General features: G+C 60.2%; 55 protein-coding genes and 2 tRNA genes (2 of these 57 cut by a window edge). 23 read left to right on the top strand and 34 right to left on the bottom strand.

The genetic code is table 11. The annotated features are described in order from the left end of the window. Positions 1-643, top strand: the 3' portion of a protein-coding gene (locus RA24_RS16680) for a LuxR family transcriptional regulator (RefSeq protein ID WP_039193018.1). 113 nt of this gene lie to the left of the window's left edge; 643 of the gene's 756 nt are visible here — the last part of the coding sequence; its start codon lies off the left edge, out of view; it ends in the stop codon at positions 641-643. A 493-nt stretch (positions 644-1,136) separates the two neighbouring features. Here RA24_RS16680 and tsf read toward each other — a convergent pair whose 3' ends face one another. From tsf to RA24_RS16655, 5 genes are all read right to left on the bottom strand, one after another. Continuing rightward, positions 1,137-2,012, bottom strand: coding sequence for a translation elongation factor Ts (tsf, locus tag RA24_RS16675; RefSeq protein WP_039193015.1), 876 nt, complete (start codon positions 2,010-2,012; stop codon positions 1,137-1,139). An 80-nt stretch (positions 2,013-2,092) separates the two neighbouring features. Then, a complete protein-coding gene (rpsB, locus tag RA24_RS16670) occupies positions 2,093-2,866 on the bottom strand; it encodes a 30S ribosomal protein S2 (protein WP_019297798.1) in 774 nt (257 codons plus the stop codon). A 188-nt stretch (positions 2,867-3,054) separates the two neighbouring features. After that, entirely contained in the window at positions 3,055-3,885 is an 831-nt protein-coding gene (locus RA24_RS16665) for a lysophospholipid acyltransferase family protein (protein ID WP_039145997.1), read from the bottom strand. Continuing rightward, entirely contained in the window at positions 3,882-4,637 is a 756-nt protein-coding gene (locus tag RA24_RS16660) for a GNAT family N-acetyltransferase (protein ID WP_039193012.1), read from the bottom strand. The genes RA24_RS16665 and RA24_RS16660 overlap by 4 nt, the downstream gene beginning before the upstream one ends. 107 nt (positions 4,638-4,744) lie before the next feature. Continuing rightward, positions 4,745-4,927, bottom strand: a complete 183-nt coding sequence (locus tag RA24_RS16655) for a DUF3553 domain-containing protein (protein WP_039145992.1) — start codon at positions 4,925-4,927, stop codon at positions 4,745-4,747. 34 nt (positions 4,928-4,961) lie between these two features. Between RA24_RS16655 and RA24_RS16650 the strand changes: the two genes are divergently transcribed. Further along, positions 4,962-5,558 (top strand): histidine phosphotransferase family protein, encoded by a 597-nt coding sequence (locus RA24_RS16650; RefSeq protein ID WP_019297802.1) that lies wholly within the window; start codon positions 4,962-4,964, stop codon positions 5,556-5,558. Between the two features lie 61 nt (positions 5,559-5,619). Here RA24_RS16650 and RA24_RS16645 read toward each other — a convergent pair whose 3' ends face one another. The 7 genes from RA24_RS16645 to RA24_RS16615 all read right to left on the bottom strand — a co-directional run bounded on the left by RA24_RS16645 (position 5,620) and on the right by RA24_RS16615 (position 11,891). Beyond that, entirely contained in the window at positions 5,620-6,885 is a 1,266-nt protein-coding gene (locus tag RA24_RS16645) for a glutamate-5-semialdehyde dehydrogenase (protein WP_039193011.1), read from the bottom strand. Between the two features lie 75 nt (positions 6,886-6,960). Continuing rightward, a complete protein-coding gene (proB, locus tag RA24_RS16640; protein ID WP_019297804.1) occupies positions 6,961-8,067 on the bottom strand; it encodes a glutamate 5-kinase in 1,107 nt (368 codons plus the stop codon). Continuing rightward, positions 8,055-9,089, bottom strand: coding sequence for a GTPase ObgE (gene obgE, locus RA24_RS16635; RefSeq protein WP_039193009.1), 1,035 nt, complete (start codon positions 9,087-9,089; stop codon positions 8,055-8,057). The genes proB and obgE overlap by 13 nt, the downstream gene beginning before the upstream one ends. A gap of 118 nt (positions 9,090-9,207) precedes the next feature. Beyond that, on the bottom strand, positions 9,208-9,744 hold the full coding sequence (locus tag RA24_RS16630) for a GNAT family N-acetyltransferase (protein ID WP_019297806.1): 537 nt from the start codon (positions 9,742-9,744) through the stop codon (positions 9,208-9,210). A gap of 249 nt (positions 9,745-9,993) precedes the next feature. Beyond that, on the bottom strand, positions 9,994-10,263 hold the full coding sequence (gene rpmA / locus RA24_RS16625; RefSeq protein WP_019297807.1) for a 50S ribosomal protein L27: 270 nt from the start codon (positions 10,261-10,263) through the stop codon (positions 9,994-9,996). Positions 10,264-10,274: 11 nt separating this feature from the next. Continuing rightward, complete coding sequence (gene rplU, locus RA24_RS16620; RefSeq protein WP_039145986.1) at positions 10,275-10,838, bottom strand: 50S ribosomal protein L21; 564 nt, start codon at positions 10,836-10,838, stop codon at positions 10,275-10,277. Positions 10,839-11,039: 201 nt separating this feature from the next. Next, the gene (locus RA24_RS16615; RefSeq protein ID WP_039193006.1) at positions 11,040-11,891 is read right to left on the bottom strand and encodes a DUF2059 domain-containing protein; all 852 of its coding nucleotides are present in this window, start codon (positions 11,889-11,891) and stop codon (positions 11,040-11,042) included. 123 nt (positions 11,892-12,014) lie between these two features. Between RA24_RS16615 and RA24_RS16610 the strand changes: the two genes are divergently transcribed. After that, positions 12,015-12,104: transfer RNA gene (locus tag RA24_RS16610), tRNA-Ser, on the top strand. Between the two features lie 182 nt (positions 12,105-12,286). Here RA24_RS16610 and RA24_RS16605 read toward each other — a convergent pair. The 3 genes from RA24_RS16605 to RA24_RS16595 are packed head-to-tail and all read right to left on the bottom strand — an operon-like array spanning position 12,287 to position 14,607. After that, positions 12,287-13,348, bottom strand: coding sequence for a methyltetrahydrofolate cobalamin methyltransferase (locus RA24_RS16605; protein WP_019297811.1), 1,062 nt, complete (start codon positions 13,346-13,348; stop codon positions 12,287-12,289). 9 nt (positions 13,349-13,357) lie between these two features. After that, the gene (locus RA24_RS16600; RefSeq protein ID WP_019297812.1) at positions 13,358-14,284 is read right to left on the bottom strand and encodes a methylenetetrahydrofolate reductase; all 927 of its coding nucleotides are present in this window, start codon (positions 14,282-14,284) and stop codon (positions 13,358-13,360) included. Positions 14,285-14,310: 26 nt separating this feature from the next. Beyond that, a complete protein-coding gene (locus RA24_RS16595; protein WP_019297813.1) occupies positions 14,311-14,607 on the bottom strand; it encodes a virulence factor in 297 nt (98 codons plus the stop codon). Between the two features lie 285 nt (positions 14,608-14,892). On the opposite strand from RA24_RS16595, the gene RA24_RS16590 reads away from it, so the two are divergent. Genes RA24_RS16590 through RA24_RS16585 form a run of 3 tightly spaced genes read left to right on the top strand, consistent with a single transcriptional unit; the run spans position 14,893 to position 17,185 of the window. Then, on the top strand, positions 14,893-16,005 hold the full coding sequence (locus tag RA24_RS16590; RefSeq protein ID WP_019297814.1) for a Ppx/GppA phosphatase family protein: 1,113 nt from the start codon (positions 14,893-14,895) through the stop codon (positions 16,003-16,005). A gap of 30 nt (positions 16,006-16,035) precedes the next feature. Beyond that, positions 16,036-16,416: a hypothetical protein gene (locus RA24_RS22345; RefSeq protein WP_152612861.1), complete on the top strand. Its 381-nt coding sequence runs from the start codon at positions 16,036-16,038 to the stop codon at positions 16,414-16,416. Positions 16,417-16,468: 52 nt separating this feature from the next. Beyond that, positions 16,469-17,185, top strand: coding sequence for an RlmE family RNA methyltransferase (locus RA24_RS16585; RefSeq protein WP_019297815.1), 717 nt, complete (start codon positions 16,469-16,471; stop codon positions 17,183-17,185). Positions 17,186-17,191: 6 nt separating this feature from the next. Here RA24_RS16585 and RA24_RS16580 read toward each other — a convergent pair whose 3' ends face one another. Next, positions 17,192-17,380: a hypothetical protein gene (locus RA24_RS16580; RefSeq protein ID WP_039145985.1), complete on the bottom strand. Its 189-nt coding sequence runs from the start codon at positions 17,378-17,380 to the stop codon at positions 17,192-17,194. 129 nt (positions 17,381-17,509) lie between these two features. Continuing rightward, entirely contained in the window at positions 17,510-18,376 is an 867-nt protein-coding gene (locus tag RA24_RS16575) for a YihY/virulence factor BrkB family protein (protein ID WP_039171271.1), read from the bottom strand. Between the two features lie 145 nt (positions 18,377-18,521). On the opposite strand from RA24_RS16575, the gene cls reads away from it, so the two are divergent. After that, positions 18,522-19,937 (top strand): cardiolipin synthase, encoded by a 1,416-nt coding sequence (cls, locus tag RA24_RS16570; RefSeq protein WP_039193003.1) that lies wholly within the window; start codon positions 18,522-18,524, stop codon positions 19,935-19,937. Here cls and RA24_RS16565 read toward each other — a convergent pair. Next, complete coding sequence (locus RA24_RS16565; protein WP_019297819.1) at positions 19,934-20,383, bottom strand: potassium channel family protein; 450 nt, start codon at positions 20,381-20,383, stop codon at positions 19,934-19,936. The genes cls and RA24_RS16565 overlap by 4 nt on opposite strands. Before the next feature lie 195 nt (positions 20,384-20,578). Here RA24_RS16565 and RA24_RS16560 point away from each other — a divergent pair, with 195 nt between their 5' ends. From RA24_RS16560 to RA24_RS16550, 3 genes are read left to right on the top strand one after another with little or no spacing between them, the layout of a single operon-like run. Beyond that, positions 20,579-21,235 (top strand): ABC transporter ATP-binding protein, encoded by a 657-nt coding sequence (locus RA24_RS16560; RefSeq protein ID WP_039193000.1) that lies wholly within the window; start codon positions 20,579-20,581, stop codon positions 21,233-21,235. Beyond that, positions 21,232-23,649 carry an ABC transporter permease gene (locus RA24_RS16555; RefSeq protein WP_039192997.1) on the top strand — a complete coding sequence of 806 codons (2,418 nt, stop codon included), beginning with the start codon at positions 21,232-21,234 and terminating at the stop codon, positions 23,647-23,649. Before RA24_RS16560 ends, RA24_RS16555 begins: the two co-directional genes overlap by 4 nt. Further along, a complete protein-coding gene (locus tag RA24_RS16550) occupies positions 23,639-24,688 on the top strand; it encodes a lipocalin-like domain-containing protein (RefSeq protein ID WP_039192995.1) in 1,050 nt (349 codons plus the stop codon). Before RA24_RS16555 ends, RA24_RS16550 begins: the two co-directional genes overlap by 11 nt. Positions 24,689-24,715: 27 nt before the next feature. On the opposite strand, the gene RA24_RS16545 is transcribed toward RA24_RS16550, so the two are convergent. The 5 genes from RA24_RS16545 to RA24_RS16525 all read right to left on the bottom strand — a co-directional run bounded on the left by RA24_RS16545 (position 24,716) and on the right by RA24_RS16525 (position 33,834). Then, positions 24,716-25,147: a universal stress protein gene (locus RA24_RS16545; RefSeq protein ID WP_039145973.1), complete on the bottom strand. Its 432-nt coding sequence runs from the start codon at positions 25,145-25,147 to the stop codon at positions 24,716-24,718. Continuing rightward, entirely contained in the window at positions 25,144-27,753 is a 2,610-nt protein-coding gene (locus RA24_RS16540; RefSeq protein ID WP_039192993.1) for a TRAP transporter permease, read from the bottom strand. The genes RA24_RS16545 and RA24_RS16540 overlap by 4 nt, the downstream gene beginning before the upstream one ends. Before the next feature lie 113 nt (positions 27,754-27,866). Further along, the gene (locus RA24_RS16535; protein WP_039192990.1) at positions 27,867-28,832 is read right to left on the bottom strand and encodes a TAXI family TRAP transporter solute-binding subunit; all 966 of its coding nucleotides are present in this window, start codon (positions 28,830-28,832) and stop codon (positions 27,867-27,869) included. 787 nt (positions 28,833-29,619) lie between these two features. Further along, on the bottom strand, positions 29,620-32,745 hold the full coding sequence (locus RA24_RS16530; protein WP_019297826.1) for an efflux RND transporter permease subunit: 3,126 nt from the start codon (positions 32,743-32,745) through the stop codon (positions 29,620-29,622). Between the two features lie 3 nt (positions 32,746-32,748). After that, entirely contained in the window at positions 32,749-33,834 is a 1,086-nt protein-coding gene (locus RA24_RS16525) for an efflux RND transporter periplasmic adaptor subunit (protein WP_241480959.1), read from the bottom strand. A 379-nt stretch (positions 33,835-34,213) separates the two neighbouring features. Here RA24_RS16525 and ypfJ point away from each other — a divergent pair, with 379 nt between their 5' ends. From ypfJ to RA24_RS16505, 4 genes are all read left to right on the top strand, one after another. Then, positions 34,214-35,059, top strand: a complete 846-nt coding sequence (ypfJ, locus tag RA24_RS16520) for a KPN_02809 family neutral zinc metallopeptidase (protein ID WP_039192984.1) — start codon at positions 34,214-34,216, stop codon at positions 35,057-35,059. Between the two features lie 139 nt (positions 35,060-35,198). Then, positions 35,199-36,305: an S-methyl-5-thioribose-1-phosphate isomerase gene (mtnA, locus tag RA24_RS16515; protein ID WP_039192982.1), complete on the top strand. Its 1,107-nt coding sequence runs from the start codon at positions 35,199-35,201 to the stop codon at positions 36,303-36,305. A 16-nt stretch (positions 36,306-36,321) separates the two neighbouring features. Continuing rightward, positions 36,322-36,987, top strand: coding sequence for a class II aldolase/adducin family protein (locus RA24_RS16510; RefSeq protein ID WP_039192980.1), 666 nt, complete (start codon positions 36,322-36,324; stop codon positions 36,985-36,987). Positions 36,988-37,015: 28 nt separating this feature from the next. Next, positions 37,016-38,062 carry a dipeptidase gene (locus RA24_RS16505; RefSeq protein WP_039192978.1) on the top strand — a complete coding sequence of 349 codons (1,047 nt, stop codon included), beginning with the start codon at positions 37,016-37,018 and terminating at the stop codon, positions 38,060-38,062. Positions 38,063-38,201: 139 nt separating this feature from the next. On the opposite strand, the gene RA24_RS16500 is transcribed toward RA24_RS16505, so the two are convergent. After that, a tRNA-Leu gene (locus tag RA24_RS16500) sits at positions 38,202-38,287 on the bottom strand. A 163-nt stretch (positions 38,288-38,450) separates the two neighbouring features. Here RA24_RS16500 and RA24_RS16495 point away from each other — a divergent pair. Both RA24_RS16495 and RA24_RS16490 read left to right on the top strand, forming a co-directional pair. Then, positions 38,451-39,029, top strand: a complete 579-nt coding sequence (locus RA24_RS16495) for a YqaA family protein (RefSeq protein WP_019297832.1) — start codon at positions 38,451-38,453, stop codon at positions 39,027-39,029. Positions 39,030-39,031: 2 nt separating this feature from the next. Next, positions 39,032-39,499 carry a disulfide bond formation protein B gene (locus tag RA24_RS16490; protein WP_039192975.1) on the top strand — a complete coding sequence of 156 codons (468 nt, stop codon included), beginning with the start codon at positions 39,032-39,034 and terminating at the stop codon, positions 39,497-39,499. Positions 39,500-39,559: 60 nt separating this feature from the next. On the opposite strand, the gene RA24_RS16485 is transcribed toward RA24_RS16490, so the two are convergent. Next, the gene (locus tag RA24_RS16485; protein ID WP_019297834.1) at positions 39,560-39,985 is read right to left on the bottom strand and encodes an Lrp/AsnC family transcriptional regulator; all 426 of its coding nucleotides are present in this window, start codon (positions 39,983-39,985) and stop codon (positions 39,560-39,562) included. Between the two features lie 112 nt (positions 39,986-40,097). Between RA24_RS16485 and rocF the strand changes: the two genes are divergently transcribed. Genes rocF through RA24_RS16470 form a run of 3 tightly spaced genes read left to right on the top strand, consistent with a single transcriptional unit; the run spans position 40,098 to position 42,993 of the window. Next, the gene (rocF, locus tag RA24_RS16480) at positions 40,098-41,024 is read left to right on the top strand and encodes an arginase (RefSeq protein WP_019297835.1); all 927 of its coding nucleotides are present in this window, start codon (positions 40,098-40,100) and stop codon (positions 41,022-41,024) included. Then, the gene (gene ctlX / locus RA24_RS16475; protein ID WP_039192973.1) at positions 41,021-41,950 is read left to right on the top strand and encodes a citrulline utilization hydrolase CtlX; all 930 of its coding nucleotides are present in this window, start codon (positions 41,021-41,023) and stop codon (positions 41,948-41,950) included. Before rocF ends, ctlX begins: the two co-directional genes overlap by 4 nt. Then, a complete protein-coding gene (locus RA24_RS16470; protein ID WP_019297837.1) occupies positions 41,947-42,993 on the top strand; it encodes an ornithine cyclodeaminase in 1,047 nt (348 codons plus the stop codon). Before ctlX ends, RA24_RS16470 begins: the two co-directional genes overlap by 4 nt. Positions 42,994-43,184: 191 nt before the next feature. On the opposite strand, the gene RA24_RS16465 is transcribed toward RA24_RS16470, so the two are convergent. Continuing rightward, complete coding sequence (locus RA24_RS16465; RefSeq protein WP_019297838.1) at positions 43,185-43,769, bottom strand: HNH endonuclease; 585 nt, start codon at positions 43,767-43,769, stop codon at positions 43,185-43,187. Between the two features lie 230 nt (positions 43,770-43,999). Between RA24_RS16465 and RA24_RS16460 the strand changes: the two genes are divergently transcribed. Both RA24_RS16460 and RA24_RS16455 read left to right on the top strand, forming a co-directional pair. Then, positions 44,000-44,653: a pseudouridine synthase gene (locus RA24_RS16460; protein ID WP_039192970.1), complete on the top strand. Its 654-nt coding sequence runs from the start codon at positions 44,000-44,002 to the stop codon at positions 44,651-44,653. Between the two features lie 12 nt (positions 44,654-44,665). Continuing rightward, complete coding sequence (locus RA24_RS16455; RefSeq protein WP_019297840.1) at positions 44,666-45,088, top strand: VOC family protein; 423 nt, start codon at positions 44,666-44,668, stop codon at positions 45,086-45,088. Positions 45,089-45,126: 38 nt separating this feature from the next. Here the strand turns inward: RA24_RS16455 and RA24_RS16450 are convergent, their stop codons facing one another. Together RA24_RS16450 and RA24_RS16445 are read right to left on the bottom strand one after the other, a co-directional pair. Beyond that, positions 45,127-45,792: an alpha/beta hydrolase gene (locus RA24_RS16450; RefSeq protein ID WP_039171155.1), complete on the bottom strand. Its 666-nt coding sequence runs from the start codon at positions 45,790-45,792 to the stop codon at positions 45,127-45,129. Continuing rightward, complete coding sequence (locus tag RA24_RS16445) at positions 45,789-46,535, bottom strand: DNA-3-methyladenine glycosylase family protein (protein WP_241480958.1); 747 nt, start codon at positions 46,533-46,535, stop codon at positions 45,789-45,791. The genes RA24_RS16450 and RA24_RS16445 overlap by 4 nt, the downstream gene beginning before the upstream one ends. Between RA24_RS16445 and RA24_RS16440 the strand changes: the two genes are divergently transcribed. Continuing rightward, positions 46,536-47,753, top strand: coding sequence for an MFS transporter (locus RA24_RS16440; RefSeq protein WP_039145953.1), 1,218 nt, complete (start codon positions 46,536-46,538; stop codon positions 47,751-47,753). Positions 47,754-47,823: 70 nt separating this feature from the next. On the opposite strand, the gene RA24_RS16435 is transcribed toward RA24_RS16440, so the two are convergent. The 5 genes from RA24_RS16435 to RA24_RS16415 form a co-directional block, all read right to left on the bottom strand. After that, positions 47,824-48,600, bottom strand: coding sequence for a squalene/phytoene synthase family protein (locus tag RA24_RS16435; RefSeq protein ID WP_039192967.1), 777 nt, complete (start codon positions 48,598-48,600; stop codon positions 47,824-47,826). Next, positions 48,590-50,224 (bottom strand): citramalate synthase, encoded by a 1,635-nt coding sequence (cimA, locus tag RA24_RS16430; RefSeq protein ID WP_039192964.1) that lies wholly within the window; start codon positions 50,222-50,224, stop codon positions 48,590-48,592. Before cimA ends, RA24_RS16435 begins: the two co-directional genes overlap by 11 nt. Next, positions 50,224-51,606: a cysteine--tRNA ligase gene (gene cysS / locus RA24_RS16425; protein ID WP_039192962.1), complete on the bottom strand. Its 1,383-nt coding sequence runs from the start codon at positions 51,604-51,606 to the stop codon at positions 50,224-50,226. Before cysS ends, cimA begins: the two co-directional genes overlap by 1 nt. Before the next feature lie 302 nt (positions 51,607-51,908). After that, positions 51,909-52,487: an outer membrane protein gene (locus tag RA24_RS16420; protein ID WP_019297847.1), complete on the bottom strand. Its 579-nt coding sequence runs from the start codon at positions 52,485-52,487 to the stop codon at positions 51,909-51,911. A gap of 238 nt (positions 52,488-52,725) precedes the next feature. Beyond that, entirely contained in the window at positions 52,726-53,235 is a 510-nt protein-coding gene (locus RA24_RS16415; RefSeq protein WP_241480957.1) for a hypothetical protein, read from the bottom strand. Between the two features lie 436 nt (positions 53,236-53,671). Between RA24_RS16415 and RA24_RS16410 the strand changes: the two genes are divergently transcribed. Next, positions 53,672-55,222 carry a trimethylamine methyltransferase family protein gene (locus tag RA24_RS16410; RefSeq protein WP_039192955.1) on the top strand — a complete coding sequence of 517 codons (1,551 nt, stop codon included), beginning with the start codon at positions 53,672-53,674 and terminating at the stop codon, positions 55,220-55,222. Positions 55,223-55,350: 128 nt separating this feature from the next. Here RA24_RS16410 and RA24_RS22340 read toward each other — a convergent pair whose 3' ends face one another. Further along, positions 55,351-55,505 carry the 3' portion of a hypothetical protein gene (locus RA24_RS22340; RefSeq protein WP_152612860.1) on the bottom strand. It continues 121 nt past the right edge of the window, so the window shows 155 of its 276 coding nt (coding positions 122-276); the start codon falls outside the window, past its right edge; it ends in the stop codon at positions 55,351-55,353.

Here is a 55,505-nt window from a genome sequence, read left to right as displayed (position 1 = left end):
ATACACCCGCTATAAAACTGAAACTTCGCTTGGCGATCCGGACGACTTTGTCATCCTGTCGAACCACAACAGCGCGTATCTTGAGGGTTTTTTGCACAAGGGGCTTTATTTTCACGCGCCGATGCTTCGCTGGGCGCTGGAGAATGAAGGCGCCGGCAGCTGGCGGATTGTGCAAGAAATGGCCGCCAATGGAACGCTGGGGCCTGAAGCCCGAAAGGTGCATGCGTTCAATCAGGAACTGGACATGACGGCTGGCTATACTGTCAGCTTCTATTCCACTTCCCCGCGCTATAAGGGGGCAATTTCGCTGGCGGCGCGGCCGGGCCTTTCTCAGGATCAGGTGGATGCCCTGTGGCAGGAGCTGGGCGAAGATATCGTGCTGATGAACAACGTTGCGCACCTGAAGATCCTCACTCTGCCCTATACGGCCCCGAACCGGAGCCTGACCAAGCGGCAACGGGAGGTGCTGCAATGGGTTGGCGACGGCAAAACTACTCAGGATATTGCCCTGCTGATGGGGCTGACCCCTGCAACAATTGAAAAACACCTGCGGCTCGCCAGGGAATCCCTTTCTGTGGAGACCACTGCGCAAGCAGTTCTGAAGGCAGCCTTGCATAACCAGATGTATGTGATGGACACCTGAACCTGGCAGGCGAGCACACTGGGCACGGCCCAAACTTCACGGGCTATTTATCTGGATCTTCTTCCAAAATTTGGTTTCAGTAAAACGCTTTAGCGTGGCTGCCTCCGGCTGAAATGTCCACACGACGCCAATTAGCGTCAAGAAGTATGGTATTCAGTACTACCGTTAAAGGATAATTCATTGCAATTTGCACATGTTCCGTGAGTGGTGGCTTTGGCCAAGGAACTTTGGGTATTGAACCTTGCGATTACAGGGCTCTCCTACCTGATCGGGGGCAGGCACGTATAGATCCGTGTCCTGCCCCGATATCTGAGGGGTCCTGCCCATCCCCATCAGCGGGGCCCCTCGCACCTTCTCCCGGACCAACAGACCAGACCAGACCAGACCATTACTGGCGCGTCCCGACGCGCGCTGCCAGGCTCAGCCATTGCACCAGGCACAAAAAAACCGGCAGGAGTTCCTGCCGGTTTCTATTTTCAGACTGGAAGGCTGATCAGCCCTGAGCTGCCTTTGCAACTTCGGCTGCGAAGTCTTCCTTCTCAACTTCGATGCCTTCGCCGACTTCAACCCGGACAAAGCCGGTGATGGTGGCGCCAGCTTCCTTGGCGGCGGCTTCGACGGTCAGGTCCGGGTTCACCACGAACTGCTGGTTCAGCAGAGTGGATTCCGCCACGAATTTCTTCATGCGGCCTTCGATCATCTTTTCGATCACCTGCTCCGGCTTGCCGGATTCACGTGCGATGTCGATCTGAACCTGCTTTTCCTTCTCAACGATGGAAGCATCCAGGTCAGCTTCGGACAGCGCAGCCGGGTTCACAGCTGCGATATGCATCGCAACCTGCTTGCCGATGGCTTCGTCGCCGCCGTTCATCGCAACCAGAACACCGATCTTGCCCATGCCTGCGGTGGCCGCGTTGTGGACGTAGGACACAACGGTCTCGCCTTCCAGCGCTTCCATGCGGCGCAGAGACATGTTTTCGCCGATGGTGGCGATCTTGTCGGTCAGAGTGTCGGCAACGGTCTTGCCGCCCAGATCTGCTGCGGCCAGACCTTCGATGTCTGCAGCGCCCAGAGCTGCGGTGGCGATTTTGCCAACCATTTCCTGGAACTCGCCGTTTTTCGCAACGAAGTCGGTTTCGGAGTTCACTTCAACAGCAACACCTTTGCCGCCTTCGACGACAACGGCCACCAGGCCTTCTGCGGCGGTGCGGCCGGATTTCTTGGCGGCTTTCGCCAGGCCTTTGGTGCGCAGCCAGTCAACAGCGGCTTCCATGTTGCCGTCGTTTTCGACCAGCGCTTTCTTCGCGTCCATCATGCCTGCGCCGGTGGATTCGCGCAGTTCTTTCACCATTGCTGCAGTGATTGCCATCTCTTGGCTCTCCTCAATTCAAAAACAGATTTGGGGCAGGTGATACCCTGCCCCGCATGTCAGTTCCGTGACAGGACGGATCAGGCTTCGGCTGCTGCTTCTTCAGCAACGGCTTCTTCTGCCGGTGCTTCTTCCAGCGCGCCCAGGTCAACGCCTGCAGCGCCCAGCTGAGCCGACATGCCGTCCAGAGCGGCGCGGGCAACCAGGTCGCAGTACAGCGAGATGGCGCGCGAAGCGTCGTCGTTGCCCGGGATGATGTAGTCCACGCCATCGGGGGAGCAGTTGGTGTCGACAACAGCCACAACCGGGATGCCCAGTTTCTTGGCTTCGGCGATGGCCAGTGCTTCTTTTTTCACGTCGATGACGAACAGCAGGTCCGGCACACCGCCCATTTCGCGGATGCCGCCCAGGGAGGCCTGCAGCTTCTCCTGGTCGCGTTCCATGCCCAGACGCTCTTTCTTGGTCAGGCCTTCGGCGCCGCCAGCCATCTTCTCGTCGATTTCCTTCAGGCGGTTGATCGACTGGGAAACGGTTTTCCAGTTGGTCAGGGTGCCGCCGAGCCAGCGGTGGTTCATGAAGTACTGAGCAGACTTCTCAGCAGCTTCGGCAATCGGTGCAGCTGCCTGGCGCTTGGTGCCGACGAACAGGATGCGGCCGCCTTTGGCAACGGTGTCACGGACGACTTGCAGCGCCTGGTCCAGCATCGGAACAGTCTGGGTCAGGTCCATGATGTGGATGCCGTTGCGCGCGCCGTAGATGAAGGGCGACATGCGCGGGTTCCAGCGCTGAGTCTGGTGGCCGAAGTGAACGCCAGCTTCCAGCAGCTGACGCATGGTGAACTCAGGAAGAGCCATGCTATTATATCCTTTCCGGTTTCTATCCTCGGCGGGGGTTCAGAGCGGATGCTCCAACCGGGGGTCCGTCAGGGATGTCTCCCCTGATCAGGCCAAACCCCGCCTGCGGGTTCGTAGGCGCGCCTATAGATCAGAAACCGCCAGCTGGCAAGAGGCGTCCCGCAGAAATCGGCGCCCTGCCCCGGATTTCAGGCTTTCAAGGCGTCCTGATGGCCTTTGCGCACCATTTCCTCAGCCCGGGCCGCCAGCGCCTTGCGGTCCGGAAAGTCCGCTACTTTCAGAGGTGGGTGATAGATCAGCTCAACCGTGCCCTGGCGCGCGGCGGCCAGAACTTTAAGAAGGTGCGGCCCGAAGTCCATGTCGCCCCACCAGCCATAAAAGCGGGCGGGGGCGCCTTTGGGGGCGTGATACACCACCGAAACCGGCTGAACGTACAGGCCGTTGCGGAGCTGATCGGTGAAAAACGCGGCAAAAAGTGTTGTTTTGAAACGCAGAACGCGCAACCCGTCAGTCGACGTGCCTTCCGGGAAGAACAGCAGCTTATGCCCGGCCTGCAGCCGATGCTCGAACAGTTCCGCCTGCTCTCTGGCTTTCTTGGGGTTCCGTTCGATAAATACGGTGCCGGTGGCCCGCGCCAGCCAGCCGATGCCGGGCCATCCGGCAACCTCGGCCTTGGACACGAAATAAATCCGCTTGCGCGCGTTCAGGGCAAAAATGTCCAGCCAGGAGGAGTGGTTGGCAACAACCGGCCCGCGCTGCCGCATCAGCGTGCCGCGGGTCTGATAGCGGATCCCCATAATCCGGAACGCATTGCGGCAAACAAACTGGGTTATAAACGGCGTGACCGGCCGCTGGAGCCCGAACAGCGGCCGCTCTGCCAGCCGAAGAAGCAGCAGTACCAGCAGCCCTCCGAAGACCAGCAGTGCCAGCGGCAGGCCGCGCAGCGCCACCAGCATCCAGCCGGAAGGGCCGATACGGATGGGGTCGGGGGTGTCCTCACTGTGCCAACTGATGCTCATCCGCGGCCTCCGGCATAGATCCGGCACTGCCGCTCGTTCATCCTTGCCGTGTCAAGCACCAGGCAAACGTCAGTTGTGTTGAATGCCCTATCAATGTAGGCGCCTTCTCCGACAAAACCTCCGAGCCGCAGATAGGCTTTTATCAGCGCTGGAGTTTCGACCATGGCGCGCTTGCGATCGAGATCACCAACACCAACTAAGTCCATGCTTTGAAATGCTTTTGACCGCACGCGCAGATCCGGAGGTGCCAGATGGTTGTGATGCAGCATGGCCAACGGATTGGCCAGGGCCTGCGGATCCGTTCCATGAAAACTGGCAACACCGAACAACACCTCTATACCGTGCTGTTCGACGTAATCCGCCAAGCCGGACCAAAGGTGAAACATCGCCATACCGCCACGGTAGTCCGGGTGCAGGCAGGAACGACCCAGTTCCAGCAGCCGGCGGCCCGAGGCCTTCAATAAGGTCAGGTCATATTCATCCTCAGAATAAAACTGCCCCGCCCTTGCCGCCTGGTCATCTCGCAGCAGCCGGTAAACCCCAACTACCGCGCCCTTGGCCACATCCGTCACCAGCATGTGGTCGAAGTAAGGATCAAAACGATCCCGTTCCAGCCCGGCCTCATGATCGACCATCTCACCGCCACCGCCCAGTTCGCGCACGAACACGTCATAGCGTAGCGCCTGCGCAGCCCGCAGTTCTTCCTCTGTTTCCGCGATTTTCACGGAAAATTCCGGGATGGTGTCTGCCATTCGGTCACCTTCGTGTCGTTCAGGCTTGAGCGCTTTCCATCATTAAGGCAAAGAGCCCGAAGAAAATGGGATGAATTTGAGGGATTACGTTAACCCTTCATAAACCGTTATGGATCAAAGACGGGAATAAGGGAGACACGCGCTCCGTCAATCACAAGCTTGCCCTGATCGGGAAAGTTCACCGTGATCTTGCCGCCTGCGTTCGACTGCACTTGGCCGACACCCCATTCAGGGTGGTCCGGGTGCCGGACAAACATGCCGGGGGCTAAAATAGCGTTGAGGTCATTCATAGGGGGATGGCCCAGTTCGGAGGAAGTAATAGTTATGGGTGTAGATAACGCCAATCTGGCCGCATTGGTAGGGTCGCGGATCTGTCATGATTTGATCAGCCCGGTCGGCGCCATCAACAACGGTCTGGAACTGCTGGGCATGGCCGGCAGCATGTCGGGGCCGGAGCTGGAATTGATTTCCGATAGCGTCGCCAATGCCAATGCGCGCATCCGCTTCTTCCGCATCGCTTTTGGAGCCGCCGGCGACCAGCAAACACCACGGGCCGAAGTCGTTTCCGTGCTCGAGGACGTCAGCAAAGGCGGGCGCATCAAATACCAATGGGCACCGCTGGAGGGCTGCACCCGCAGCGAGGCACGGCTGGCGTTCTTGTCGGCGCTGTGCCTGGAAAGCGCTCTGCCCTATGGCGGCACGGTCAAGATATTCTGTGCCGACGGCAAATGGACGGTGGTGGGCGAAGGCCGCAAAGTCACGGTTGATGATGAGCTGTGGGCCCGCGTGAGCGGCGGCAGCTCAAACGCCGAGATTACCCCGGCATTGGTTCAGTTCGCCTTGCTGCCGGAGGCCGCCAAGGAAGCAGGCCGCACGGTGCGGCTGGAATTGAACCTGGAAAATATCACAATGCAGTTCTGAACACTGCATTGTGACCAAAGAAACGCCGGGCAATCCGCCCGGCGTTTTGCATTTCTGAGGGTCAGGCGCGTGTCGTTCCGTTGCCCCGTACCAGGTATTTGAAGCTGGTGAGCTGAGTTGCGCCGACGGGTCCGCGGGCATGCATCTTTCCGGTGGCAATGCCAATCTCTGCCCCCATCCCGAACTCGCCACCGTCGGCAAATTGGGTTGAGGCGTTGTGCATCAGAATTGCGCTGTCGAGTTCAGCAAAGAACGTCTGAACCGCCTCTTCATCCTCTGTAATGATGCAATCGGTGTGCTGCGAGTGATGCGTGCGGATGTGCTGGATCGCTTCATCTATGCCCGCCACCTGCTTTGCAGCAATGATAGAATCCAGGTATTCCTTACCCCAGTCATCGGCCGTAGCGGAGATCATGCCGTCCGGTCCGGGCAGCCCTGCCTCGGCGCGGATTTCAACGCCGGCAGAGGCCAGCGCGTCCAGAACCATCTTGCCCAGCGTCGGCGCAATGTCCTGATGAATCAGCAGGCACTCGGCAGCACCGCAGATACCGGTGCGGCGGGTCTTGGCGTTCAAGACCACATCCAGTGCTTTCTGCGGATCGGCAGCCTTGTCGAGGTAGATGTGCACGATGCCCTCAAGATGGGCAAAAACCGGCACCCGCGCCTCGCGCTGGACAAGCCCGACCAGCCCCTTGCCGCCGCGCGGCACGATGACGTCCACATAGTCCGTCATAGTCAGCAGTTCCTGCACCGCAGCGCGGTCGCGGGTCGGGACCAGTTGCACGGCGTCTTCAGGCAGACCTGCCAACTTCAGCCCCTCTGCCAGGCAGGCATGGATGGCTTGCGACGAATGGAAGCTTTCAGAGCCGCCGCGCAGGATCACCGCGTTGCCCGATTTCAGGCAGAGCGCGCCGGCATCAGCTGTCACATTAGGGCGGCTTTCATAGATCACACCAATCACACCCAGCGGGGTGCGAACGCGTTGGATTTTCAAGCCGGTGGGCTGTTCCCACTCTTCCATCACCTCGCCAACCGGATCGCGCTGCTCCGCCACAGCGCGCAGGCCATCGACGATGCCCTGAATGCGTGTCTCGTCCAGCATCAGCCGGTCCATCATCGCGTCCGACAGGCCCTTGTTTCGGCCAAACTCAAGATCCTTGGCGTTGGCCGCGATGATCTCTGCCCGGCGGCTCCAGACCGCTTCTGCTGCACCAATCAGCGCTGCATGTTTGCGTTCAGCGTTGGCCGTCGCCAGGACTTGCGCCGCTTGCTTTGCACGTTTGCCAAGCTCCGCCATTACGGCGGGAATATTTTCATTGTCTTTCATATGTCTCGTGCCCTTGCCGGTCCCTGTCTGGCACTGGGTGCCGTCCCGGCTGGAATAAACTATCAGGTGGTACCGTCAAAGCGCCATATCATCGCGGTGGATCAGCGCGGCGCGGCCGGGATAGCCCAGCGTCGACTCGATCTCCTGTGACTGGCGTCCCTGGATGGCACGGGCCTCTTCGGCGGTATAGCGCGACAGCCCTTGCCCCAGTTTGCGCCCGTCTGGGCCAAGGATGGCCAGCGGATCGCCGCGGCCAAAGTCACCCTCCACATGACGGACGCCTGCGGGCAGCAGGCTTTTGCCGGACATCAGCGCGCGGGCGGCGCCTTCGTCGATGGTCAGAACACCGCGGGTCTTCATCGCCGCGATCCAGCGCTTGCGCGCGGCCTGCGGATCACCCTGCCCGGTGAACCAGGTGCAAGGCGTGCCTTCCTCCAGCGTTTTCAGAGGGTTCAACGGCGAACCTTCAGTGATCGCCATAGCACAGCCAGCGGCGGTTGCCATCTTGGCAGCCAGCAGCTTGGTGATCATCCCGCCCTTCGACAGGCCGGAGACGCCATCGCCCGCCATCGCCTCGATCTCAGGTGTGATCTCATCAATGCGGTCGTAGCGCTTGGCATCCGGGTCCAGCGCCGGGTTGGCACTGTAAAAACCATCCACATCGGACAGCAGGATCAGAGCGTCAGCCCCGACCGTCACTGCAACCTGCGCCGCCAAACGGTCGTTGTCGCCATAGCGGATCTCATCCGTGGCGATGGTGTCGTTTTCGTTGACGATGGGCACCGCACCCATTCCGAGCAGCGTTTCCAATGTCGCGCGGGAGTTGAGGTAACGGCGGCGGTTTTCGCTGTCTTCCAGCGTCACCAGCACTTGCGCGGTGGTGATCCGGTGCGGCGCCAATGCCTCTTCATAGGCGCGGGCCAGCCGGATCTGGCCAACCGCAGCGGCAGCCTGGGACTGCTCCAGAGGCAGGTCGGCGCGCGGCAGACCCAGCACACCACGCCCCAGGGCGATAGACCCGGAAGACACCAGCACCACGTCTGTGCCGCGGGACTTCAGCCAGGCGACGTCATTGGCCAGCGAATGCAGCCAGCCGGCGCGCAGCTCGCCGGTTTCCCGGTCCACCAGCAGCGCCGAGCCGATCTTGACGACAATGCGTTTTGCCGACGTCAGGGCTGCCAAGTTTCTTCCTCCTCGGCGGGTTTCATCCGCAAGCGGTCATCGTCAATCTCGTTGCGCAGCGCGCGCAAGACCTCGTTCACGCCCTGACGGCTAACGCCGGACATCAGATAAACCGGACCGCCAACGGCTGCTTCCAGGGCCTTGCGTTTCTCGTCCAGCTCCTCCGGATCGATGGCGTCGACCTTGTTGAGTGCCGTGATCCGGGTCTTGGTGGCCAGCACGCCGCCATAGGCCTCCAGCTCGCCGATGATGGTCTCGTAATCCTCAACCACAGTTTCGGAGGTGCCGTCGATCAGGTGCAGCAGCACCGCACAGCGCTCCACATGGCCAAGGAACCGATCGCCGATCCCCTTGCCCTCATGCGCGCCTTCAATGAGGCCCGGAATGTCTGCAACCACAAACTCGGTGTTGTCGATGCCGACCACGCCCAGGTTCGGGTGCAGCGTGGTGAACGGGTAATCCGCGATCTTGGGGCGGGCGTTGGAGGTGGCCGACAGGAAAGTCGACTTGCCCGCGTTCGGAAGGCCCAGAAGGCCCGCATCAGCGATCAGCTTGAGCCTCAGCCAGATGGTGCGCTCGACGCCCTCCTGCCCTGGATTGGCGCGCCGCGGCGCCTGGTTGGTGGCAGATTTGAAATGCAGGTTGCCGAAACCGCCATTGCCGCCCTTGGCCAGCAGCACACGCTCACCCGGAACTGTCAGGTCCGCCAGAACAGTTTCCTGATCCTCGTCCAGGATCTCCGTCCCCACGGGAACACGCAGAATAATATCGTCGCCGTCCTTGCCGGTACGCTGGCGGCCCATGCCGGACTGACCGTTTTTGGCGAAGAAGTGCTGCTGATAGCGGAAGTCGATCAGAGTGTTCAGCCCCTCGGTGACCTCTGCCCAGACAGAGCCACCCTTGCCGCCGTCGCCCCCGTCCGGACCGCCGTATTCGATGTATTTCTCGCGGCGGAAGCTGACGCAGCCGTTCCCGCCGGCGCCCGAGCGGATGTAGACCTTTGCCAGATCGAGGAATTTCATGTCAGCTCCTTAATACGGCAGGCCCCTGCCCGTCCGCGCAGTATAAGTGTCCCGCCAAGGCCCGGAGCCATGGCGGGACTGTTTCGATTGCCTTACCGCAAAGCGCGTGCCGCGCCAATCACAGTTTTCGGCTGTAGGTCCAGGTCGGGACAGAGGCGTCGCGCGCCACCGAATAGCTTTCGGCGTCGCCCAAATAGTCAAAGCCGCAATGGATCAGCACCCGGGCCGAGGCCGGGTTATCCTGAAACACAGAGGCAAACATCGCGTCGTTCTTCTGCGGATTGGCATCGACCAGCGCCTTGAGCGCAGCAGAGGCCAGCCCGGTATTCCAGAACGGCGGCGCAGTCCAATAGGAGACCTCGGACTGATTGCGGTCCATCCGCTTGAGCCCGATCACGCCCTTCAGCTCGGAGTCACCCTCGATGGTGCCGTCGATCACCCAGACGTCCTCATCCCGCTCTTCAGCCATGGCTCGGGTAACAAAGGCCTCAGCCGCGCCGGGCGGCAGCGGATGCGGCACCGAGCGGGTCATGCGGGCGACGCGTTCGTCGCTGACATAATGCTCAATCAGCCCGGCGTCTGACTTGCGCAGCGGGCGCAGAATAAATCGGTCTGTCTCAATCGCCTGCTGGTTCACGATTTGCTCCAGGTTCATGGAACTGCTCCTCCTCAGCCCTTGTTCTTGCAGCTGCAAGTTTGAAATGTGCCTGCACAGCTGCCACGGCAATAGATACCGCGTTCAAATTGTGCAAAATTTCCCGTTGGCCGGTTGTGAGCAATCCTTGCTCGTGTCCGAACGTCGGTATTTCCGGGCAAACTCATCACATTCTCACAGACAAAAACAGCAAAGGGGACCGGCTGTGTAGCCGATCCCCCTAAAGATTTCTTTACCCTTCGGGTCGGCTTACTCAGCGGCCTCCGCCACTGGGAGAACCGATACAAAGGTGCGGCCTTTCAGGCCCTTGCGGAAGCTCACAGCACCGTCAGCAGTTGCAAAGAGAGTGTGGTCTTTGCCCATGCCCACGCCTTCGCCGGCCCAGAATTTGGTGCCGCGCTGACGCACGATGATGTTGCCTGCGATGGCAGCCTGGCCACCGTAGAGTTTCACGCCAAGGCGGCGACCAGCAGAGTCGCGGCCGTTACGGGAGGAACCGCCAGCTTTTTTATGTGCCATTCTCTCTCTCCTTAGCCTTTAGCCAGTTCTTTGGCCTGCTCAACCCACTCGGGCTTCACTTTGATCGCCTCGATACCAGCAATGTCGTCTTCGGACAAGGCTGCGATCTGAGCGAAAGTGGTCAGGCCTGCTTCTGCCAGTTTCTTGGCAGCTGCGGGACCAACACCGGTCAGGGCGGTCAGGTCGTCCGAACCTGCGGCAGCTTCAGCGGCCGGAGCAGCTTTGGCTTTGGCAGCAGCTTTCGGTGCGGCTTTGGTTGCGCCCGATGCCAGGATCTCGGTGATCCGGACGAGGGTCAGCTTCTGACGGTGGCCTTTGGTGCGCTTGGAGGAGTGCTTCCGGCGGCGCTTGACGAAGTGGATCAGCTTCTCGCCTTTGATCTGCTCGATCACTTCCGCTTTGACGGCAGCGCCGTCAACCAGCGGAGCACCGACAACCGGAGCGTCGCCGCCCAGCATCAGAACTTCGTCGAATTGGATGGTGTCGCCGGCATCTGCAGCAAGTTTCTCAACGCGGAGCACGTCGCCCGCCTGAACCTTGTACTGCTTGCCGCCAGTCTTGAGGACCGCAAACATGTGCGTCTTTCCTTTTCTAACCGCGTCCTACGGCCCCCTTACGGGCGTTTCGGCATATGCCGCCTCGAACAGCGCGCCCTTGAATGGGCGTATGACAAATAAACCCCGGCGCACGGATTCCGGGCCGGGATGCGGGCTTATGGTTCGGATCGGCATGTATGTCAACCGTTTTCCACAGGCTTTTCAGGCGCTCTGCGGAAATCAGATGTCCTGTCCCGGTGTCAGCTCCGCCATGCGGTGGGCAAGTTCCTCGAACCGGTTGGCAGTGATCTCGTACTGGACCGCATTCAGCAGTTCGTAGACCCGCTGCATTGGCTCCTCCTCCAGCGCCTCGACATAGGCCTGCACTTCTGCATCCGAGAACTCCTGATAGGTATAGGCAGAGGCCGCCAGGCTGGAGGCCTGCAGGCTGAGGCGCAAGTCGCCCTCCTGCTCCTTCATCAGCGCGCGCAGTTCGTCGGCGTCGAGATCCAGGTCGATCACGCCAGCCGCGGACGCTGCCATCAGGAAGCGGAACTGGATCTGCTGCAGCGCCTTTACACCATTGCCAGCAGCGTCAATTGCACTGCCCATACGCTGGTACATCGCCACCCGCTTGCTGCCTGCCTTGACCAAATCAGAGATGATGCGGTTGCCAGCCAATTGCTTCACCTCGTCATCCTCGATCAGATGCGAGGAATTCTCCGCCCGCACCAGCCGTTTCCCCAGATCACTGGCATAAAACTCGGAGGCGTGATCCAGAGCCTCATCGTCCAGAGTGTTTTCCAGGATATCCAAGGCCAAGCCGCGCATCTCTGCGGTATCAAAGACTTCTTCCGACATTTCGGTCCACTGGCTGCCGAAGGCGCCGGCATCAACGCCCAGCATGTCCGGAGCGCTGGAGGCAGACAGCGCGATGCTGTCAAGCGCCACGTCAAAGCCGGTGACCTCCAGAAACGCCTCCACCCGGGCACGGTCCGCAGCAGCAGCGGGCTGGGTGACAGCCCAGCAGCCAAGCCACATCGCGGCCAGAAAACGCATCAGGAAAGCGGGGAGCGGAAGGATCATCTGCATAGTGCAAATCTAAGCAAAAACCTTTGGCTGGCAACGGAAATCCGGCTTTTTTTGCCAAAGGCGCAAATCGCCCCTTGCGCCGGTCCGGAATCAACCTTAAACGCTGCCCCACCAGACCCCCGCGGAGAGGTGCCGGAGTGGTCGAACGGGGCGGTCTCGAAAACCGTTGTGGGTGCAAGCCCACCCAGGGTTCGAATCCCTGTCTCTCCGCCATTTCCCTTCAGACCGCTTCCAAATCAGACCGAGAACATGCGGTATGATGCGTCTAACCCTCCTGTTTCCGGCAAACCCAAGCACCATCAAGCCGCTTGTGCAGCTTCATTCACCTTACAACCGCGAAAACAAAAAAGACCGGGCATTTCTGCCCGGCCTTCGTGTTTAATTGCCAGTTCGGATCAGGCGCGGCGGCGGCGTCCGCCGGCGCGGCCGCCACGGCCACGGCCTTCTTCGCCCTCAGCAGCAGGCGCCTTGTTGAATTTGATCCACTCACCGCCATGCGGGTCGTTATTGGTCAGGAAGTTGGCAGCGCGGATGGCCTCCATTTCCTTACCGGCGCGCGGCTTGGTGGAGCCCAGGCCGAACATGGTGACAAACGCCTCGTCGTCCATGGCTTCCGGCAGGATGATGCCAGCAGCTTCGACAGCGGCTTTCTTCTCGGCAATAGCCTTCTGTGTCACTGGCAGCGCCACCGGGTTCATGATCGCAGAGGTCATGCCGGCACCCATTGCCATCGGCAGGAAAGCGTTGTTGATCCCGTGACGGTTCGGCAGGCCGAAGGAGATGTTGGACGCACCGCAAGTGGTGTTCACACCCAGTTCTTCGCGCAGACGGCGGACCAGGGCAAACACCTGCAGACCTGCAGTCGCCATGGCGCCAACCGGCATCACCAACGGGTCAACCACGATGTCATGCGCCGGGATACCGAAATCAGCAGCACGCTCGACGATTTTCTTAGCGACAGCAAAACGCACATCGGGATCTTCCGAGATGCCGGTGTCGTCGTTGGAGATCGCCACAACCGGCACGTTGTACTTCTTGACCAGCGGCAGGATCTGCTCCAGACGCTCTTCTTCGCCTGTGACCGAGTTCAGCAGCGGACGGCCTTCGCAGATTTCCAGACCGGCCTCGAGCGCGCCGGGAACCGAGGAGTCGATGCACAGCGGCACGTCGACCAGCCCTTGAACCAGTTCAACGATCTTCCGCATCAGCGGCGGCTCGGTTTCGTTCGGGTTCGGGTTGGAGTTGTAAACCACGCCCGCGTTGATATCGAGAACGGTGGCACCGGCCAGAACCTGAGCCACGGCGTCTTTTTCGACGGTGGAGAAATCGCCGGCTTCCAGCTCGGCCGCCAGTTTCTTGCGGCCGGTCGGGTTGATGCGCTCACCAATCACACAGAACGGCTCATCAAAGCCCAGGACCGCGGTTTTTGTTTTTGATTCTACGACTGTACGGGTCATTGTGGATCCTTAGGAGTTAACCGGCTTGGCGGAATCGCCGCCGTTGTTGATGGCCCAGGTGGCATTGGTCTTGATGCCGCCCAGCGGGAAGAAGTGAACCTTCTCGATTGCAAAGTCGGGGTTGGCCGCCTTGTGCGCCGCCAGATCCGCCAGAACCTCACCCGGCTCGTGCGGCAGCAGCAGCTTGGAAACGTCCTTGGCACGCTTCTGCAGAACTTTCAGCGACGGGCCGACACCGCAGGCAATTGCGAATTTGATCATGGTCTGCAGCTTGGCCGGGCCAGCGATACCGATGTGGACCGGCAGGTTCATGCCGCGCTCGTTCAGCTCGTTCACCCAGTCGATCACCGGTTGCGCCTCGAAGCAGAACTGGGTCGCCAGCGCCATCTGTGCATCGGTGCGCTTGGAGAATTCCTGTTTCCAGTCCAGCGCCGCATAGGTGTTGGCGCGGCCGCCGTTGGGGTCGATATCCAGGTTGGGTTCCGGGTGGCCAGCAACGTGCAGGTTGGTGAAACCCGCCTGGTCAAACAGGCCGGTTTCCAAAAGCTGCATCGAGCTGTCGAATTCGCCGTGCGGCTTGGCAACGCCGCCTGCCAGGATCAGGCCTTGCTTGACGCCGGCTTCGCCCTGATAGCGGTTGATCCAGTCACCCAGGGTTGCTTTGTCCTTGATGATCCGCGCCGGGAAGTGCGGCATCACATCGTAGCCTTCGCCAGCAATGCGCTTGGCGGTCTCGACCATATCCTCGATCGGGGTGCCTTCGATGTGCGCGATGTAGACACGGGTGCCGGCGGGCAGCAGGTCGCGGAAGTCTTCCACCTTGGCAGCGGTACGGGGCATCACCTCGATGGAATACCCTTTCAGGAAGGCCTCCATCTCAGGGGTAGCGGATTGGCCTGCGCCAGAGTCGCGTTTTTTAAAGTTCAGCAAAGCCATCACGGCCTCCCAAAGTGGTCTGCGGGTCATGCCCATCCGTCATTCGCGATCAGCGCCTTCAAGCGGTCCTGATCATACTCAGTCTCCAAGCGCTTGGCCTCGGCTTCGGCAACCTCAGCGGCCTCGCCCTCAGCAGAGAAAGGAGCAGCCTTGCGCCATTCAGCCAGATAAGCGTCCGCGTCTTTCGCGTTCACCTTCATGGCTGCGCGGTCAATTGCCTGCTCGAACCGTTCTTCGAGCTGACGCTTGGCGCCGCGGCGGCCTTTGCCAACGATGACCTGCGCGGGGATATCGCGCCAGTATACGATCGTAACGTCGGGCATGCCTTGCTTTCCTCCTAGCCTGGATAGACCACTATCTAGTGCGGTGGCGCGCCGCAGGTTGGTCGATTTTCGACAACACGATGGGATTGAGCGACGTTTTGCTGCCGCGACACTAGCTTTGTGCACCTGTGAATGCCACAGCCTGGAACCGCCAAAATATTCATGTGGATTATGAGATTTCCGGGAAGCGGCGGAAATTGCTTCACTTCTGGCAGCACGGCGCTTGCGCCGCCGCATTTGCGCACCTATTGTCATTCTTAACACGATAATCGGAGGGCGTGAATCATGGCGCCCAGGCGCTCGAAAGGTGCGGGCGCGTTTCCCAAAGCGGTTGAGACCCCTGCACCGGCCCGTCCCGATCCTGATGCGCTCTATGCGGCGCTGGATCTGGGTACAAATAGCTGCCGCATGCTGATCGCCCAGCCCAAGGGCAGCGGTATCCATGTGGTTGACAGTTTCTCCAAGTCGGTGCAGCTCGGCGCCGGGCTGGAGCGGACCGGACGGCTGTCGCGGTCCTCGATGGCGCGTACCATCCAGGCGCTGCGGATCTGCCAGCAGAAACTCAAACGCAACAAGGTCAAACGGATGCGGCTGGTGGCGACCGAAGCCTGCCGCCGGGCCAAGAACGCACGCGATTTCATCCGCCAGGTAAAGCGGGAAACCGGCCTGACGCTGGAAATCATTCAGCCGGAGGAAGAAGCCCGTCTGGCCGTTATCTCCTGCGCGCCGCTGGTCTCCACCAAGACCGAACAGCTCTTGGTGGTTGATATCGGCGGCGGCTCGACCGAGCTGGTTTGGATCGACGTCTCCTCAGTGCCGCGGCGCGACCGCCCGGCAGCCATCATGCGGCTGCACAACGGGTTCCGCCCGGCTGAGGGCCCCTTCCCCGCCGCCAAAGTGGTGGACTGGATTTCAGTCCCGCTGGGTGTCGCCACGCTGCGCGACCAGTTCAACGATGTGGAGGACGATGCTGCGCGGTTTGCCCTCATGAGCTGGTTCTTTGAAGAAAACCTCGCCGATTTCGCCCCCTACAAAGATGAGCAGGCGCGCGCCGGCTTCCAGATCGTCGGCACCTCCGGCACGGTAACTACGGTTGCAGCCTCGCATCTGGGTCTCAAACGCTATGACCGGACAAAGGTGGACGGGCTGCGGATGACCAGCGATCAGATTGACAAGGTGATCCGGGGGTATTTGGAGCTCGGCCCTCAAGGCCGCCGCCGCGACCCCCGCATCGGCGAGGACCGGCAAGCCCTGATTATGTCCGGCTCGGCAATCCTTCAGGCGTTGCTGCGTTGCTGGCCAACCGACCGGCTGTCCGTCGCCGACCGCGGCCTGCGCGAAGGCCTGCTTTATGCGCAGATGAGCGCAGATGGTGTTCTGGAGGACGGCCCTTACTAACCGCTCAACAGAAGTTTCAGGGCGTCTTACATGTATTCGACCATCGCCATAGCTTACCGGCTAAGCACCGTCTCAGTGGCGGTTTCTGCACTGGAGGCTGCGGGTTTCCGGGTGTTTTGCCCAGGGCTCAACACAATTAATCTGCTACCGCATCACAGCCTGGCGTTTGGCGGGGTTCCTATCAGGGTTCCGTCTGAAAATGCCGCGGAGGCTTCGGAGTATCTTCACGCAATTCAGTGTGGTCATCTGACGTCATTGGCCACCGAAGACACCATAAATGAAGACCCGCCCGAGCCGGTCGTGAAGATTAGTTTTTGGGGCAAGGCTGCAATCCTTCTAGGATACCTGATATTCGGTGTATCCGCCCCATGGCAGGAACTTGCGCTATCCAAGAAAAAAGCATCGCCTTGATCCAGACGGGCCAAGAGGTTATCTGCAGCCCTCACTGTCGGAGAAAACGCACATGGCAAAGACCCCCACTGGTAAAAACACTTCCGGCCGCGGGCAGCGGGATCTGAAGGTCAATGTGAAGACAGCGCGCGGGCGCAAGCTCAGCTCAACCCGCTGGCTGCAGCGGCAGCTGAACGACCCCTATGTGAAACGCGCCCAGGCCGAAGGCTACCGCGGGCGTGCAGCCTACAAGATCATGGAACTGGACGACAAGTACCGCTTCCTGGTGAATGGCGCCCGGGTTGTCGACCTGGGCTGCGCACCGGGAGGCTGGGCACAGGTGGCAGTGAAGCGGATCAATTCGCTGGGTGAGAAACAAGGCAAGGCAGTCGGCCGCATCATTGGTATCGACCTGCAAGAGGTCGAGCCACTGGCAGGTGCTGAGTTCCATCAGCTCGATTTCATGGATGACGGAGCTGACGAGCAGGTCAAGGAATGGCTGGGCGGAAAGGCCGACGTTGTAATGTCAGACATGGCGGCTGCCAGTTCCGGCCACAAGCAGACCGACCATTTGCGGATCATTTCTCTCTGTGAAACCGCGGCCTATTTTGCCTTTGACGTGCTGGAGGAAGGCGGCACCTTTGTCGCCAAGGTTCTGGCTGGTGGCGCCGAGGGCGAACTGCAAAAGCTTCTGAAACAGAAATTCACCAAAGTGATGAACATCAAGCCGCCCTCCTCGCGGTCGGACAGCTCTGAGAAATTTGTGGTGGCCACGGGTTTCCGCGGCTGAACCGGGTCAGACCCGGCGATTATGAGGCGTGGTCAGCGACCGCGCGGCCAAGGTGCGCAGCAGAATGGCCTCTTCGCCTTCTTCATCAGTCAGGCGGGAAACCCGCAGCTTGCAGCCGGCATTGCTGCCCATCCCGCGCTGCCGCATCAGCTCAAACAGACGCATGCGGCGCAGTTTGTTTTGCAATTTTGTCATGATGGCCCCTTCTGGTTCAGCTGCTTTTCTGCAGTTCTAGAGACCGATCGGGCTGAGATCGGGGCGCAATTGTGGCGAAGCTGCCTTATTGTTGAATAAATGGAAACAGTTGCAACAAAGCCGCAGGCGCTATGTCCGGCCCATGCTGTTTGCCATGTCAATCAGGGCGCCATTGAATTCCGCGCCTAGGATCAGAATGGCAGCGTTCAGATACAGAAAGATCATCGCTGCCATGGCGCCTGCAAGGCCCGCGTAGGTGGCAGAGTATTGGGCAAAAGACCCAACATAGATGGCAAAGCCGCTGCCGCAGATCAGCCACAGCAGCAATGTCAGGATCGCACCCGGCAAGATTCGCCGGATTCGGTGCACCCGTCCCGGCAGCAGCACATGAAATGCCAGCACCGCGCCTGCTGGTAGCGCCAGGGCCAGAAGCCCTCTCAACCCCTGCTCCCAGCCTTGCGGCACGGTCGCAAAAGGCAGGAGTTTGGTAATGTGGCGAACATACAGGGGCATGATGACTTCGAATACGGTGACTGCCAGAATGCCTGCCCCGCCAAGAATAACCAGTGCGATGCACAGTGCCCGCGACCTCCAGTAAGGCCGGGTATCCGTATCGTGATAAGCTTGGACCATGGCCGTGCGAACGGCATCAACCCCGTTTGAGGCAAAATACAGCGCGAACAATCCGCCCAGAGTGACCAATTGGGTGTTTGATGTCCGCAGTACCGCCTTAAGTTCAGTCAAAATGGGCCGGGCCACCGCATCAGGCCAAACGCTGAACACCTGTTCCGTCATCGCCTCCACCTCAACCTCCTGTGACAGCAGGCCCGCAACCGTGCCCGCAAGCGCGACGGTGAACAGCACAAAAGGAAACAGCGCCAGCATCATCGACATCGCGATGTGGCTGCTCATCACCCAGCCGTTTTTTCTGTTGAACCGGCCGGCGGCGGTCATCAAGGCGGCTGGCCACATGCGGATTGGCGGAAGGATCGGCATACCGGTAACGTCCCACAACTTCAGGGCAAACGCCAGCCGCAATGCGTGGTCTGTTCCGTGACAACCTAAGTGCTGCCCCGTCCGGGTATGGCGGCAAGCCAGGTTCAGTATTAGTCTGACACATCGACAGTTTTTGGAGCCCGCAATGTTCTGGATTGTTCTCAGCACCGCTGTACTTGCTGCAACCTGGACGGCTGCCGGCCTGGCTGCGCTCAGTGCGGCGCGCACCGCGCGGACACCTCAAGGAGCCATTGGCTGGGTTGTTTTCCTGCTGGCTGCGCCGGTCCTTGCCCTGCCCGCTTACATGATCTTTGGACACCACCGGTTCAAAGGATACTGGACAGCCCGCGAGGCCGCGGAACAGGCCGTCATCCCAAAGCGGAACTACACCAGCGCCCAATCGGAGAATGCATCAGCACTGGCCGTCAACACAGCGCCGTTTGAGGCGATCGCAGGTCTGAACATTTGCCGCGGAAATGGGGTGGACCTCCTGGTCAACGGCACCGAGACTTTCAAAACTATCTTCGAAGCCATTGAAAATGCGCAAGACTACATCCTGCTCCAGTATTACATACTGCGTGCCGATAACCTAGGAATGCAATTGCAGTCCCGGCTGATCGCCGCAGCAGAGCGTGGCGTAACGGTCTGGTTCATGACGGACAGCATTGGCAGCCGCAAGCTGTCCCAGGACTACAAACACGCGCTGGTGGCTGCTGGTATAAACATGATTGATCCAGCGGTTCAGCGCGGTCCCTGGCACCGGTTACGGATTAATTTCCGCAATCACCGGAAAACTGTGATTGTCGACGGTCACACAGGTTTTACCGGAGGGCTGAACGTCGGGAATGAATATCTGGGACAGAACCCGGAGTTTGGTCCGTGGCGGGATACGCATGTACGGCTGGTTGGGCCTGTGGTGCTGCAGCTTCAACTGTCCTTTGCCGAAGATTGGCACTGGCGCACCCAGGAGCCGATCCTGGATCTTCTCAACTGGGAACCCGAGCCGTCGCCTCGGAATCTGCCCGCGCTGATCGCCTCCACCGGCCCCGGAGACACGACCGGAAACGGTTCAATGCTCTATTTTTCTGCCATCACTGCGGCGCAGCGCAGAGTGTGGCTGGCGTCCCCGTATTTTGTTCCTGACCAAGACGTTTTTGCAGCTCTGAAACACGCTGGTCTGCGAGGCATCGATGTCAGGGTGCTGCTGCCGGAGACCATCGATCACCATCTGCCGTGGCTTGCCAGCTTTGCATTTTTTGATGAACTTCGCGAAGCCGGTGTCCGCATCCTGCGCTATCAGGGCGGTTTCATGCATCAAAAGTGTTTTGTCGTCGACGACACCATTGCCGGAATCGGAACCGCAAATCTGGACAACCGGTCTTTCCGGCTGAATTTTGAAACCATGGCCTTGTTTTTCGATCAAGAGACGGCCGGCAAGGTTGCAAACATGCTTGCCAAGGACTTTCGGAATGCAAAGGAACTCGCCGTTGGACTCGGCCAGCAAAATCAGCGGATCCGCCTGCTGGCCCCGATGGCCCGCCTGCTGGCACCGGTGCTTTAATCCCTGCCGCCAGTGTGTTGCCCATTAAAGGAAAACAGCCGCCCCATTGCGCTGACAAGGAAGGCGGTGCTTATGCCGAAGCCGAACAGCCCTGTAACCGCAGCAAGGGCAGCAAAAATCCTGAGCGCCGGGCCCAGAACCACATCGCCGTAGCCCAGCGTGGTATAGGTCACCAGTGAAAAATAGACGGAGGTATTCCAATCCTCAATCGCGCCAACCATGACAAAGGCAGCGGACCAGATCCAAACTTGAGCGGTGTGGCTGCCTAGAATGATGAAAATCGCCACAACGAGCATAAGACCCAATTGCCAGGGCCTATAGGGTTTGGAAAACCGGCTGGACAACCGGTTCAGAACCGAGGCGCACCAGACCAGGATGGTGATTTCCAGGATCAGGCAAGTGCTGAGGTAGATTGATCCCCACAGTAGCTGGTTCCACAGCGTCACGCCGGACCTCCTGTTGTGAATTCGCTTTGGCAACCCTTGGCTGCACCATAGAAATCCTGCCCGCAATTGGCAATTGCATCATACCAGCCTGAAGCGCTGACCGCGCGGCACGAGCAGCGGTCTGGACATCCTTGTCGCTAGGGTATTGAGTGCTTTAGCAGCATGTGAAGGCCCAAGATGCAGAGGTTGCCGCATATGGTTCTGACAATCCGCAATGTAACCAAATGCTATCCGGGACAAACGGAGGAAACAGCTGTGCTGCGCGGCGTGTCCTTGGATCTGGCAGCGGGCAGCAGCCTGGCTTTGACCGGGGAAAGCGGCTCCGGCAAAAGCACCCTTCTGCATCTGGCAGGGGCGCTGGATCAGTTCGACAGCGGAGAGATTGAAATTGCCGGAACCCGCCTGTCCGGGCTGAGCGACAGCCAGCGGGCGGCGCTGCGCCGAAGCGATGTTTCTCTTGTTTTTCAGCAATTTAATCTTATCCCTTCACTTGACACCGGAAAGAATATCGCGCTGCACGCCCGGCTGGGTGGCACGTGGGACGAGGGCTGGGGGATCCGGCTGACAGACCGCCTGGGCCTGTCCGGTCTTCTGGAACGCTATCCTGAGCAATTGTCCGGCGGACAGCAGCAGCGTGTGGCCATCGCCCGCGCTCTTGCTGTGCGGCCCAGGCTGCTGCTGGCGGATGAACCGACCGGCAATCTGGATGAAGCCGCCAGTGCCGCCGTAATGGAACTGATGCTGGACCTGGTGCGCGAAAGCGGTACCGCACTGTTTCTTGTCACCCATTCTGCAGCCATCGCGCAGTTGCTGGACCGGCGTCTGCATCTGCACCACGGCATGGCCAAATGACAGCCGCGGCGTTTCTGGCCATTCTGTCACATTGGCGGCGCCATCCGCTGCAGCTGGCAACTCTGATCGCTGGCCTGGCGCTTGCGGCTGGCTTATGGTCGGCAGTCCAAGCCATCAACGCCGAAGCCCGCGCGAGCTACGCCCGGGCAGCGGAACAGCTTGGCACCGCGGGTGTCGCCCGGCTGATCCCTGAATCTGGAACCATCTCCGTTGCCCGCTACGCCAGCCTGCGCCGTTCCGGTTGGCAGCTGGCCCCGGTACTGGAAGGCGTTATTAGGTTTGAGCGGCAAAACTTTGATATCATGGGAGTTGATCTTCTGCAGCACCCGCTGGCCCCGGCCCTAACCAAGGCCGCGGAAGCAGAGGCTGTTTCTCCGCTGGAGGCATTGCTGCCGCCCGGACGAATTTTTGCACACCCCGAAACGGCAGTGCATTTGGCCGCATCTCAGAATGTCCACCCGGTCACTGAAACGGAGGCTTTGCCGCCAGGAGTGGCCTTAGCGGATCTCAGCCTTGCCAGCCGGCTGCTGCGGCGCCCCGACAGCCTGAGCTACCTGTTGGTTCTACCGGACCAGGCACAGGGGCTGAAACCTCTGAGCGACCTAGCGCCCGGCTTGACTCTTGTCCCTGCCAGCACAGCTGCCTCGGAGACGGCGCGGCTGACGGACAGTTTCCATCTGAACCTCACCGCCTTCGGCCTGCTGTCCTTTGCCGTTGGCCTGTTCATCGTCCAGGGCACCACTGCGCTGAGCCTTGAACAGCGTCGCGGTATGATCCGGACGCTGCGAAGCCTTGGAGTGCCGATGCAACTCGTGTCCGGCCTTATTGCTGCGGAACTGGCCTTCCTCGCGCTGGCCGCGGGCATTGCCGGGCTTGCAGGCGGCTATTTGGTGGCAGCCGTATTGCTGCCCGGCGTCAATGCCACCCTGGCCGGGCTGTATGGCGCGCCGGTGGATGGCAGCCTCTCCCTGCGTCCGGGCTGGGTTCTCTCAGGTTTGGCAATGACACTTGGCGGCACATTCCTGGCTGGTGCGCAATCCCTCTTTGCGCTTTGGCGCATGCCGTTGCTAGCAGCCCCCGCAACTCATGCCCGAGGTCAGAATGCCCGCCGTTCGCACTTGGCCGGAGCTGTGTGCGGAGTGGCTTCAATCGCCGGTGGCGTATTGATACTCACAATGTTTCAAGGGCTTATTTCCGGTTTTGCATTTCTTGGCGCCCTCATGCTAGGCGCCGCGTTGCTGCTGCCGCTGCTGATTTCAACCGGGCTATCGCTTGGGGCGCGTTTAGCAAAGCGCCCCTTTGCTGAATGGTTATGGGCGGACACCCGGGCGCAACTGCCCGGTATGTCACTGGCTCTGATGGCACTTCTGCTGGCGCTGGCTGCAAACATTGGCGTTGGCACCATGGTATCCAGTTTTCGTTTAACCTTCACTGGCTGGTTGGATCAGCGCCTGTTTGCAGAGGTCTACGTCACCGCCGCAAGTGATGTTCAGGGTACTGAACTGGCAAGTTGGCTGGATGCGCAGGGCATCAAAGCTTTGTCACGCCGTTACCATGACACCCGTTTCAAAGGGGCGCCCTTACGCATTTACGGATTTGAAGACGATACTGCCTACCGCAGCAACTGGCCGCTGCTGGACGCGCTGCCGGACGTATGGGATCAGGCTGTCAGCGGGCAGGCCGTGCTGGTCAACGAACAGCTTGCGCGCCGCCATGGGCTGGCCCCGGGCGACCGCTTTGAACTTGAACCGGGATGGCAGCTGCCCATCGCCGGGGTTTACTCCGATTATGGCAATCCCCACGGGCAGGCAATGGTTTCCATGCCATCTCTTCTGGAGCATGCACCAGACATTCCCAACCGCCAATTCGGACTGCGCGTTGCTTCGCATGACATCTCTGGACTGATCAAATCAATTCGGGAAGAGTTTGATATCCCAAGAAAAAACATCACCGATCAGGCCACTGCAAAAGCCCGGTCACTCGCCGTGTTCGACAGGACCTTTGTTATCACCGCTGCGTTGAACCTGTTGACGCTTGGAGTGGCAGGATTTGCCCTTCTGACCAGCCTGCTAACCCTTTGGAACCAGCGCCTGCCGCAGCTCGCGCCGGTCTGGGCGATGGGGCTCACCCGCCGTCAGCTGGCTTCTGCGGAAATCCTGCGCAGCCTGCTTCTGGCGGCTGTCACAGCAGTCCTGGCCCTACCGCTGGGACTGGTGCTGGCCTGGGCCCTCCTGTCGGTTATTAATGTAGAAGCTTTTGGCTGGAAGCTGCCGATGTATCTGTTTCCTCTGGATTGGCTGCGCCTGTTCCTGCTGGCGCTTCTCGCTGCAGTGATTGCCGCAGCACTGCCAGCCCGGCGGCTCAGCCGGATCGATCCGGCGGAACTGCTCAGGGTATTTACCAATGAACGCTAGGATTGCCTTGTCTGCGCTGATTTGCGTCTGGGCCACGTCTGCTTTGCCGCAGGGTTATGCCGGGCTGGGAACAGTCGCGGACGGTTTTGCCTTTCCGCAACAGGAAACCCGGTTGGAATTTCCTCTCGATCACGGCCCCCACCCGGACTTCCGTATTGAGTGGTGGTACTTGACCGCAAACCTTATGGGGGAAGATGGAGCCGACTACGGCATCCAGTGGACGCTGTTCAGATCAGCCTTGGCTCCTGGCGAGGCGGAAAGCTGGCAAAGCCCGCAAATCTGGATGGCGCACGCCGCAGTGACCAGCGAGGATCAGCATTTATTTGCGGAGCGCATTGCCCGTGGCGGCGTGGGTCAGGCAGGTGTTCAATCTATGCCTTTTGAAGCCTGGATCGATAACTGGGTGATGCGCTCCTCCGATGAAACGATTGAAAAGATTTCTCTTTCTGCTGACGGGCGGAATTTTTCCTACGATCTGGCTCTTAGCGCTGACGGGCCGCTGATCCTGCATGGAGATCACGGGTACTCGGTCAAATCCGCCAGCGGACAGGCGAGTCATTACTATTCCCAGCCCCACTACCAGGTCTCTGGCACAATTGAGCTGCCCGACGGACCTGTGAAGATCACAGGCCATGGCTGGCTGGACCGGGAATGGTCAAGTCAGCCGCTGGCAGAAGATCAAAGCGGCTGGGACTGGTTCTCGCTCAGCTTTGGCAACGGTGAGAAGTTGATGGGGTTTGTTCTGCGCAGCGAAACCCGTGATTTTACATCCGGCACTTGGATTTCTGCTGACGGCACGGCTGAGCCGCTGACACCGGGATCATTTCAGGCGACCCCCTTGAAAACCAGCCATGTTAAGGGGCGAGAGATTCCCACACGCTGGCAAGTAAGCCTACCTGCCAAGAGGGTTTCCGTTGAAGTACAAGCGCTTAATCCGCAAAGCTGGATGGGTGCCTCGTTTTCCTATTGGGAAGGTCCGGTCACGGTGACAGGCAGCCACAGCGGCAAGGGCTACCTTGAGATGACGGGTTATGAGTAAGGGCGCCCGCAGGCGCCCTTATCTGGTTCAACGGACCACAAAGACCGAACAGTCCGAGTGGCGGATCACCCGGGCCGCGTTTGGCCCTAGCAGGTAATCCTTCAGATCCGGCTTATGCGCGCCGATCACGATCAGCCCGCTGCCTGCGGTTTCCGCGACCTTCAGAATCTCCTGATAAGCCGTCCCGGTCGCCACCAGATGGCGGACCTTGGCATTACGCTCCTTACCCAGAACGCTATCGCACAGGTCGGTCAGCCGTTGCGTAGTGTCCTTGACCGCCTTTTCGTGGTGATGCTCCTCGAAAAAGCCCGAGACCCAGCTCTCGCCAAAGTCAGGCAGCACGTTGACAACATCCAGCTGGGCCCCGTCCAATTCGGCCAGTCGGGCAGCCTGGGACAGGACCTTTTCGTCCAGATTCTGATCGTTCAGCTCCAGAGCGCAAAGAACGGGTTTGCTCATGCTGTTACTCCTTCCTCTTCACGCGCGCGGCCGCGCTGCATCAGGGCAACCAGCGCCACCAGCAGCAGCGCCGGCAGGAACATCAGCTCCTTCGGCAACTGGCTGGCAGGCGCCTGGATCGCTACGATCTGCACCGGCTCGTCGGCGTAGAAATCAAAGCTTTCCAGGTTTGGCGCTGCCGGGGTACCGAACATCGGCTCCTCTACCTTGACCACACTGTCCTCCTCCAGCAGCAGCAGGCCATAGGCATCCACCGCCGCCTGCCCGTCCGTGCCATCGGCGGTCATGATCATCGTGGTGCTCTTGATTTCAGAGGTATCGAAATCAGGCCCCTCCACGGTGATCCGCAGCTCTGCTCCCGGTTCCGCGTCACTCAACGCTTGCGCCAGCTGGGCCGGCGGCACCTGCGCATAGGGCGGCATCACCCGGTCCATGAAGAAGTCCGGCCTGAACAGCGCAAAGGCTGCAAAGATCAGCAGGATACTTTCATAGATCCGGTTGCGGCTGACGAAATAGCCCATGGTGCCAGCGGTAAAGACCAGGATGGCGATAGTGGCTGATATGGCAACGAGTATGCCTTGCATCCAGTTCACATCAATCAGCAGCAGATCTGTATTGAAGATGAACACAAACGGCAGTGCCACGGTCCGCAAGCTGTAGAAGAAAGCGGTAAAACCGGTGCGGATCGCATCGCCGCCCGACACGGCCGCCGCCGCAAAGCTGGCAAGCCCCACAGGCGGTGTCACATCGGCCATGATCCCGAAGTAGAACACAAACAGGTGCACGGCGATCAGCGGCACGATCAGGCCGGACTGCGCGCCCAGTTCCACCACCACACCGGCCATCAGCGAGCTGACAACGATGTAGTTGGCGGTGGTCGGCAGGCCCATGCCCAATACCAGAGACAAGAGACCAACCATCACCAGCATCAGGATCAGATTGCCGCCCGAGACAAACTCGACCAGATCAGCCATCACCTGCCCCACACCTGTCAGCGTCACGGTGCCCACGATAACGCCTGCAGTAGCAGTTGCCAGCGCAATGCCAATCATGTTGCGGGCACCGTCGATCAAGCCGTTCCACAGGTCATGCACACCTTCGACAAAGGCATTGGCCATGTTGCTCTGGCCGCGGAAGATCGCCTTGAGCGGTTTCTGTGTCAGCAGGATCACAAACAGCAGTGCGGTGGCCCAGAAGGCCGACAACCCAGGCGACTTCTGCTCAATCATCAGGAAGTAGACCAGCACGATGATCGGCAGCAGGTAATGCAACCCTGCCTTGTAGATCTCGGCGACAACCGGCAGTTCCACCTCTTGCGCATTTGGGTCATCCGGCACCAGATCATCAACGCCGGAGGCCAGCCACAGCAGGGCAATATAAGCGGCGACAACAAGCGCAGACAGGGTAAGACCGGAGGCGCCCGGCATCGCAGAAACAATCCACTTCACCGGATACTGAACGCCATAGCACAGCGCCGCAAAGCCCGCGAAGAACAGGGCCATGCCGCCGATTGTGCGGCCCATGGAGACGACGCGGTTGCCCAGCGTCGGCATGTTCCGCTTCACCGCTTCCAGATGCACGATATAGACCAGCGCGATGTAGGAAATTGCGGCTGGCAGGAAGGCATGGGTGATCACCTCGACATAGGAGATGCCCACGTATTCTACCATCAGGAAGGCCGCAGCCCCCATCACCGGCGGCATGATCTGGCCGTTCACAGAGGATGCAACCTCGACCGAGCCTGCCTGCTCAGAGGTGAAGCCCACCCGCTTCATCAGCGGAATGGTGAAGGTGCCGGTGGTGACCACGTTGGCGATGGAGGAGCCGGAGATCAGGCCGGTTGCGGCAGAACCTACAACAGCCGCCTTGGCCGGGCCGCCGCGCAGGTGGCCAAGCGCCCCGAATGCCATTTTGATGAAGTAGTTACCCGCCCCAGCCTTATCCAGCAGCGCGCCGAACAGCACGAAGAGGAAGACGAATTTGGTAGAGACCCCCAGGGCAATGCCGAACACTCCCTCGGAGGTGATCCACATGTGGCTCATCGCCTTTTTCAGGCTGGCGCCCTTCCAGCGGATAACCTCGGGCACCCAATCGGAGGAGCCGAAGAATACATAAGCCAGGAAGATGGTCGCGATGATCGCCATCGCCGGGCCAAGCGCGCGGCGGGCGGCTTCGAACAGCAGGATCAGGCCAGCGAGGGCAAACCACTTGTCCATGTCATCGGCCAAGCCGCCGGAATCAACGATTTTCTGATAGAAAATGTAGCCGTACATCGCGATTGCAGTTCCGGCCAATGCGAAAATCCAATCCTGGACCGGGATGTAATTCCGCGGGCTGGATTTCAGCGCAGGATAGGCCGCGTAGGCCAGGAAAATAGCAAAGGCCAAATGGATTTGGCGTGAGTTGTTCACCACGCTGCCAGGCAGCAGCAGGTTGGCCACCGGCGAGGCCAGGATGACTTGGAACACGGACCAGATAACGGCGACGATTGCCAGGAACAGCCCCACGCTTCCCACCGGGTTGCGGGCGCCGGCGTCGGAGGACGCGACCAGTTCCTGAAGCTCTTCTTCGCTGAGCGGCCGATTTCCCTGAGCATCGGATGTCATGGATAATCTCCCCTGCGGCCGCCGTTTTCCGGGGCCGGAATAGTCAAGCCCGGGCCTTTGGCCTCAGGCAAAAACGGGGCGCTTGATGCGCCCCGTTCCTGTTGTCTGGCGGATTATTCGATCCAGCCTTTTTCTCTGTAGTACTTCTCTGCGCCCGGATGCAGCGGCGCCGACAGGCCGTCCGCGATCATCTCTTCCGGCTTCAGGTTGGCAAACGCCGGATGCAGCTTCTGGAAGGCTTCAAAGTTTTCGAAGACAGAGCTCACCACTGCATAAACCGCATCCTCAGACACGTCGGCGGAAGTCACGAAGGTCGCACCGACACCAAAGGTGTTGGTGTCATTGTCGGACCCGCGGTACATGCCGCCCGGGATGGTGGCGGTACGGTAGAAGGAGTTGTCGCCCACCAGTTTTTCCACGGCTTCGCCGTCCACGGTCACCAGAACCGAGTCACAGGCGGTGGTGGCTTCCTGGATGGAACCGGACGGGTGGCCAACCGTGTAGATCATCGCGTCGATCTGATTGTCGCACAGCGCTGCGGACTGTTCTGCCGCTTTCAGCTCAGTTGCCAGGGCGAAATCTTCCATGCCCCAGCCCTTGGCTTCCATCAGAACTTCCATGGTGCCGCGCTGGCCGGAGCCCGGGTTGCCGATGTTGACGCGCTTGCCCTTGAGGTCGTCAAAGGTGGAGATTCCTGCATCTGCACGGGCAACAACGGTGAAGGGTTCCGGATGCACGGAGAACACCGCGCGCAGACCTTCGAAGGGACCCGCTTCCTCGAACTTGGAGGACCCGTTGTAGGCATGATACTGCCAGTCGGATTGGGCTACGCCGAACTGCAGCTCGCCCTCGCGGATTGTGTTGATGTTGTAGACCGAGCCACCAGTGGATTCGACAGCGCACTTGAAGCCGTGCTCCTTGCGGCCCTTGTTCACCAGACGGCAGATGGCGCCGCCGGTCGGGTAGTAGACGCCGGTCACGCCGCCGGTGCCGATGGTGATGTATTCCTGAGCAAATGCTGCAGGCGCCGAAAAGGACGCCGCCACCAATGCACCGATAGCCAGCTTGGTGTGTTTCATGATCAAGTCTCTCCCACTTGTCTTATGAATTGCAGCTTGTTCGCGTCCGCCTGAAATACAATTCTGCGGTCGTCCCACAGCCGTTTGTTCTGGCTCGCAAAGCAAGCTGTGTGCGGATTATTTTGCACGCGCAGAAGGGTTCCACTGCCACCGTCGCAAGTCAAGACTGCTATTTATTGACGCACCCTCTTTGGCTCCTTTTTTCCCCTTATTGACGCTAGTTAGAGATTTTTCCCCGCAAACGCATGGCGCTTCATCACGGTCAAAGCGCAAAGTTTTTTCTTGCAGGGAAAGATCAGTTGAGCGCGATTCTTAATTGCCTCCCCTTGAACCCGAAGACTTAAAATCGCTTATGCTGAAGTTTCCTGCTGCTTTACCCGGACGTAAAATCAACCGGTGACAAACCGCAGCAAGTTGGCTATGAAACAGCCCATAAAAAAATTTGAGCCACGGTTTAAGAAACGCCGGGGCCGTTACCAGCAATTGACAGGGAGCTTGCAGCTATGCTGCTGAGCCAAGTAATTTTCAGCAATCCGTCCCTGACGGACTTTTGGGCTTTGGAACGATGCGTTTCCGCCCAGGCCCGTCGGCTACCCCGAGAAATCAGCGCCCCGCTGACGTGTGATGTGGAGCCCGAATTCCGGTGCACGCCTCGCAAATGGGAGTTGATTCTCGCCGAAGCGCATGAGCGTGGCCTGAGAGCGCGGCAAGCAGCCTGACACTTCTTTGATCTGTGAAAATCTGAGATGGCGCCCCGGCTACCTGACGGCAGCCGGGGATATTTTGGTTACTCAGCCGCGCTGGTTTGGGACTCACCTTTGATACGCTCACGCATGGCTTGCATCATCGCGTAAAGCACAGGCACAACAATCACGCCGACAACAGTCGCCGCCAGCATGCCGCCAAACACGGCAATGCCGATTGCCTTCTGGCTGGCAGCGCCGGCACCCGATGCAATCAGCAGCGGCACCACGCCCAGCAGGAAGGACAATGCAGTCATCATGACAGCGCGGAAGCGCTGCTTGGCTGCTTCATGCGCGGCTTCGCGGATGCTGAGGCCAGCGGCCCTCTGCTCCATCGCGAACTCCACTATCAGGATCGCGTTTTTGGAGGCCAGGCCGATCAGCATGATCATCCCGATTTGGGTGTAGAGGTTGATGTCATTGCCAGCAATCGCCACCGCAGCGACGGCCCCGAAAAGTGCAACAATCACCGACAGCAGAATGGCAACCGGCATCGTCCAGCTTTCGTATTGCCCAACCAGGAACAAGTAGCCGAACAGCACCGCCATCGCCAGGATCACTGTCACCAGCCCAGCCGAGTCCAACTGCTGCTGTGCGGTACCGGTCCACTCAAAAGCATATCCCGGCGGCAGCGCGGTAGCGGCCTCCTCCTGCATCACCCGGATCGCGTCGCCAGTTGACAACCCCGGTGCCGGAACTGCGGTAACGGTCGCTGAGCGGAAGATGTTGTGCCGCTTCAGAAGCACCGGCCCGAGTACGTTCTCTACGTCGATCAAAGTCGACAGCGGCACCATCTCACCCGACTGAGCCCGAACATACAGGCCGCCGATATCCTCGATCTTGTCGCGGTAGGACCCCTCTGCTTGCAGCATCACCTTGTAGACGCGGCCAAACAGGTTGAAGTCGTTGACGTAGTAGGAGCCCAGATGCGCCTGCATGGTTTGGAACACCTCAGCAATCGGCACGTTCAGCGTCTTGGCTTTTTCCCGGTCCAGATCGACGAACACCTGGGGCACATTGGCCCGGAAGGTGGTGTAGGACTGGGCAATCTCAGGCCGTTGGTTGGCTGAATAAACCAGCGAGCCGACCGATTGCGCCAGGTCTTGCGGGGTACCGCCTGCGGTCTGCTGCACCGCCATTTCGACACCGGCCGACATGCCCAGGCCGGAGATCGGCGGCGGGTTGAAGGCAACGATACTGGCCGCGGCCTCGCTGTTGGCAATGCCATAGATCTGGCCGAGTATTGCGTTGGGCTGCAGCGTCTCGTCTTGCCGTTCATCCCAAGGCGACAAGTTGGCGATAATCATCGCACCATTGGCGCTGGCGCCGTTCAGCAGGCTGAAACCGTTCACAAGCACGGTGCCTTGCACGCCAGGGATATCCCGGATCAGCTCGTCGATCCGGCGCGTCACCGTCTCTGTCCGCCCCAGCGCCGCCGCATCAGGCAGCTGAACATCAACAAACAGATAGCCGTTGTCCTCAGCCGGCAGAAAACCCTTGGAGGTCGAATTGAAGACCGCGCCGGTTCCCAAGGCCACCGCAGCGATGATTGCCAGCCCGATCACAGGCAGCCGCAGCAGCCGGGTCACGATGCTGAGGTACCCGCTGCGCACCCCGCCGATTGCATTCTCAAACATCGCCAGCAGGCCCTTGGGCGGGCCCGAACGGGGTTTGAGCACAATGGCGCAAAGTGCCGGCGACAAGGTGAGCGCATTGACCGAGGAAATCACCACAGCAACGGAGATCGTCACAGCAAATTGCGAATAGAGCTTGCCGGTGATCCCGGGCATGAAGGTGACCGGCACAAACACCGCCAGCAGCACCAGCGTGGTTGCGATAACCGGGCCGGTGATCTGCCCCATCGCTTTGCGGGTCGCATCGGGCGGTGACAGCCCTTCCTCGGCAATGATGCGCTCGACGTTCTCAACCACCACGATGGCGTCATCCACCACGATGCCGATCGCCAGCACCAGCGCAAACAGCGAGATGGTGTTGAGCGACATGCCAAGCGCCAGCAAGAAGGCAAAGGTGCCGATCAGGGAAACCGGAATCGCCACGGCCGGAATGATCGTGGCGCGGAACGACCCCAGGAAGATGAAAACAACCGAAATCACCAGCACGAAGGTCATCATCAGGGTGGAAATCACATCGTTCAGTGATTGTTCGACGAAATCTGTGGTGTTGAATGGCACCGCGTAAGAAACGTCCTCGGGGAAATCCGCAGACAGGCGTTCCATTTCCGCAAGCACATTCTCCGACACCGCAAGCGCGTTGGCGCCCGGAGCCTGGTAGACCGCCAGAATGGTGGCCGGGACACCGTCAAAGAAGCCCGAAGAGCTGTAGTTCGAAGCGCCCAGTTCCACCTTGGCAATATCCCTCAGCCGCACGGTGCTGCCGCCGTCGCCAGTTCGAATGACGATATCTTCGAACTCGCTGACCTCAGTCAGCCGGCCCTTGGACTTGATCGTGTACTGGAACACCTGATCGCCTGGAACCGGTGGCGCCCCAACCTGCCCTGCCGACACCTCAATGTTCTGCTCCTGCACTGCGCTGACCACATCACCCGGCGAAATGCCCAGGCCTGCCATCTTGTTCGGGTCCAGCCAGACCCGCATGGCGTATTCGAAATTGGTCAGGATATCCGCTTTGCCGACGCCGTTCACACGCGCCAGCGCATCCTTGATGTTGATAGCGGCATAGTTTGACAGGAAGACGCTGTCATAGGACCCGTTGGGTGATGTCAGCGCCGTCACCAGCAGCATGTTGGAGGAGCTTTTCTGAGTGACGACCCCGTTGGCGTTGACCTCAGCAGGCAGCGAAGCGGTGGCCTGTGCCACCCGGTTCTGCACGTTGACCGACGCGATATCGGGATCGGTTCCGACCTCGAAGGTTACCGCCAGCGAATAGCTGCCGTTATCAGCTGAGGTTGAGGACATATAGAGCATGCCGTCCACGCCGTTGACCTGCGCTTCGATCGGCGCGGCGACGCTCTTTTCAACGGTTTCCGCATTGGCGCCGGTGTATGTGGCGGTGACATTCACCACCGGCGGCGTGATTTCCGGGAACTGCGCAACCGGCAGTGCGAAATAGCCGATGACGCCCATGACCGTCAGCACAAGGGAAATGACGATCGCGAACTTCGGCCTTGAGATGAAAGTTGAAGAGAACATTGCTTATTCTCCAGCCTGTGCTGCCATGACCGGATCCACCTCGACACCGGGACGGATCTTTTGCAGGCCTTCGACCACCACGGTCTCGCCTTTGGTCAGCCCGTCCAGCACAATAATTCCAGTGCCTTGCACGTCGCCGGTGACGATATAGCGCTGCTGGACCTGGTTATTTTCATCCACAACCAGAACAAACGGCCCCTGCTGGTCGCGCTGGATCGCTGCCTGGCTGATTACAATCCGGTCGACGGCCTCTTGCGACTGGAGCCCGACGGTCAAAAAGGCACCGTCCAGAATGAGGCGGTTGTCGTTCTTGAACTCCGCCCGGACAGTAACGGCCCCGGTTGCCGGGTCTACCCGGTTGCCTGCAAAGGCAATGCGTCCCTTTTCTTCCAGCTCAGCACCATTAGGCAGAACAACAAACACTTCCGGCGCGGTTTCTGTGTTTCCGCGATCGATTCCCTCGGCTTCCAGCTCCTGCAGGATTTCTACGAATTGTTTTTCGTTCAGCGAGAAGGAAACATAAACTGGCGCTTCACGCACAATATTCACCAGCGGCGATCCGCTGGGGCTGACCACATCCCCGATGCTAACCTCGACACGCCCTACGCGGCCGGAAAACGGTGCATGGATTTCAGTGTAGCTCAGATCCAGCTCTGCCTGCTGGATCGCTGCTGCTGCGGCTCTCACCTGCGCTTCGGCCACCAGTTCATTTGCGCGAGCGGTATCCCGGTCCGCTTCCGGAACCGAACCTCGCTCGAACAGTTCCTGCTTTCGCGCCAAATCCAGCGAGGCCAGCTCCAAATTGGCCTCTGCCTGCGCCAGCTCCGCCCGGCGGCTCTCCAGCACAGCCTCATAGGCGCTGCGTTCAATCCGGAACAGAACATCGCCTTTCTCGACCTCGGCACCATCCTTGACCAGGACCTCCTCCAGGTAGCCGTTGACCCGGGCCATGATGTCAGCCTTGTCGATTGCCTCGCCCCTACCAATGAAGGTTGCGGTGTCTTTGATCGGTTTGATTACCGCCTCGGAGACCGACACTTTGGGCGCGGTCCCTTGCTGCTGTGCCAGAGCTGAGCCTGCGGCAGTCAAGCTTACAGCAGTAATAAATGCCAGCCCGGTCCGGCCGGTCAGGCCCCTGTTCCAGAAACACGTCATTCTTGAGCCTTTCAATTAAACAGAAAATTCAGCGCAGCCGTATTCCCGGTCTGCCGCCCCGTATCCAAATCGTTACCCTATTGAATACCTTCCCAGCGCACATCTGCAAGCTGCACACGCTTCGGCCGCAAACTTCCGTCGCTGCCGACCCGACACGACCGCTAGTTCCGAAACGGAACCACAGGGCGCCGAAAGGCGTTAAGAATATGGAGCCTGCCGTTCAGTCACACCCGGTTCACGTCATTTGATTACCCGGGACGGGCCATTACTTTAACTCAGCAAAACCCTCTGGCTTGCAAGCAAGGAGACTGTCATGCGTTGGAGAGGACGGCGGGGAAGCCGGAACATCGAGGACCGGCGGGGCCGCCGGATGACAGGCAGAACCGCGGGCATCGGCGGCGCCGGGCTTCTGCTGGTCGTGGTCGCGGGTGCCTTTTTCGGGGTGGACCTGACGCCGCTGCTGCAAGGCTCCGCACCGCACAGCAGCAGCCCTGCCCCAATCACAGCAGCCGACCAGGAAGCCGCGGAATTCGTCAGCGTTGCCCTCGCCGATACCGAAGAGGTCTGGACCTCCATTTTCGAGCAGCAGCTCGGACGCCGCTACAGCCCGGCAGTTCTTGTGCTGTACAAGGGTGTCACACAATCGCCTTGCGGCGGGGCAAACGGAGCCACCGGCCCGTTCTATTGCCCGCTGGATGAAAAGGTCTATCTCGACACCTCGTTCTTCACCACACTCAGCCAACGGCTGGGCGCACGGGGGGATTTCGCAGCAGCTTATGTCGTTGCCCATGAGGTCGCCCATCATGTCCAGAACGAGCTTGGCATCCTGGGCGAAACGCAGCGCGTGCGGGCCCGCGTGAGCGACGTGGAGTCCAATGCGATTTCTGTCCGCACAGAACTGCAGGCCGATTGCTTTTCCGGGATCTGGGCCCGCTATGCACAGGACGCCCTGGGCACGCTGGAACCCGGCGACATTGAAGAGGCGATGAACGCAGCCAAGCAGATCGGCGATGATACGCTGCAACGCAATGCCGGGCAGGTACCGCAGCCGCATACGTTTTCCCATGGCGCCAGCGCACAGAGGCAAGCTTGGTTTGCACGCGGGTTCCAATCCGGTGATGTGAAATCCTGCGATACGTTTTCGGCCGGTTCTTTGTGACACCTTGAGAACGCAGGCCATTGAAATCTCTTGAGGCTGATGTTTCTGTAGCCGCACAGATATCACCGCACCGGCCTTGCATGGCTGGCCGTTTCCGGCCGCTTGCGCAGTGCCACAGCAACCCAAGGGAGACAGCCTTATGAAAGTTGATGGGACGCACTACCGGTCTCTGTGGTGGGATCACGAGAAGGACGCTCTGCAGATCATCGACCAGCGCTGGCTGCCGCATGAATTCCGCATTCAGCCGGTGGAGACTCTGCAGGAATTTGCCGATGCCATTGTTGAAATGCGGGTCCGCGGCGCGCCCCTGATCGGTGCAACTGCCGCCTACGGCATGGCGCTTGCGATGCGGCTGGAGCCCTCCGATACAGCGATGGACCAAGCTTGGAGTTTCCTCAACGCAACCCGCCCAACAGCGGTCAACCTGCGTTGGGCGCTGGACCGCTGCCGCACCCACCTGCGGCCGCTGGCGGAACCGGAACGCGCTGCCGCAGCCCTGCGGCTGGCACATGAAATTGCCGATGAAGACGTAGAAATCAACCGCTGCATCGGTGTGCACGGGCTGGAACTGATCCGGCAGATCGCTGCGGGTAAGCCTGCGGGCGAACCGGTCCGGCTGCTGACCCACTGCAACGCAGGCTGGCTGGCAACCGTGGATTGGGGCACCGCCACCAGCCCGATGTATCACGCGCATGAGGCCGGCATTCCTGTTCATGTCTGGGTCGACGAAACCCGCCCGCGCAACCAGGGCGCATTAACCGCATGGGAGCTGGGCAGCCACGGCATCAGCCACAGCTACATCAGCGACAACGCGGGCGGCCACCTGATGCAGCATGGCCAGGTTGATCTGGTGATCACCGGCACCGACCGCACCACCCGCCGCGGCGACGTCTGCAACAAGATCGGCACCTATCTGAAGGCGCTGGCCGCCAAGGACAACGGTGTGCCCTTCTACGTCGCCCTGCCCTCGCCGACTATCGACTGGACCGTTTCCAACGGTGTTGCCGAAATCCCGATTGAGGAACGCAGCGCGCGTGAGGTCACCCATGTTCAGGGCAAAACCGAAGACGGCGCAATCGGCGTTGTCCAAGTGACGCCGGACGGAACCCCAGGCGGCAACCCGGCGTTTGACGTGACACCGAACCGTCTGGTGACCGGCCTGATCACCGAGCGCGGCATCTGCGCCGCATCCGAGGAAGGCCTGGCCGGCCTGTTCCCGGAGATGGCCACGGCGAAATCCGCCTGATGACACAGACTGCACGATGAAACCGCCATATAAGGACTGCACAGAACTCAGGCAGGCGGTGATTGACGCCTGCCTGGAAATGAACGCCGCGGGCATCAATCAGGGCACTTCCGGCAATATCTCAGTGCGGGTGGAAGATCAGATGCTGATCACACCGTCCGGCGTTCCATATGAGACTCTGCTGCCGGATGACCTTGTGCTGATGCCACTGGACTGCAGTCGCGCGCCGAAGGGGCCATTGCAGCCCTCAACTGAATGGCCCTTTCATCAGGCGATCCTTCAGGCAAAACCCGGCGTGAACGCCGTGGTCCACGCTCATCCCATCTATTGCAGTGCGCTGGCGATGAACCGCCAGTCAATCCCGGCCTGCCACTACATGGTTGCGGCCTTTGGCGGCAGGGATGTTCCGGTCGCCGGTTACGCCCTGTTCGGAAGCGTGCAACTGTCCGAAAATATTCTACGCGCGCTGCAGCAACGCAGTGCCTGCCTTATGGCCAACCATGGCGCGGTTGCCACCGGCGACAGCCTGCCCCGGGCACTATGGCGCATGGTGGAATTGGAAGCACTGGCAAAGAGTTACGCAGTCAGCCTCACTATAGGTAAACCGCACATCCTGAGTGACGCTGAAATGGCAGAAGCCATTGCAGCTTTTGCTGACTACGGGCTGAAAGATAGCCGTTGATCTTGCGCATTCGCAAATAGGAGCTGAAATGAACTACCCGCTGATCTTTGACGGGCACAACGACCTTCTGCTGCAGATCCAGTCCGGGAATGTTGCCAGCGGCGAGCGCGGCTTTATGGGCTCTGGCGGCAATCATATCGACTTGTCAAAGGCGCAGTCTGGCGGATTTGCAGGCGGGTTCTTCGCAATCTTTGTCCCGGACGCAGGCAGCGCTTCCTTCATGGATGAAATGATGGCGGTCAGCTATGATCTGCCCTTGCCGCCGGCCCTGGATTGGGCCCGTTCGGCTCAGATCGCATTGGCCCAGGCAGCAATCCTGATACAGCTTGAGAAACACGGCGCGCTCAGGATCTGCCGCACCGCGGATGACATCCGCGGCGCCATGCGGGACGGCATCATGGCCGCCGTAATGCATATGGAAGGCGCCGAGGCAATTGACCCGGATTTCCACATGCTGGAGGTTTTGCACGCCGCTGGCCTTCGCTCGCTCGGTCCTGTCTGGAGCCGGCCTACAATCTATGGACACGGTGTTCCGTTCCGCTTTCCCTCCAGCCCGGATACCGGTCCCGGCTTGACAGCAGATGGCATGCGGCTGTTAAAAAAATGCAATGAACTTAAAATCCTGCTCGACCTATCTCACCTGAACGAAGCCGGATTCTGGGATGTTGCCCGCCACAGCGGCCACCCCCTGGTCGCCACCCATTCCAATGCCCACGCCCTATGCCCGCACAGCCGCAACCTGACCGACCGGCAACTGCACGCGATCCGTGAAAGCGACGGGCTAGTCGGGCTGAACTTCGCGGTCGCCTTCCTGCGAGAAGATGGCCGGATGGACGCCGACACGCCGGTCAGCCGGATGATTGAACACCTCGACTATCTCATTGCCGAAATTGGCGAAGACGGGGTTGGCCTGGGGTCGGATTTCGACGGTGCAACGGTGCCCGAAGAAATCGGCAATGTCGCGGGACTGCCGCTGCTGCGGGAAGCGATGAAGGCGCACGGCTACGACGACACGCTAATGGCAAAGCTGTGCCACGGAAACTGGTTGCGTGTGTTGGAACGGACTTGGGCGTAACAACGCCAAGGCTAATAGCTGCTGCAAATTTTTTTGTACGGAACAAGAACGAATTGAGTTTGCGCGCATCACCTCTAGGAGAGGTCGACCAAAAAACAAAGACCTGCAGCAAGAACACACTGCAGGCCTTTGTTTTTATTGGTACCCAAGGCCGGACTCGAACCGGCACGCTGTCACCAGCGGGGGATTTTGAATCCCCTGCGTCTACCATTCCGCCACTTGGGCCACGCCCTTTTCCTAGCCAAGCTATCGGCCAAGGTCCAGAGGCAAAACGGTACTCCGCCGCTGAAAATCCTTCGCACTGCAAAATCAGCCGGCGCGCAGCTTGACGGAGCGACGCACGCATGCCACCTCCCTTGGCAAACGCTGATGAGGACGCAGGGCCAAAATGCTGAAACCGCTTTACGACCGGACGATGGCCCTGGCCGATCATCCCAAGGCGCTATGGTGCCTGGCCGTTGTCGCATTTGTCGAAAGCTCGGTTTTCCCAATCCCGCCGGACGTCCTGATGATCCCGATGATCCTGGCCCGCCCCTCACGCGCATGGCTGGTCGCACTGGTGGCTCTGATCGCCTCGGTGGCCGGCGGCGTTCTGGGGTACGCTATTGGCGCCTTCTTTTATGAAGGCATCGGCCAGCCGGTCTTGGAAGCCATGGGCAAGGGAGATGCCATGGCGGAGTTTAACACCCGCTTCAACGACTTTGGCTTTTGGGCCGTGCTGGGCGCAGGTGTCACACCGTTCCCCTACAAGGTGATCACCATCATGTCGGGCTGGACCGGGATGCCGCTTGGCACTTTCATTGCCACCTCTATCCTTGCACGCGCATTGCGTTTTTTCATCGTAGCGGGTCTTCTTTGGCAATTTGGCGCCCCGGTCCGCGATTTCATTGAACGCCGCTTGGGACTGGTGTTCACCGCATTCATGGTGATCCTGTTCGGCGGTTTCCTGATGGTGAGGTTCATCTGAACATGCACAGGTTTCTGATCGTTTTGGCCGCCGCCGGGTCCGCTGCACTTTTGCTGGGGGCGCTTGGGTTCCAGTACATTGGCGAATTGGCCCCCTGCAAACTCTGCTATTGGCAACGTTACCCCCATGCCGCTGCGGCTGGCATCGGCGTCCTTGCGCTGATCATCCCCGGCGCGCTGCTGCCGTATCTGGGCGCGCTGGCGGCGCTGGCGACCGCCGGAGTCGGCGCCTATCACACCGGGGTGGAGCGCGGCTGGTGGGAAGGCCCCTCCACCTGCACGTCCGGACCTATTGGCGGGCTGTCTCCGGATCAGCTGATGGAGCAGATCATGGCCGCGCCGCTGGTGCGCTGCGACGAGGTTCCCTGGGAAATGCTGTCGCTCTCCATGGCAAGCTGGAACGCCATCGCATCCTTCGGCCTCGCACTGTTGTGGATTGCCGCGGCCAACCACATCCGCAAACAGCGTTAAAGGTTCAGTAAGCTGCAATGCGGCCGCCAACATGCTGGCCGCATTGTAAAGACAGCGGCCTCAGGTATCTTTCTTGGTCGCCAGCAGCAGATTGGTTTCGCTGCTCACGACCCCTTCAAATGTCCGGATTTTGGCCAGGGCGGCATCCAGCGTTTCCAGCGTTTCCGTACCAAGTTCAATAATCAGATCCCAGCGCCCGTTGGTGGTATGAATAGCCCGCACTTCCGGCAGCCCCTGCAGCTGCCTGGTGATCCGGCTGGTGCCGCGGCCTTCGATCCCGATCATCATCAGCCCCCGCACCGGATCGCGCAGGACATCCTCTTTCAGAACGACAGTAAACCCCAGGATATCTCCCCGCGCCTGCAGACGTTCAATCCTTGCCCGAACGGTGGTCCGCGACAGGTTCAGCTCCAGCGCCAGATCCGAAAGCGACGCCCTGGCGTTGTGCCGCAGGGCTGACACCAGCCGCTCATCCGTTTTGTCCATACCTCACCCCGTTTTGATCAATTGCCCCTCATCATGGGCAAATTGAGTGCTGGATTCCATCACGTTTCGGAAGTTTCTAGTATTAAATCTGAATTTTTGGGAGATCAAAACAGTGACCTCGCAACACTGCATCCTGATTGGCGCGCCGGTAGACAGCGGAAAACGCAGAGCCGGTTGCCTGATGGGCCCCGACGCCTACCGCACCGCGGGCATCACCGAAGCCCTGCAAAGCCTGGGCCACACCGTCGAAGACCTTGGCAACCTGTCTCCGGACACTCACGCCAAGGACACGAACGATGGGGTGGTCTATGCCCGCAACGAAACCATTGGCTGGACCTCCCGCCTGGCGCAGGCCGCCGAAGACGCCTTAGAGTGCGGCATGCCGGTCTTCCTCGGCGGCGACCACTCGCTGTCGCTTGGATCGGTTGCCGGGGCCGCAAACCATGCCGCCAAGGCAGGCCGGCCGCTGTTTGTCCTGTGGCTTGACGCCCACACCGATTTTCACACCCCGCAGACAACAGACAGCGGCAACCTGCACGGCACTCCAGTTGGATACTTCACTGGCCGCAATGGCTTCGATGGCTTTCCTGAAGTGACCAACCCGGTGCCGCAGGAAAACGTCTGCATGATCGGCCTGCGCTCTGTCGACACGCAGGAGCGGCTGGCGCTGGAAGGCAGCAGCATCCTCACCCACGACATGCGCCACATTGACGAAAACGGCATTGCCGGACCGCTGAACCGTTTCCTGGAGCGGGTGGCAGAGGCCAATGGTATGCTGCATGTCTCGCTGGACGTTGATTTCCTGGACCCCTCGGTGGCCCCTGCGGTCGGCACCACCGTACCCGGCGGTGCCACCGTGCGCGAGGCGCATCTGGTCTGCGAAATCCTGCATGATTCCGGCCTGATGACTTCGCTGGACCTCGTGGAACTGAACCCCTTCCTGGACGAGCGCGGCCGTACCGCGCATCTGATGGTGGACCTCTGCGCCTCAGCACTCGGCCGCCGCGTCTTTGACCGCCCGACACGGAGCTACCAGTGAGCAGCCTGCAAGCCCCGTCTACCGTGGTGATGATCCGGCCCCACCACTTTTGCTCGAATCCGGAAACAAAGGGCGATAACGCCTTTCAAACGCTGGCAAACACCTCGGCTGAAGCAACCTCTGCCCAGGCGCTGGCTGAGTTTGACGGCGCCGTGAAAACCCTGCGTGGCGCCGGTGTCACGGTGCATGTGTTCGACGACACGACCACCGAAACACCGGACAGCGTGTTTCCGAACAACTGGTTCTCCACTCATGCCGGCGGCCACGTTGCGGTTTACCCGATGTACGCCGAAAACCGCCGCAAGGAACGCCGATGGGACGTGATCGAACTTCTGAAGCGCGACTACCGCGTGCAGGACGTGATCGACTATTCCGGCCTGGAACAGGACGGGCTGTCGCTGGAGGGCACCGGCGCCATGGTGCTCGACCACATCGGGCGGATTGCCTACACAGTGAAATCCAACCGCGCCGATCCGGTGCTGCTGGAACGGTTCTGCACCCATTTCAACTTTGAACCCATGGTGTTCGAAGCCAAAGATCACGCAGGCCGCGACGTCTATCACACCAATGTCCTGATGGGCATCGGCACCGAATACGCGCTGATCTGCCTGGACATGATCACCGATCCGGCCCGCCGCGCCGAGGTTGCCGCTCGGCTGGAGGAAACCGGGCGCCGGGTCATTGACCTAACGCCAGCGCAGATCTCCAGTTTTGCAGGCAACGCTTTGGAGCTGACAGGCCGCAAGCGCCTTTTGGCCCTGTCAGCTACTGCATTGCAAGCGCTGCGCCCTGATCAGATCGCCATCATTGAGCAGAGCGCTGAACTGCTTCCACTCACCATTCCCACAATCGAAACCGCCGGCGGGTCGGTGCGCTGCATGCTGGCAGGCATCCACCTCAGCCCCCGTGAAAGGAAAACCGCATGACACAGCCTTCGGATAAGGCCCTGGTGCCTTTTGTCAGCGTCGACAACATGATGCGCCTCGTTCATCACGTTGGCATCGAACAGATGCTGCGCGATCTTGCTGACTATGTGGAAGATGACTTCAAGCGCTGGGAACTGTTCGACAAGACCCCCCGCGTCGCCAGCCATTCCGACGTTGGTGTGATCGAGCTGATGCCAACCTCGGATGGTGAGGCCTACGGCTTCAAATATGTGAACGGCCACCCCAAGAACACTTCCGAAGGGCTGCAGACCGTCACCGCCTTCGGCCTGCTGGCGGATGTTTATACCGGTTACCCGGTGCTGCTGACCGAGATGACCATGCTGACCGCGCTGCGTACTGCTGCAACATCAGCAATGGCTGCCAAGTATCTGGCCCCCAAGGGCGCAACCACCATGGCGATGATCGGCAATGGTGCGCAGTCTGAATTCCAGACACTGGCGATGAAGGCGATTATCGACCTCAAGTCCGTGCGGCTTTATGACAAGGACGCCGCGGCGACCGAGAAATGCGCCCGCAACTTGCAGGGCCTGGGGATTGAGGTCGTCAGCTGCAAGACACCGGAAGAAGCCATTGAAGGCGCACAGATTCTCACCACCTGCACTGCCGACAAACAGTATGCCACTATCCTGACCGACAACATGGTTGGCAGCGGTGTGCATATCAACGCCATCGGCGGCGACTGCCCCGGCAAGACTGAACTGGCCGCGGGCATTCTCAGCCGCTCAGACGTCTTTGTCGAATACCCGCCGCAAACCAGGATCGAAGGCGAGATCCAGCAGATGCCGGAAGATTTTGCCGTGACCGAACTATGGGAAGTCATTGCAGGCAAGAAACAGGGCCGTACCGGCGACCGCCAGATCACCCTGTTTGACAGCGTTGGTTTCGCGATCGAGGATTTCTCGGCGCTGCGCTACATTCGCGACCGTATCAAGGGCACCGATTACTTCATCGACCTGGACATGCTGGCGGATCCGGATGATCCGCGTGACCTGTTTGGTATGCTCCAGCGCGCCAAAAACTGAAACCAGACAAACAGAATGCAAGGCGGCCCGCCAAAATGAGGCCGCCAGCACCTTCGGCCTTTTCACCTGCCCCTATCAACTGGGCTTGCACGCAGCATTCCTGGGGATCGGAACCGCTGCTCTCCCTCAGCGGGACGCCCTTTGCAGGTGGAAAGGCCGAAACTCTCCCGAAAGGCGCAATTCCAACGTTCTCAGGCGTCCAGCTCGGTATCCCAGTACAGGAAGTCCATCCAGCTTTCGTGCAGATGGTTTGGCGGGAATTTCCGGCCCGTATTCCGCAACTCTTCTGCCCCCGGCCGCCGCGGCGGCTTGCGCAGCGACATGCCCGCCCGGTGCAGCGACTTCGATCCTTTTTTAAGGTTGCAGGGACTGCAGGCCGCAACCACGTTTTCCCAGCTGGTCACACCGCCTGCCGCACGCGGCACCACATGGTCAAACGTCAGCTCGCCCTTGCTGCCGCAGTACTGGCAGCAGAATTCGTCACGTAAAAACAAATTAAAGCGCGTGAAGGCCACGCGCTTTTGAGGTTTTACATAATCTTTCAACACCACCACAGACGGTATTCGGATCTCGGTGCTCGGACTGTGCACCACCTCATCATACTCGGCCACAATGGCCACCCGGTCCAGCCAGGCTGCTTTCACCGCATCCTGCCAAGACCAAAGAGATAAAGGGTAATATGAAAGCGGCCGGTAATCCGCATTCAACACCAGCGCGGGGTGCTGCTTCAGCGCCCCTGGAGATCTGACAAACTCTGCCCTGAAATCGCCATCCATTTTTGAACGTCTTCCTCGCCCTGATCTTCCGTTTCCCGGAACCAGAGCGGGGAACCCGCCCCAGCCTGACTTTGACTATATATCGTGGTTGGCACCTGACAAGCCCCAATGACCCACAATATGTCGCGAGCAAGCTGCGCTGATTCCATGACGAGCGCGTGACAGTTATCCACAGGCTGGAACCGGGACAGCCTCTTGCCCTGCAGCCGCTGGACGCCTATTGCCCAGCCATGACCCGTCTGATCCGTTTCAACAAACCCTTTGACGTGCTGCCGCAGTTCACCGACCGCGGCAGTTTGGACAGCCCGCGAGCGACCCTTAGCCAGTATATCGATTGCCCCGGCGTCTATGCCGCCGGCCGTCTAGACCGCGACAGCGAAGGGCTGATGCTGCTGACGGACAATGGCCGCCTGCAATCTTGGATCACCGATCCCAAGCACAAGATGGACAAGACCTATTGGGTGCAGGTGGAGGGAATTCCCAGCGCCGAGGCGCTTGAACTGCTAGCAAATGGAGTTGAACTGAAGGACGGAAAAACCCGGCCTGCCAAGGTGCAGGTGATCCAGGAGCCGCCCGGCCTCTGGGCCCGCACGCCGCCTGTCCGGGTGCGCAAGACGGTTCCCGACAGCTGGATCGCGCTGACCATCCGCGAAGGCCGCAACCGCCAGGTGCGGCGGATGACGGCGGCAGCCGGGCACCCGACCCTTCGGCTGATCCGCTACAGCATCGGCGCCTGGACGCTGGACGGACTGGCACCGGGCGCCTGGGAGGATCTGGAGCCGCCCCGCGTGCCCGGACCGCCCAAACCTTCCCAGAAGCCGCCGCGCAGGCCAAAAGCCGCATCACCACGCCGGGCAAATGGTGACAGGCCCCGCCGCCGCTGATAGCCTGCGGGCATGCTGCCCCAAGCCCCTGCCCCGCAAGCCATTCTCGAAGCCGCGCTCTACGTGGATGACCTGGACGCTGCAGAGGATTTCTATGGGCGCATTCTAGGCTTGCAGCGCATTCAGAAAGCGGCAGGCCGCCATGTTTTCTTCCGATGCGGGAGTTCCGTCCTGCTGCTGTTCATTGCGGCGGAAACAGCGAAGCCTCCAGGCAATCCGCGCTTGCCGGTCCCTCCGCACGGTGCACAGGGTCCGGGGCACGTTTGTTTCGCCCAATCCCGCAGCGAGCTGCTGGAGATGCGCGACCGGCTGCACGCAGCCGGTGTCGACATTGAGGCGGAGTTTGATTGGCCGCATGGGCCCCGGTCCATTTACTTCCGGGATCCAGCTGGAAATTCAGTCGAGATTTCCGAGCCGCATTTGTGGTCGTATTAAACCGCGGCCAGACCGAAAATCCATTCAACTGCAACCTGTTACAGGCTCAACTTGTCCCGCATGAAAGCCAAGGCGACACTCAACCCGTCCGGCGCGATGCCGTGGGCAGTGCCCTTTTGGATATGTGCAAACACATCCTGGAAACCGGCTTCCTGCAGCGCTTCGGCGGCCTCCGGCAGTGACTGCACCGGCACCACGTCGTCCTGATCGCCATGCACCAGCAGGACCGGCATCTTGGACACCGCCTCATCCTTCAGCAATTCAGGCGCCAGCAGACGGCCGGAGAAGGCCACGATTCCGGCAACCGCATCTTCGCGCCGCGGCGCCACATGCAGGCTCATCATCGTCCCTTGGCTGAAGCCAAACAGAACCACCTGCTCTGGCAGCACGTCCTCGTCGACCATCAGCGCATCCAAAAAGGCGTTCAGATCCTCGACCGCAGCCTGCATTCCGCGCATGCTTTCTTCTTCGGACGAACCGTCAATCCACGGGATCGGGAACCATTGAAAACCAAACGGCGCACCGGCGCAGGCCTCAGGCGCGTCGGGTGCGACAAACAGCGTATCCGGCAGATGTTCGCCCAGCGGATCGGCCAGCCCCAGCAGGTCCGCGCCATTGGCGCCATAGCCATGCAAGAACACCACAACGGAGCGGGTTTCACCGGAGAGCGGCTCCTTGCGGCCGGCATTCAGTACACGAGTCATCGGATTCCTTCCCTGTCCTTCGCCACCCGGTAATAGGCCCACAGAATGCGCGCCGCAACCGACCGCCACGGCGACCAGGCCTCGGCGATTTGCCGCATCTCCCGCTCCTTGGGGCGTGCAGGCAACTCAAACAACATCCGCGCGGCCTCTTGCAGGGCCAGATCGCCATGGGCAAACACATCCGCACGGCCCAGCGAAAACATCGCGTAAATCTCCGCGGTCCACACACCGATGCCCGGCACCTGAACCAGCGTGGCAATTACCTCCGCATCAGGCGCATTGCGCAACGCCTTGAAATCAATACGCGCCTCAGCCAGCGCCCGGGCATAGCGCATCTTTTGGCGGCTGAGGCCAGCTGCGCGCAGATCATCGTCCGTTGCCCATAGTATCTTGCGCGGTCCTGTCAGCCTTGCGTCCTTCATCCGTTTCCAGATCGCATTCGCAGAGGCCACGCTCACCTGCTGACTGACAATTGCACTAAGCAACTCGGCGAACCCTTCGGGCTTGCGCCGCAACGGCAGCGGACCTGTCAGTTCCAGTGCACGGGCGAACCGGCTGTCACGCGCTGCCAGCCATTCAGCACCCTCAGTAACGCAATCGCCGCATTGAATGATCCGGCCCGCACCCGGCAGAAACTTTGGCAGATCTGACGCCACGTCACCCCCTTTGGCCGCGGCAAATGGGCCGCCTTCCAGCGTGGCAAGCGCCTTGCCCCGCACCCGGTTCACCGCTACGCATCCCATATGAGCATGACCATGACCACCCCCAGCGACGCGGTCGCCAAGAAAAACGTTGCCATCCTGGTTCTGGCCCAGGCGATCCTCGGCGCGCAGATGCCGATGATCTTTATCATTGGCGGCCTTGCGGGCCAATCGCTGGCGTCCAACCCCTGCTTTGCGACGCTGCCGATCTCGCTGATCGTGGGCGGCTCGATGCTGGCGGCCACGCCGATCTCAGCGATCATGCAGCGCTGGGGCCGCCGCGCCGGTTTCTTCACCGGCGCTGCTTTTGGCGCGCTGGGCGGCCTGGTTGGCGCTTACGGTCTGTATCTCGGCTCCTTTCCGGTCTTCCTGCTCGGCAGCCTGATGACCGGCGTCTACATGAGCGCGCATGGCTTCTACCGGTTCGCGGCGGCTGACACCGCTTCAGAAGCGTTCCGCCCCAAGGCGATTTCCTACGTGATGGCTGGAGGCCTTGCAGCTGCCCTGATCGGCCCACAACTGGTCAAGCTGACCAGCCAAGCCTTTGTAATTCCTTTTCTTGGAACCTACCTGACGGTTATTGCCGTCAACGTGTTCGGCGCCGCGCTGTTCCTGCTTCTGGATATTCCCAAACCACCAGCACCCAGCCATGACAGCCCCAAGGGGCGCAGCCGTCTTGAACTGCTGAAGACGCCGGTTATCGCCGTCTCGGTCATCTGCGCAATGGTTTCCTACGCATTGATGAACCTTGTCATGACATCGACCCCGCTGGCCGTGGTAGGATGCGGCTTCACTCAGGGTAATGCCTCCGATGTGGTGATGTTCCACGTTCTGGCGATGTATGTGCCGTCCTTCTTTACCGGCCATCTGATTGCCCGTTTCGGCGTGGAAAAGATCGTTGCCGCGGGCCTGATTATTCTCGCCGGTGCTGGCGCAGTTGCACTGCAAGGTGTTGAACTGGAAAACTTCTTCATCGCGCTTGTGCTGCTTGGTCTCGGCTGGAACTTCGGGTTCATTGGCGCAACCACCATGCTGGCCGGCGCCCATGACAGCCATGAGAAAGGCCGGATGCAGGGATTGAATGACCTGCTTGTCTTTGGCGGTGTTACCATGGCGTCGCTGGCCTCGGGCGGGTTGATGAACTGCTCTGGTGGCAATCCAGTGGACGGCTGGAACGCGGTCAACATGGCCATGGCACCCTTCCTGGTGCTGGCAGGTGGAGCACTGATGTGGCTGGTGATGCGGCCCAAGGAAGCCTGACCGTTTCCGCTTGAAAGCCAGAGTAATAAAGGCGCCCAGACGGGCGCCTTTTTTATTTCACCTGAGTTCTTTACCAGCGCCCGGTGACTGCCCGGAGCATCAGCCCGGACCGGCGCCGGAACTCGCTTTGGCCAAGGGCGCCCTGCGCAACCCTCTCTGGTTCACGGACGGTCTGCTTCAGAACCGCCTCAGCCTGCCATCCCGCCAGCAGAGCAGCTCCGGCAGCTTTCGAAACATCAGCTCTTCGCTCTCGCGCTTTACTCAGCTTTTCCAGCGCCTTGCGTGCCAAAGCTTGCACGCCTTCCAAGGTTCCGTCCAGCAACGGAATCCGTTTCTGCGCTTCCAGCTCAGGGATTGCCCGCAGCCAATTGGCAACGCCTGCGCCATAGCCGAAATCCCTGACCACAGCCTCATCCGCCTGCCCCAGTGAAGCCGCAGCCATCCACATCAGCGATCCGCTGGTCCGGTCGATATAGCAGTCGAACTCAGCCTGATCCTCAAAGGGATCCTTGTAGATGTCCCAACGCCGCGCCTCGGCCATACCGTCGATACAGGCCGCCAGTTCCGGCTTCAGCAGCTTGGAGAGCGGCGTCGCAACATAGTGGCGGCGGACCGGCTTGCCCTCTGCGATCTCCGCCCCCACATCGCGCCACCATTGCACCCGCATCTCGGAAATCATGCTTTCCTGGCTGGCCCAGGGCGCCCGCGCCAGCTCAATATTGAAGGCATACAGCGCAAACAGCAGCGGCCGCGCCTGGACCGGCGCCGCCATGGTCGACAGAAACCGGTCCGGGTCGCTCTTCTGAACCAGCTCCGCGCAGGCCGTCAGGTCGGCGTCAAACTGCATCCGCCTGCCCGGCCCCGCTGTCATGGATCAGCTTCCAGCGGATGGCGTCCAGCAGCGCCTCGAACGACGCATCGATTATGTTTGCGCTGACCCCGACGGTGGACCAGCGATGGCCCTGGCTGTCCTCGCTGTCGATAATGACCCGGGTGACCGCCTCGGTGCCGCCTTGTGTGATCCGCACCTTGAAGTCCACCAGCCGCATGTCCTCCAGCTGCGCAGAATAGCGCCCCAGGTCCTTGCTCAACGCCCGTGCCAGAGCGTTCACCGGGCCACGGTCGCTGCCGGTCTCATCCAGCGACTCGCTGACCGACAGGCGCTTTTCGCCATCGACCTTCACCACAACCACCGCCTCGGACAGGCTGACCATGCGGTTATACTTGTTCTTGCGCCGTTCGACGGTGACCTTATAGCGCTTCACCTCAAAGAAATCCGGCAACTGGCCCAGTTCCTTGCGCGCCAACAGCTCAAATGAGGCCTGCGCGGTATCATAGGAATAGCCTTCGGCCTCCCGCTCCTTGATCCGTTCCAGGATCCGCGCCAGCGCCGGGTTGCCGTTCTCAACGCTCAGCCCCGCATCGGTCAGCCGTTTGCGCAGGTTCGACTGCCCGGCCTGGTTCGACATCGGGATCACCCGCGCATTGCCAACCTTGCCCGGCTCGATGTGTTCATATGTGGTGGGATCCTTGAGGATCGCGCTGGCGTGCAGACCCGCCTTATGGGCAAAGGCTGAAGCGCCCACATAGGCCGCCTGACGCACCGGAACCCGGTTCAGGATATCGTCCAGCATCCGGCTGATCCGGGTCAGCCCTGCCAGGGCATCCGAGCTCACACCGGTAGCGAAGGTGCTGGCGTAGGGTTCTTTCAGCAGCAGCGTCGGGATCAGCGCGGTCAGATTGGCGTTGCCGCAGCGCTCCCCCAAACCATTCAGCGTGCCCTGGATCTGCCGCGCCCCGGCATCAACCGCCGCGAGGGAGCACGCTACGGCATTTTCTGTGTCGTTATGGGTGTGTATGCCCAGTTTCTCACCCGGAACTCCGGCCGCCACAACTGCACCGACGATCCGATGAACCTCTGCCGGAAGCGCACCGCCATTGGTGTCGCAGAGCACAACCCAGCGTGCACCGGCCTCCAGCGCTGCACGGCAAGCCGCCAGTGCGTAGTCCGGGTTGTCCTTGTAGCCATCAAAGAAATGCTCTGCGTCAAACAGCGCCTCGCGCCCCTGTGCCGCAATATGGGCCACCGAGGCGCGGATGTTCTCAAGGTTCTCCTCAAGCGTGATCCCCAGCGCATGGGTGACGTGGTAATCGTGGCTCTTGCCGACCAGACAAACCGCCTTGGTGCCTGCGTTCATCACCGCCGCTAGAACATCGTCGTTTTCCGCCGACCGCCCTATCCGCTTGGTCATGCCAAAGGCTGTCATGGTGGCGCCGGTTTGCGGCGCCTCCTCAAAGAACGCACTGTCGGTGGGGTTGGCGCCCGGCCAGCCGCCCTCGATGTAGTCGATACCCAAGGTGTCCAGCGCTGTGGCTATTTGCTTCTTTTCTGCAGTGGAAAACTGCACCCCCTGAGTCTGCTGCCCGTCCCGAAGGGTTGTGTCGTAAAGATAGAGGCGTTCTTTGGCCATCAAAGCGCCTCCAGCTTGGCGGGATCAAAACCGGCACCCGGCACAAGTTCGACACCGGCCTTGCTCATGCGCACTTCCAGGCCAGCCGCGACAAAGGCCGCTTTCAGCTGATCAACTTCCGAGAAATCCTTGCTTTCCATGGCCTTCTGCCGCGCTTCAAACAGCTGCTCTTCGTAGGCAGACAAGTCAATCGAGGGGGCAGACGCCCAGGCGCCCATCTCTTCCGTCAGCAAACCCAGCATCTGCGCCGACGCCAGAAGCCCGGCAGCATCACCCGCTGCGGCCAGCTTGTGCAGCTCAGCAATAGCGCCTGCGGAATTGAGGTCATCCGCCAGCGCATCCAGGACCGCGGCAGCAGCGCTGGACGCGGGTTCGATGCCCGCGGTCAGCGCCCGCCATTTGCGCAGCGTCGCCTCGGCCTCCCTGGCCTTCTTGTCAGTCCAGTCCATCGGCTTGCGGTAATGGGTCTGCAGGAACACCAGCCGGATCACCTCACCCGGATACCCCTGGTCGAGCAGGTCGCGGACGGTAAAGAAGTTGCCCAGCGACTTGGACATCTTCTTGCCTTCGACCTGCAGCATCTCGTTGTGCAGCCAGTAGCGTGCAAAGCTGTCATCACCATTTGCGCAGCAGCTTTGCGCAATTTCGTTTTCGTGGTGCGGGAACATCAGGTCGTTGCCGCCGCCGTGGATGTCGAAGGTTTCGCCCAGCAGCTCATAGGACATCGCCGAGCATTCGATATGCCAGCCCGGCCGCCCGCGGCCCCAGGGGCTGTCCCAGCCCGGCAGATCATCGCTGGAGGGCTTCCACAGCACAAAGTCCATCGGGTTCTTCTTATAGGGCGCAACCTCAACCCGGGCGCCTGCAATCATGTCATCCACCGAACGGCCTGACAGTTTGCCGTAAAGCTCTTTCCAGCTGTCGACAGCAAACAGCACATGGCCCTCAGCGGCATAGGCGTGCCCTTTGGCGATCAGATCCTCGATCATCGCCACCATCTGCGGAATGTACTGTGTCGCACGCGGCATGTGGTTCGGCTCCAGCGCGCCGAGTTCCCCCATGTCGTCCAGGAACCATTGCGTCGTCTCGGCTGTAATGTCGCCGATCGGCCGTCCGCTCTCCGCCGCGCGGGCGTTGATCTTGTCATCAACGTCGGTGAAGTTCCGGGCGTAAGTCACTTTATCTGCGCCATAAACCTCGCGCAGGAGGCGGTAGAGAACATCAAACACCACCACCGGACGGGCATTGCCCAGATGCGCCCGGTCGTAAACCGTGGGGCCGCAGACATACATCCGCACGTTTTCGGCGTCGATCGGCTCAAAGACCTCTTTCTTGCGGGTCTTCGTGTTCTGCAGCTTGATCACTCTGTCCATGGTTCCCATGCCCGGTTCCTTTCGCATGCCCAGCCATTAGCGGCAGGCACTACCCAATGCGCGCAGCGCGGGCTTAGCAACTTGTCAGGGAAATGAAAACGACAGAAACCAGCCCGCTGATATGTCAGCAGGTAATGCAGCAGATAATGGTGGTGCAATTCTGGTTCATGCAGGCTGCTTAGCACGCGCCAGAAGCGCCGCCAAGCTTTTTGGATGCCGGAAACAGCAAAGGCCGCCCGCCTGCCTTGGGTACAGTCCGGGCGGCCAGCGGCGCGGCGGAACAAGCGTGCCGCGCCGGTGTTTGTATCAGCTTAGAATTTGAAGGACGCCCGCAGCGACACAGAGGTAGCATCAGAACCAACGCCCGAGGTGCCGAACTGATCGAAATCATGCTCCAGCACTTCACCGCCGACCTGCCACTGGTCGGTCACCTGGTAGGCTACGCCAACGCCGTAGAAGTCGCCGGTTTCGCTGCCCAGCGAGCTGTCGGCCTCGGCCACACCACCGGTCACGTAGGCCAGCACCCGGCCAAAGTCATAGCCGGCCTTCAGCTTGGCGCGGGCAACCGAGTCGACGGTTGCGCCGCCGCCCAGATCCAGGTCGGTTGCGTCATAATCCAGTTCGCCGCCCAGAACGAAACGGCCGAAATCATAATTGTAGCCGCCGTGGATACCGTATGCGGCATCATCACCCGAGGCACCGTTGCTGGCATCCGCGTCCAGCTGGCCTACCTGGCCACCCAGATAGAAACCGGTCCAATCGCCGCCCTCATTGACCACAACCGGCGCCGGAGCCGGCGCGGGTTCGACCACCGGCTCAACCAGGTTGCCGGCAAAGGCCGCACTGCCCATTACGGTTGCGATGGCTGTCATAGCTACGAAACGAGTCATTCAGACTTCTCCTTTTGCAGTCCCGGCGCAAGCTGTGCGCCGTTGACGCTTACAAAAGGTCTTTGGCTGGCAGTTTCCAGTGCTGCTCAGCTCACAGCCCCTGAATTGGCGGTGACTGGCCTAAATCCCGTGCCAGCCCGCGCCTTTTTGCCGGAAACCGCAGGCGGAAATCTGCCAACCTATTGAAATCCCGCCCGCTTTGACTAGCGGCGATTAAGCATCCAGCCTCAAAGAACTATTAGAAACGGAAAGCAGCGCTCACAGCCAAGGTTTCACCGCGCGGGCTTGCGCTCCCGTCAGTGGGCCCGGCCTCATGATGCAACAGTTCTCCAGTCAATTGCAGCGCACGGTTCAGGGACACCCGCATCCCAAAGCCAAACAGCGATCCGTGGCGCCGGCCGCTGGATGCCTCGGCCTGAAGCCCGCCTACGGTTACAAAGCCGGTAGCCGGACCAAAGTCGTAACCTGCCTGAAGGCGCAGCTGGTGTGTTTCCTCAGCCTGCAGGGCGCGTGTCAGCGGACCGGTCTGCCCTGTTGACAGGCTGCCGCCGAAAATCAGGCCATCCGCCCCTTGTCCGTAGCCGAACTCAATGGTGCGAGCTTCTCCCCCTGCTGTTCCGTGCTCCGCAAGTAAAGAGGTATTGGATTGAAGGCGGCCATATTCTTCAGCAAAGGCAGAATGGCCTTGGACAGCAGTACTGGCGAGCACTACGGCGAGCGTTTGGCAGAGTTTGGTCTTCTGAACCATCGGCATATGGCTGTGCCTTCCTGCAATGCACCATTCAGCGTGCCATCCCCCATGGCCCCAGTATCTGCATTAATGCTTAATATTTCGTTCCCTGACCCAGACTGCCAACAACGAGGCCGTGCGGAAACCGTTAAAAATGCCCTCTGCATCAATAAAAATAGTGAAATTTAGTAAACTCCAACGGCGGATATCAGCGGCAAGAACGCCCGTGAAAAAAGTGTCGCAAATTTCACTCAGGTCGTTATCGTGCTAGAAACTTCGCAAACGCATGCCAAACTGCCGGAAAGTCACAGGAGACCGCATGCAGGAAGAACGCAGCCTTGTCAGCCTCATATACCGCACCATCGGTGCGGCGCGCGGGCGTGCAGCCAGGGGCCGGCCGCACTGAGTTGAATTTTCACACGTTTCAACTCACACTTCCTGAAAGGCTCCCTGAATGAACGACCAAGCCTCCTCCACCCGCGCAGCCCGCAGCGGCGGCCGCAACGCACGCCGTGCCGCCCGTGCCGCAGCCCTGCCGGAACACCTCCGCCCAGTCCGTCCCGGCATGGAATCATCCGCGCTGAAACTGCTCAGCCAGGCAGACATGGAAAAAATCCATGAGGCCGCGCTCACCGCTCTCGAAGAAATCGGTCTGGCCGACGCCCCGCCAAGCGGCGTCGACTATTTGACCGCGGCAGGCTGCATTCTGGGGGATGACGGCCGGATCCGGTTCCCCCGCGCACTGGTTGAGGATACCATCGCCAAGGCGAACCGCTCTGTCACGCTCTTCAGCCGGGATGGCAAGACGGACCTGCAACTGTCCGGAGGCCGCGTGCACTATGGCACCGCTGGCGCTGCAGTCAGCATGGTGGACGTGAATGGCCGCGAATACCGCGACTCCACTGTCCAGGACCTCCACGATGCCGCCCGTATCTGCGATCAGCTGGACAACATCCACTTCGTGCAGCGCCCGATGGTCTGCCGCGACATTCCCGACAACCGCGAAATGGACCTGAACTCCATCTACGCTACCTGTGCCGGAACCACCAAACATGTCGGCGTTTCCTTCACTGAACCTGATTTCGTGAAGCCCGGCCTGGAGCTTTTGCACATGATTGCCGGAGGCGAGGACAAATGGCGCGAACGGCCGTTTGTGTCGAACTCCAACTGCTTCGTCGTTCCGCCGATGAAATTCGCAACCGAATCCTGCGAAGTGATGGAGGAATGCATCAAAGGCGGCATGCCGGTGCTGCTGCTTTCGGCAGGCATGGCGGGTGCTACGGCGCCGTCGAGCATTGCCGGCGCGATCACCCAGGCGGTTGCTGAATGCCTCGCCGGACTGGTTTATGTAAACGCCGTAAAGCCTGGTGCGCCAGCGATTTTCGGCACTTGGCCTTTCGGCTTGGATCTGCGCACCGGCGCGATGACTGTTGGTTCCGGCGAACAGGCCTTGCTGTCCGCTGGCTGCGCGCAGATGCACAAGTTTTACAATCTGCCTGGTGGCGCCGCTGCTGGCGCCTCAGATTCCAAATTGCCGGACATGCAGGCCGGCTGGGAACAGATGTGCTCTGCAGTTATGGCGGGCCTGTCCGGCCTCAACATGGTCTATGAAGCCGCAGGAATGCATGCCTCGCTGCTCGGCTTCTGCCTGGAATCTCTGATCCTCGACAATGATTTGCTGGGCCAGGCGCAACGCTGCGTCCGCGGCATCGAGGTGAACGACGAAACCCTGGCACTGGACCAGATGCGCGCTACCTGTCTGGGCGGACCCGGCCACTACTTGGGCACCGATCAGACCCTCAGCCGGATGCAGGTGGACTATGTCTACCCAGCCCTCGGCGACCGCACCTCCCCAAAGGAATGGGTGGAGCGCGACAAACCCGATCTGATTGCCAAGGCAACCGCGAAGAAGGAAGAAATCCTGTCGCAGCGGTCCGCCGCCCGGTTCGATGCGGAAACGGATATGGCAATCCGCCAGAAATTCAACATTCACTTGCCCGCCTGAGGCGGCACAGATCGAACTTGCAGCGGGCCGGATACTCCGGCCCGTTTTCTTTTGGAAACCGGCTGCCGGTTCCGGAAAATCCGCCCCCCATGTTTCTGAAAATTTTCTTAACTTCCACCTTGAAGGTTTCAGCCTGTCAAGTTAACCTGTTGTAAATAGGCAAATAAATGCAAAGACCTGCGAATACTCAGGCAATCTGGGCTGCAAAAACACACCTGTAAAGGCGCAATACTGGAATGCAATCCCGCAAAGCTCGCCAACTTTTGCAGAACCATCCAGGGCG

The organism is Leisingera sp. ANG-M6 (assembly GCF_000813905.1).
GTDB lineage: Bacteria > Pseudomonadota > Alphaproteobacteria > Rhodobacterales > Rhodobacteraceae > Leisingera.
The sequence above is the reverse complement of the archived record's forward strand: the minus strand, read 5'-3'. Positions and strand labels throughout refer to the sequence as shown.

What these genes read in the sequence shown, in the direction of transcription:
- tsf (WP_039193015.1), bottom strand. Translation starts at nt 2,012, where the DNA reads ATGGCAATCACTGCAGCAATGGTGAAAGAACTGCGCGAATCCACCGGC.
- rpsB (WP_019297798.1), bottom strand. Translation starts at nt 2,866, where the DNA reads ATGGCTCTTCCTGAGTTCACCATGCGTCAGCTGCTGGAAGCTGGCGTT.
- RA24_RS16665 (WP_039145997.1), bottom strand. Translation starts at nt 3,885, where the DNA reads ATGAGCATCAGTTGGCACAGTGAGGACACCCCCGACCCCATCCGTATC.
- RA24_RS16660 (WP_039193012.1), bottom strand. Translation starts at nt 4,637, where the DNA reads ATGGCAGACACCATCCCGGAATTTTCCGTGAAAATCGCGGAAACAGAG.
- RA24_RS16655 (WP_039145992.1), bottom strand. Translation starts at nt 4,927, where the DNA reads ATGAATGACCTCAACGCTATTTTAGCCCCCGGCATGTTTGTCCGGCAC.
- RA24_RS16650 (WP_019297802.1), top strand. Translation starts at nt 4,962, where the DNA reads ATGGGTGTAGATAACGCCAATCTGGCCGCATTGGTAGGGTCGCGGATC.
- RA24_RS16645 (WP_039193011.1), bottom strand. Translation starts at nt 6,885, where the DNA reads ATGAAAGACAATGAAAATATTCCCGCCGTAATGGCGGAGCTTGGCAAA.
- obgE (WP_039193009.1), bottom strand. Translation starts at nt 9,089, where the DNA reads ATGAAATTCCTCGATCTGGCAAAGGTCTACATCCGCTCGGGCGCCGGC.
- RA24_RS16630 (WP_019297806.1), bottom strand. Translation starts at nt 9,744, where the DNA reads ATGAACCTGGAGCAAATCGTGAACCAGCAGGCGATTGAGACAGACCGA.
- rpmA (WP_019297807.1), bottom strand. Translation starts at nt 10,263, where the DNA reads ATGGCACATAAAAAAGCTGGCGGTTCCTCCCGTAACGGCCGCGACTCT.
- rplU (WP_039145986.1), bottom strand. Translation starts at nt 10,838, where the DNA reads ATGTTTGCGGTCCTCAAGACTGGCGGCAAGCAGTACAAGGTTCAGGCG.
- RA24_RS16615 (WP_039193006.1), bottom strand. Translation starts at nt 11,891, where the DNA reads ATGCAGATGATCCTTCCGCTCCCCGCTTTCCTGATGCGTTTTCTGGCC.
- RA24_RS16605 (WP_019297811.1), bottom strand. Translation starts at nt 13,348, where the DNA reads ATGACCCGTACAGTCGTAGAATCAAAAACAAAAACCGCGGTCCTGGGC.
- RA24_RS16600 (WP_019297812.1), bottom strand. Translation starts at nt 14,284, where the DNA reads ATGGCTTTGCTGAACTTTAAAAAACGCGACTCTGGCGCAGGCCAATCC.
- RA24_RS16595 (WP_019297813.1), bottom strand. Translation starts at nt 14,607, where the DNA reads ATGCCCGACGTTACGATCGTATACTGGCGCGATATCCCCGCGCAGGTC.
- RA24_RS16590 (WP_019297814.1), top strand. Translation starts at nt 14,893, where the DNA reads ATGGCGCCCAGGCGCTCGAAAGGTGCGGGCGCGTTTCCCAAAGCGGTT.
- RA24_RS22345 (WP_152612861.1), top strand. Translation starts at nt 16,036, where the DNA reads ATGTATTCGACCATCGCCATAGCTTACCGGCTAAGCACCGTCTCAGTG.
- RA24_RS16585 (WP_019297815.1), top strand. Translation starts at nt 16,469, where the DNA reads ATGGCAAAGACCCCCACTGGTAAAAACACTTCCGGCCGCGGGCAGCGG.
- RA24_RS16580 (WP_039145985.1), bottom strand. Translation starts at nt 17,380, where the DNA reads ATGACAAAATTGCAAAACAAACTGCGCCGCATGCGTCTGTTTGAGCTG.
- RA24_RS16575 (WP_039171271.1), bottom strand. Translation starts at nt 18,376, where the DNA reads ATGCCGATCCTTCCGCCAATCCGCATGTGGCCAGCCGCCTTGATGACC.
- cls (WP_039193003.1), top strand. Translation starts at nt 18,522, where the DNA reads ATGTTCTGGATTGTTCTCAGCACCGCTGTACTTGCTGCAACCTGGACG.
- RA24_RS16560 (WP_039193000.1), top strand. Translation starts at nt 20,579, where the DNA reads ATGGTTCTGACAATCCGCAATGTAACCAAATGCTATCCGGGACAAACG.
- RA24_RS16555 (WP_039192997.1), top strand. Translation starts at nt 21,232, where the DNA reads ATGACAGCCGCGGCGTTTCTGGCCATTCTGTCACATTGGCGGCGCCAT.
- RA24_RS16550 (WP_039192995.1), top strand. Translation starts at nt 23,639, where the DNA reads ATGAACGCTAGGATTGCCTTGTCTGCGCTGATTTGCGTCTGGGCCACG.
- RA24_RS16545 (WP_039145973.1), bottom strand. Translation starts at nt 25,147, where the DNA reads ATGAGCAAACCCGTTCTTTGCGCTCTGGAGCTGAACGATCAGAATCTG.
- RA24_RS16540 (WP_039192993.1), bottom strand. Translation starts at nt 27,753, where the DNA reads ATGACATCCGATGCTCAGGGAAATCGGCCGCTCAGCGAAGAAGAGCTT.
- RA24_RS16535 (WP_039192990.1), bottom strand. Translation starts at nt 28,832, where the DNA reads ATGAAACACACCAAGCTGGCTATCGGTGCATTGGTGGCGGCGTCCTTT.
- RA24_RS16530 (WP_019297826.1), bottom strand. Translation starts at nt 32,745, where the DNA reads ATGTTCTCTTCAACTTTCATCTCAAGGCCGAAGTTCGCGATCGTCATT.
- ypfJ (WP_039192984.1), top strand. Translation starts at nt 34,214, where the DNA reads ATGCGTTGGAGAGGACGGCGGGGAAGCCGGAACATCGAGGACCGGCGG.
- mtnA (WP_039192982.1), top strand. Translation starts at nt 35,199, where the DNA reads ATGAAAGTTGATGGGACGCACTACCGGTCTCTGTGGTGGGATCACGAG.
- RA24_RS16510 (WP_039192980.1), top strand. Translation starts at nt 36,322, where the DNA reads ATGAAACCGCCATATAAGGACTGCACAGAACTCAGGCAGGCGGTGATT.
- RA24_RS16505 (WP_039192978.1), top strand. Translation starts at nt 37,016, where the DNA reads ATGAACTACCCGCTGATCTTTGACGGGCACAACGACCTTCTGCTGCAG.
- RA24_RS16495 (WP_019297832.1), top strand. Translation starts at nt 38,451, where the DNA reads ATGCTGAAACCGCTTTACGACCGGACGATGGCCCTGGCCGATCATCCC.
- RA24_RS16490 (WP_039192975.1), top strand. Translation starts at nt 39,032, where the DNA reads ATGCACAGGTTTCTGATCGTTTTGGCCGCCGCCGGGTCCGCTGCACTT.
- RA24_RS16485 (WP_019297834.1), bottom strand. Translation starts at nt 39,985, where the DNA reads ATGGACAAAACGGATGAGCGGCTGGTGTCAGCCCTGCGGCACAACGCC.
- RA24_RS16470 (WP_019297837.1), top strand. Translation starts at nt 41,947, where the DNA reads ATGACACAGCCTTCGGATAAGGCCCTGGTGCCTTTTGTCAGCGTCGAC.
- RA24_RS16465 (WP_019297838.1), bottom strand. Translation starts at nt 43,769, where the DNA reads ATGGATGGCGATTTCAGGGCAGAGTTTGTCAGATCTCCAGGGGCGCTG.
- RA24_RS16460 (WP_039192970.1), top strand. Translation starts at nt 44,000, where the DNA reads ATGACCCGTCTGATCCGTTTCAACAAACCCTTTGACGTGCTGCCGCAG.
- RA24_RS16455 (WP_019297840.1), top strand. Translation starts at nt 44,666, where the DNA reads ATGCTGCCCCAAGCCCCTGCCCCGCAAGCCATTCTCGAAGCCGCGCTC.
- RA24_RS16450 (WP_039171155.1), bottom strand. Translation starts at nt 45,792, where the DNA reads ATGACTCGTGTACTGAATGCCGGCCGCAAGGAGCCGCTCTCCGGTGAA.
- RA24_RS16445 (WP_241480958.1), bottom strand. Translation starts at nt 46,535, where the DNA reads ATGGGATGCGTAGCGGTGAACCGGGTGCGGGGCAAGGCGCTTGCCACG.
- RA24_RS16440 (WP_039145953.1), top strand. Translation starts at nt 46,536, where the DNA reads ATGAGCATGACCATGACCACCCCCAGCGACGCGGTCGCCAAGAAAAAC.
- RA24_RS16435 (WP_039192967.1), bottom strand. Translation starts at nt 48,600, where the DNA reads ATGCAGTTTGACGCCGACCTGACGGCCTGCGCGGAGCTGGTTCAGAAG.
- cimA (WP_039192964.1), bottom strand. Translation starts at nt 50,224, where the DNA reads ATGGCCAAAGAACGCCTCTATCTTTACGACACAACCCTTCGGGACGGG.
- cysS (WP_039192962.1), bottom strand. Translation starts at nt 51,606, where the DNA reads ATGGGAACCATGGACAGAGTGATCAAGCTGCAGAACACGAAGACCCGC.
- RA24_RS16420 (WP_019297847.1), bottom strand. Translation starts at nt 52,487, where the DNA reads ATGACTCGTTTCGTAGCTATGACAGCCATCGCAACCGTAATGGGCAGT.
- RA24_RS16415 (WP_241480957.1), bottom strand. Translation starts at nt 53,235, where the DNA reads ATGGTTCAGAAGACCAAACTCTGCCAAACGCTCGCCGTAGTGCTCGCC.
- RA24_RS16410 (WP_039192955.1), top strand. Translation starts at nt 53,672, where the DNA reads ATGAACGACCAAGCCTCCTCCACCCGCGCAGCCCGCAGCGGCGGCCGC.